The organism is Pseudomonas sp. FW305-3-2-15-E-TSA4, assembly GCF_058787295.1.
Window position 1 is genome coordinate 227,172 of sequence record NZ_JBYSZP010000009.1, and the last position, 52,994, is coordinate 280,165.

At 60.5% G+C, this 52,994-nt stretch carries 56 protein-coding genes; 34 read left to right on the forward strand and 22 right to left on the reverse strand.

What is annotated here, in order from left to right:
* Window positions 1-83 precede the first annotated feature (83 nt).
* The 10 genes from AC3WMV_RS14780 to AC3WMV_RS14825 all read right to left on the reverse strand — a co-directional run bounded on the left by AC3WMV_RS14780 (window position 84) and on the right by AC3WMV_RS14825 (window position 9,351).
* Window positions 84-887 (reverse strand): transglutaminase family protein, encoded by an 804-nt coding sequence (locus AC3WMV_RS14780; protein WP_027613320.1) that lies wholly within the window; start codon window positions 885-887, stop codon window positions 84-86.
* Window positions 884-1,834, reverse strand: coding sequence for an alpha-E domain-containing protein (locus AC3WMV_RS14785; protein ID WP_027613321.1), 951 nt, complete (start codon window positions 1,832-1,834; stop codon window positions 884-886). The genes AC3WMV_RS14780 and AC3WMV_RS14785 overlap by 4 nt, the downstream gene beginning before the upstream one ends.
* A 12-nt stretch (window positions 1,835-1,846) precedes the next feature.
* Window positions 1,847-3,256 (reverse strand): circularly permuted type 2 ATP-grasp protein, encoded by a 1,410-nt coding sequence (locus tag AC3WMV_RS14790; RefSeq protein WP_027613322.1) that lies wholly within the window; start codon window positions 3,254-3,256, stop codon window positions 1,847-1,849.
* A gap of 474 nt (window positions 3,257-3,730) precedes the next feature.
* Window positions 3,731-4,078: a ribonuclease E inhibitor RraB gene (locus AC3WMV_RS14795; RefSeq protein WP_007960698.1), complete on the reverse strand. Its 348-nt coding sequence runs from the start codon at window positions 4,076-4,078 to the stop codon at window positions 3,731-3,733.
* A gap of 212 nt (window positions 4,079-4,290) precedes the next feature.
* Window positions 4,291-4,524 (reverse strand): hypothetical protein, encoded by a 234-nt coding sequence (locus tag AC3WMV_RS14800; protein WP_027613323.1) that lies wholly within the window; start codon window positions 4,522-4,524, stop codon window positions 4,291-4,293.
* A gap of 289 nt (window positions 4,525-4,813) precedes the next feature.
* On the reverse strand, window positions 4,814-5,689 hold the full coding sequence (gene speE / locus AC3WMV_RS14805; protein WP_041068886.1) for a polyamine aminopropyltransferase: 876 nt from the start codon (window positions 5,687-5,689) through the stop codon (window positions 4,814-4,816).
* A gap of 255 nt (window positions 5,690-5,944) precedes the next feature.
* Window positions 5,945-6,136, reverse strand: coding sequence for a PLDc N-terminal domain-containing protein (locus AC3WMV_RS14810; RefSeq protein WP_007960694.1), 192 nt, complete (start codon window positions 6,134-6,136; stop codon window positions 5,945-5,947).
* Between the two features lie 71 nt (window positions 6,137-6,207).
* Window positions 6,208-6,738, reverse strand: coding sequence for a hypothetical protein (locus tag AC3WMV_RS14815; RefSeq protein WP_103368917.1), 531 nt, complete (start codon window positions 6,736-6,738; stop codon window positions 6,208-6,210).
* Window positions 6,739-6,896: 158 nt separating this feature from the next.
* Window positions 6,897-7,415 carry an ankyrin repeat domain-containing protein gene (locus tag AC3WMV_RS14820; protein ID WP_027613325.1) on the reverse strand — a complete coding sequence of 173 codons (519 nt, stop codon included), beginning with the start codon at window positions 7,413-7,415 and terminating at the stop codon, window positions 6,897-6,899.
* A gap of 97 nt (window positions 7,416-7,512) precedes the next feature.
* Window positions 7,513-9,351, reverse strand: coding sequence for a long-chain-acyl-CoA synthetase (locus AC3WMV_RS14825; RefSeq protein WP_103368918.1), 1,839 nt, complete (start codon window positions 9,349-9,351; stop codon window positions 7,513-7,515).
* Window positions 9,352-9,730: 379 nt separating this feature from the next.
* Here AC3WMV_RS14825 and AC3WMV_RS14830 point away from each other — a divergent pair, with 379 nt between their 5' ends.
* Window positions 9,731-10,009, forward strand: a complete 279-nt coding sequence (locus AC3WMV_RS14830) for a DUF3509 domain-containing protein (protein ID WP_027613327.1) — start codon at window positions 9,731-9,733, stop codon at window positions 10,007-10,009.
* 193 nt (window positions 10,010-10,202) lie between these two features.
* Here AC3WMV_RS14830 and mtnC read toward each other — a convergent pair whose 3' ends face one another.
* From mtnC to aroC, 5 genes are all read right to left on the reverse strand, one after another.
* Complete coding sequence (gene mtnC, locus AC3WMV_RS14835; protein ID WP_027613328.1) at window positions 10,203-10,886, reverse strand: acireductone synthase; 684 nt, start codon at window positions 10,884-10,886, stop codon at window positions 10,203-10,205.
* 4 nt (window positions 10,887-10,890) lie between these two features.
* Entirely contained in the window at window positions 10,891-11,436 is a 546-nt protein-coding gene (locus AC3WMV_RS14840; RefSeq protein ID WP_027613329.1) for a 1,2-dihydroxy-3-keto-5-methylthiopentene dioxygenase, read from the reverse strand.
* 92 nt (window positions 11,437-11,528) lie between these two features.
* A complete protein-coding gene (locus tag AC3WMV_RS14845; protein ID WP_103368919.1) occupies window positions 11,529-12,155 on the reverse strand; it encodes a methylthioribulose 1-phosphate dehydratase in 627 nt (208 codons plus the stop codon).
* Window positions 12,152-13,297 carry an MFS transporter gene (locus AC3WMV_RS14850; RefSeq protein WP_103368920.1) on the reverse strand — a complete coding sequence of 382 codons (1,146 nt, stop codon included), beginning with the start codon at window positions 13,295-13,297 and terminating at the stop codon, window positions 12,152-12,154. Before AC3WMV_RS14850 ends, AC3WMV_RS14845 begins: the two co-directional genes overlap by 4 nt.
* Before the next feature lie 31 nt (window positions 13,298-13,328).
* Entirely contained in the window at window positions 13,329-14,420 is a 1,092-nt protein-coding gene (aroC, locus tag AC3WMV_RS14855; protein ID WP_027613332.1) for a chorismate synthase, read from the reverse strand.
* 130 nt (window positions 14,421-14,550) lie between these two features.
* On the opposite strand from aroC, the gene AC3WMV_RS14860 reads away from it, so the two are divergent.
* Both AC3WMV_RS14860 and AC3WMV_RS14865 read left to right on the forward strand, forming a co-directional pair.
* Entirely contained in the window at window positions 14,551-15,504 is a 954-nt protein-coding gene (locus tag AC3WMV_RS14860; RefSeq protein ID WP_103368921.1) for an alpha/beta hydrolase, read from the forward strand.
* 99 nt (window positions 15,505-15,603) lie between these two features.
* On the forward strand, window positions 15,604-16,395 hold the full coding sequence (locus AC3WMV_RS14865) for a hypothetical protein (protein ID WP_103368922.1): 792 nt from the start codon (window positions 15,604-15,606) through the stop codon (window positions 16,393-16,395).
* 99 nt (window positions 16,396-16,494) lie between these two features.
* Here AC3WMV_RS14865 and prmB read toward each other — a convergent pair whose 3' ends face one another.
* A complete protein-coding gene (gene prmB, locus AC3WMV_RS14870; protein WP_007960672.1) occupies window positions 16,495-17,403 on the reverse strand; it encodes a 50S ribosomal protein L3 N(5)-glutamine methyltransferase in 909 nt (302 codons plus the stop codon).
* A 238-nt stretch (window positions 17,404-17,641) separates the two neighbouring features.
* Here prmB and AC3WMV_RS14875 point away from each other — a divergent pair, with 238 nt between their 5' ends.
* The 5 genes from AC3WMV_RS14875 (at window position 17,642) to AC3WMV_RS14895 (ending at window position 20,413) form a co-directional block, all read left to right on the forward strand.
* Entirely contained in the window at window positions 17,642-18,232 is a 591-nt protein-coding gene (locus tag AC3WMV_RS14875; RefSeq protein ID WP_003223193.1) for a cysteine hydrolase family protein, read from the forward strand.
* Between the two features lie 130 nt (window positions 18,233-18,362).
* Complete coding sequence (locus AC3WMV_RS14880) at window positions 18,363-18,683, forward strand: hypothetical protein (RefSeq protein ID WP_007914024.1); 321 nt, start codon at window positions 18,363-18,365, stop codon at window positions 18,681-18,683.
* Between the two features lie 74 nt (window positions 18,684-18,757).
* A complete protein-coding gene (locus tag AC3WMV_RS14885; protein ID WP_096797013.1) occupies window positions 18,758-19,315 on the forward strand; it encodes a Smr/MutS family protein in 558 nt (185 codons plus the stop codon).
* A gap of 77 nt (window positions 19,316-19,392) precedes the next feature.
* On the forward strand, window positions 19,393-19,938 hold the full coding sequence (folE, locus tag AC3WMV_RS14890; RefSeq protein WP_003442011.1) for a GTP cyclohydrolase I FolE: 546 nt from the start codon (window positions 19,393-19,395) through the stop codon (window positions 19,936-19,938).
* A 103-nt stretch (window positions 19,939-20,041) separates the two neighbouring features.
* Window positions 20,042-20,413 (forward strand): glutathione S-transferase N-terminal domain-containing protein, encoded by a 372-nt coding sequence (locus tag AC3WMV_RS14895; protein WP_007960660.1) that lies wholly within the window; start codon window positions 20,042-20,044, stop codon window positions 20,411-20,413.
* 158 nt (window positions 20,414-20,571) lie between these two features.
* Here the strand turns inward: AC3WMV_RS14895 and AC3WMV_RS14900 are convergent, their stop codons facing one another.
* Window positions 20,572-21,738 carry an aminotransferase-like domain-containing protein gene (locus AC3WMV_RS14900; protein ID WP_103368923.1) on the reverse strand — a complete coding sequence of 389 codons (1,167 nt, stop codon included), beginning with the start codon at window positions 21,736-21,738 and terminating at the stop codon, window positions 20,572-20,574.
* A gap of 82 nt (window positions 21,739-21,820) precedes the next feature.
* On the opposite strand from AC3WMV_RS14900, the gene AC3WMV_RS14905 reads away from it, so the two are divergent.
* The 3 genes from AC3WMV_RS14905 to AC3WMV_RS14915 all read left to right on the forward strand — a co-directional run bounded on the left by AC3WMV_RS14905 (window position 21,821) and on the right by AC3WMV_RS14915 (window position 24,649).
* Window positions 21,821-22,267 carry a MarR family winged helix-turn-helix transcriptional regulator gene (locus tag AC3WMV_RS14905; protein WP_103368938.1) on the forward strand — a complete coding sequence of 149 codons (447 nt, stop codon included), beginning with the start codon at window positions 21,821-21,823 and terminating at the stop codon, window positions 22,265-22,267.
* A 315-nt stretch (window positions 22,268-22,582) separates the two neighbouring features.
* Window positions 22,583-23,932 carry an NCS2 family permease gene (locus AC3WMV_RS14910; RefSeq protein ID WP_027613339.1) on the forward strand — a complete coding sequence of 450 codons (1,350 nt, stop codon included), beginning with the start codon at window positions 22,583-22,585 and terminating at the stop codon, window positions 23,930-23,932.
* Between the two features lie 90 nt (window positions 23,933-24,022).
* The gene (locus AC3WMV_RS14915; RefSeq protein ID WP_003223174.1) at window positions 24,023-24,649 is read left to right on the forward strand and encodes a LysE family translocator; all 627 of its coding nucleotides are present in this window, start codon (window positions 24,023-24,025) and stop codon (window positions 24,647-24,649) included.
* Window positions 24,650-24,841: 192 nt separating this feature from the next.
* On the opposite strand, the gene uraH is transcribed toward AC3WMV_RS14915, so the two are convergent.
* Window positions 24,842-25,195 (reverse strand): hydroxyisourate hydrolase, encoded by a 354-nt coding sequence (gene uraH / locus AC3WMV_RS14920; protein ID WP_003223171.1) that lies wholly within the window; start codon window positions 25,193-25,195, stop codon window positions 24,842-24,844.
* 421 nt (window positions 25,196-25,616) lie between these two features.
* Between uraH and puuE the strand changes: the two genes are divergently transcribed.
* The 8 genes from puuE to AC3WMV_RS14960 all read left to right on the forward strand — a co-directional run bounded on the left by puuE (window position 25,617) and on the right by AC3WMV_RS14960 (window position 33,770).
* Window positions 25,617-26,543 (forward strand): allantoinase PuuE, encoded by a 927-nt coding sequence (gene puuE / locus AC3WMV_RS14925; RefSeq protein ID WP_096797017.1) that lies wholly within the window; start codon window positions 25,617-25,619, stop codon window positions 26,541-26,543.
* Window positions 26,540-27,055, forward strand: a complete 516-nt coding sequence (uraD, locus tag AC3WMV_RS14930; protein WP_103368925.1) for a 2-oxo-4-hydroxy-4-carboxy-5-ureidoimidazoline decarboxylase — start codon at window positions 26,540-26,542, stop codon at window positions 27,053-27,055. The genes puuE and uraD overlap by 4 nt, the downstream gene beginning before the upstream one ends.
* Before the next feature lie 88 nt (window positions 27,056-27,143).
* Complete coding sequence (gene alc / locus AC3WMV_RS14935; RefSeq protein WP_003223166.1) at window positions 27,144-28,139, forward strand: allantoicase; 996 nt, start codon at window positions 27,144-27,146, stop codon at window positions 28,137-28,139.
* Window positions 28,140-28,264: 125 nt separating this feature from the next.
* Window positions 28,265-28,768, forward strand: a complete 504-nt coding sequence (locus tag AC3WMV_RS14940; protein WP_041068829.1) for an ureidoglycolate lyase — start codon at window positions 28,265-28,267, stop codon at window positions 28,766-28,768.
* A gap of 51 nt (window positions 28,769-28,819) precedes the next feature.
* On the forward strand, window positions 28,820-30,142 hold the full coding sequence (locus tag AC3WMV_RS14945) for a urate hydroxylase PuuD (RefSeq protein ID WP_027613343.1): 1,323 nt from the start codon (window positions 28,820-28,822) through the stop codon (window positions 30,140-30,142).
* 167 nt (window positions 30,143-30,309) lie between these two features.
* A complete protein-coding gene (locus AC3WMV_RS14950; RefSeq protein ID WP_103368926.1) occupies window positions 30,310-31,668 on the forward strand; it encodes a nucleobase:cation symporter-2 family protein in 1,359 nt (452 codons plus the stop codon).
* A 157-nt stretch (window positions 31,669-31,825) separates the two neighbouring features.
* On the forward strand, window positions 31,826-32,611 hold the full coding sequence (locus tag AC3WMV_RS14955) for an outer membrane protein OmpK (protein WP_103368927.1): 786 nt from the start codon (window positions 31,826-31,828) through the stop codon (window positions 32,609-32,611).
* 373 nt (window positions 32,612-32,984) lie between these two features.
* Complete coding sequence (locus AC3WMV_RS14960; protein WP_027613346.1) at window positions 32,985-33,770, forward strand: outer membrane protein OmpK; 786 nt, start codon at window positions 32,985-32,987, stop codon at window positions 33,768-33,770.
* Window positions 33,771-33,860: 90 nt separating this feature from the next.
* Here the strand turns inward: AC3WMV_RS14960 and AC3WMV_RS14965 are convergent, their stop codons facing one another.
* Both AC3WMV_RS14965 and AC3WMV_RS14970 read right to left on the reverse strand, forming a co-directional pair.
* Window positions 33,861-35,033, reverse strand: coding sequence for a patatin-like phospholipase family protein (locus AC3WMV_RS14965; protein ID WP_103368928.1), 1,173 nt, complete (start codon window positions 35,031-35,033; stop codon window positions 33,861-33,863).
* Between the two features lie 35 nt (window positions 35,034-35,068).
* Window positions 35,069-36,004, reverse strand: coding sequence for a lipid A biosynthesis lauroyl acyltransferase (locus tag AC3WMV_RS14970; protein WP_027613348.1), 936 nt, complete (start codon window positions 36,002-36,004; stop codon window positions 35,069-35,071).
* Between the two features lie 117 nt (window positions 36,005-36,121).
* On the opposite strand from AC3WMV_RS14970, the gene minC reads away from it, so the two are divergent.
* The 9 genes from minC to AC3WMV_RS15015 all read left to right on the forward strand — a co-directional run bounded on the left by minC (window position 36,122) and on the right by AC3WMV_RS15015 (window position 45,460).
* Window positions 36,122-36,859, forward strand: coding sequence for a septum site-determining protein MinC (minC, locus tag AC3WMV_RS14975; protein WP_027613349.1), 738 nt, complete (start codon window positions 36,122-36,124; stop codon window positions 36,857-36,859).
* A gap of 199 nt (window positions 36,860-37,058) precedes the next feature.
* On the forward strand, window positions 37,059-37,871 hold the full coding sequence (gene minD, locus AC3WMV_RS14980; RefSeq protein WP_007960626.1) for a septum site-determining protein MinD: 813 nt from the start codon (window positions 37,059-37,061) through the stop codon (window positions 37,869-37,871).
* Window positions 37,871-38,125: a cell division topological specificity factor MinE gene (gene minE / locus AC3WMV_RS14985; protein WP_003223146.1), complete on the forward strand. Its 255-nt coding sequence runs from the start codon at window positions 37,871-37,873 to the stop codon at window positions 38,123-38,125. The genes minD and minE overlap by 1 nt, the downstream gene beginning before the upstream one ends.
* A 91-nt stretch (window positions 38,126-38,216) precedes the next feature.
* Window positions 38,217-38,852: an RluA family pseudouridine synthase gene (locus tag AC3WMV_RS14990; RefSeq protein ID WP_027613350.1), complete on the forward strand. Its 636-nt coding sequence runs from the start codon at window positions 38,217-38,219 to the stop codon at window positions 38,850-38,852.
* A 51-nt stretch (window positions 38,853-38,903) separates the two neighbouring features.
* Window positions 38,904-40,001: a hypothetical protein gene (locus tag AC3WMV_RS14995; protein WP_103368929.1), complete on the forward strand. Its 1,098-nt coding sequence runs from the start codon at window positions 38,904-38,906 to the stop codon at window positions 39,999-40,001.
* A gap of 172 nt (window positions 40,002-40,173) precedes the next feature.
* A complete protein-coding gene (locus AC3WMV_RS15000; RefSeq protein ID WP_003223140.1) occupies window positions 40,174-41,463 on the forward strand; it encodes a M18 family aminopeptidase in 1,290 nt (429 codons plus the stop codon).
* A 188-nt stretch (window positions 41,464-41,651) separates the two neighbouring features.
* A complete protein-coding gene (locus AC3WMV_RS15005; RefSeq protein ID WP_007965354.1) occupies window positions 41,652-41,828 on the forward strand; it encodes a hypothetical protein in 177 nt (58 codons plus the stop codon).
* 77 nt (window positions 41,829-41,905) lie between these two features.
* Window positions 41,906-44,059, forward strand: a complete 2,154-nt coding sequence (locus AC3WMV_RS15010; RefSeq protein ID WP_103368930.1) for a mechanosensitive ion channel family protein — start codon at window positions 41,906-41,908, stop codon at window positions 44,057-44,059.
* Window positions 44,060-44,125: 66 nt separating this feature from the next.
* Entirely contained in the window at window positions 44,126-45,460 is a 1,335-nt protein-coding gene (locus AC3WMV_RS15015; protein WP_103368931.1) for an amidohydrolase, read from the forward strand.
* A 438-nt stretch (window positions 45,461-45,898) separates the two neighbouring features.
* Here AC3WMV_RS15015 and AC3WMV_RS15020 read toward each other — a convergent pair whose 3' ends face one another.
* On the reverse strand, window positions 45,899-46,612 hold the full coding sequence (locus tag AC3WMV_RS15020; RefSeq protein ID WP_025113378.1) for a UTRA domain-containing protein: 714 nt from the start codon (window positions 46,610-46,612) through the stop codon (window positions 45,899-45,901).
* Between the two features lie 352 nt (window positions 46,613-46,964).
* Between AC3WMV_RS15020 and AC3WMV_RS15025 the strand changes: the two genes are divergently transcribed.
* The 6 genes from AC3WMV_RS15025 (at window position 46,965) to AC3WMV_RS15050 (ending at window position 52,318) form a co-directional block, all read left to right on the forward strand.
* Window positions 46,965-48,032: an ABC transporter substrate-binding protein gene (locus AC3WMV_RS15025; RefSeq protein ID WP_103368932.1), complete on the forward strand. Its 1,068-nt coding sequence runs from the start codon at window positions 46,965-46,967 to the stop codon at window positions 48,030-48,032.
* A gap of 176 nt (window positions 48,033-48,208) precedes the next feature.
* Window positions 48,209-49,015, forward strand: a complete 807-nt coding sequence (locus tag AC3WMV_RS15030; RefSeq protein ID WP_103368933.1) for an alkaline phosphatase family protein — start codon at window positions 48,209-48,211, stop codon at window positions 49,013-49,015.
* A gap of 5 nt (window positions 49,016-49,020) precedes the next feature.
* Window positions 49,021-49,857: an ABC transporter permease gene (locus AC3WMV_RS15035; RefSeq protein WP_163005303.1), complete on the forward strand. Its 837-nt coding sequence runs from the start codon at window positions 49,021-49,023 to the stop codon at window positions 49,855-49,857.
* Window positions 49,844-50,644: an ABC transporter permease gene (locus tag AC3WMV_RS15040; protein WP_007965346.1), complete on the forward strand. Its 801-nt coding sequence runs from the start codon at window positions 49,844-49,846 to the stop codon at window positions 50,642-50,644. Before AC3WMV_RS15035 ends, AC3WMV_RS15040 begins: the two co-directional genes overlap by 14 nt.
* Entirely contained in the window at window positions 50,641-51,630 is a 990-nt protein-coding gene (locus tag AC3WMV_RS15045) for an ABC transporter ATP-binding protein (RefSeq protein ID WP_103368934.1), read from the forward strand. The genes AC3WMV_RS15040 and AC3WMV_RS15045 overlap by 4 nt, the downstream gene beginning before the upstream one ends.
* Before the next feature lie 34 nt (window positions 51,631-51,664).
* Entirely contained in the window at window positions 51,665-52,318 is a 654-nt protein-coding gene (locus tag AC3WMV_RS15050; RefSeq protein WP_103368935.1) for an HAD family hydrolase, read from the forward strand.
* A 106-nt stretch (window positions 52,319-52,424) separates the two neighbouring features.
* Here the strand turns inward: AC3WMV_RS15050 and AC3WMV_RS15055 are convergent.
* On the reverse strand, window positions 52,425-52,994 hold a 570-nt coding region (locus AC3WMV_RS15055), incomplete at its 5' end, for a transposase (protein ID WP_492561393.1).

Sequence of the window (52,994 nt, forward strand, 5' to 3'; positions counted from 1 at the left end):
GCGGTTTATCAGCCAGCAATGTGGTGTCTGAAACTCCGCTTTCGCGAGCAGGCTCGCTCCTACAGGGTTTTGTGTGAAGCAAATTACTGTTGTTGCACGGAAATAACCGGCGTCGGCGACACGAACACCTTCGCATGCATCTGCTCACAACCACCGCCCCGACGCATGCCGCGCACCGGGCAGGCATCCAGATAATCCAGGCCCACCGCCAGTTTCAGGTGCCGCTCCGGGCGGGCCAACTGGTTGGTCACGTCAAAGCTGTACCAAGCGTCATCCAGCCACGCTTCGGCCCAGGCATGACTGGCCAGATGTTCGGCGTCCTCGCTGTACAGATAACCCGACACATAACGCGACGGAATCCCCAGGCTGCGTGCACAAGCGAGAAACGCATGGGTGTGATCCTGACAAACCCCGGCGCGCCCGGCAAAGGCTTCGGCGGCGCTGGTGTCGACTTCAGTCGAACCCGGCGTGTAGCTGATGTGCTGGTTCAAACCATGCATCAGGTCGATCAGCGCAGTGCGATCGCGCCGCTGTTTGCAGGATTTGTCGGCAAACGCCCGTAGCGCTTCGTCGGCCTCGGTCAGGCGGGTGAAACGCAGGAACGGCAGCGCCGACTGGCTCTCATGCTCAGCCTCGCGCAATTCGTCGATATCGACCTGGCCACGGGCGCCGATAATGATCGCTTCGTGCGGCTCGTCCATGGTCAGCACATGCAGGATGTTGCCGAACGGATCGAGCTGGGCGCGCACCGGACGCGGCAGGTCGAGCTGCCAGCTCAACACGTGCTGACGCTCGCTGTCGTGCGGGGTCAGGCGCAGATACTGGATGCTCGCCCGCACCTGATCTTCATAGTGATAGGTGGTCTCGTGGCTTATGGAAAGTCTCATGCAGCCTCCAGGTATGAACTGTGAATCGCGTTGCCCAACTGGCGCACCAGCGGGATGAATTCGGTGAGCCAGGCGTGCAGGCCTTCGGCGAGGATTTCGTTGATACCGGTGTAGCGCAGACGCGCGTCCATTTCGGCAGCAAGGCGTTGTGCCGGACGGCCATTGGCGCCGGGCAACTGGGCGAGGATCTGGTCGATTTCCTCGGTGCAGGCGCGCAGTGAGCGCGGCACATCGGCGCGCAACAGCAGCAGCTCGGCGACATGCCGGGCGCCGGGGGCGTCGCGGTAGATCTCGGTGTAGGCCTCGAACGATGACAGCGCTCGCAACAGTGCACTCCACTGGTAATAGGCGTGCGCCGTACCGTCACTGACGGCCTCGGCCTGATCGCCGGCCATTTCATAGCGCGCATCGAGCAGGCGCAGCGTGTTGTCCGCACGCTCGATGAACGTCCCCAGACGAATGAAGCGGAACGCATCGTTGCGCATGATCGTGCCGTAGGACGCGCCACGGAACAGGTGCGAGCGCTCCTTGATCCACTCGCAGAAACGGCTCATGCCGTAACGACTGAGGCCCTGCTCGGCAATGCCGCGAATTTCCAGCCAGGTAGCGTTGATGTTCTCCCACATGTCCGCGGTGATACGCCCGCGCACCGCATGCGCACTGGCTCGCGCTGCGCCGAGGCAGCTGTAGATGCTCGCCGGGTTGGCCGCGTCCAGGGCGAAGAAATGCAACAGGCGTTCGGCATGCAGTTCGCCGTGACGCTCCAGGTAATCGTCGAGGGTGCCGGTGATCAACAGCGGCATCGCCAGTTCGTGCAAACCGTCGCCGCGACCGTCCTGCGGCATCAGCGACAGCGAATAGCTGATATCGAGCATCCGTGCGAGGTTTTCCGCCCGCTCCAGGTAACGCGACATCCAGTACAGATCCGAGGCAGTTCTACTTAACATGGCAAGCTTCCTTCAATCCTCGACCACCCAGGTGTCCTTGGTGCCGCCGCCCTGGGAGGAGTTCACCACCAGGGAGCCTTCACGCAGGGCGACACGGGTCAAACCGCCGGGCACGACCCGGGTTTCGCGGCCAGACAATACAAACGGACGCAGGTCGATATGACGCGGCGCAATGCCGTTTTCGACAAAGGTCGGACAGGTCGACAGCGACAGCGTCGGCTGCGCAATGTACGCGTGGGGCTTGGCCTTGATCCGCTCACGGAACGCATCGATCTGCGCCGTGGTTGACGCCGGCCCCACCAGCATTCCGTAACCGCCGGAGCCCTGGGTCTCCTTGACCACCAGATCCGGAAGATTGGCCAGCACGTGGGAAAGTTCCGAGGGGTTGCGGCACTGCCAGGTCGGCACGTTCTTCAGGATCGGTTCTTCATCGAGGTAGAAACGGATCATCTCGGTGACAAACGGGTACACCGATTTGTCATCCGCCACCCCAGTGCCGATGGCATTGGCCAGCACTACATTGCCCGAGCGATAGGACGACAGCAGCCCCGGTACACCGAGCATCGAGTCGGGGTTGAATGCCAGCGGATCGAGGAACGCGTCGTCGAGACGGCGGTAGATCACGTCCACCGCTTTTGGCCCGTCGGTGGTGCGCATGTACACCTTGTCGTCACGCACGAACAGGTCGGCGCCCTCCACCAGTTCAACGCCCATTTCCCGCGCCAGGAAAGCGTGTTCGAAGAACGCACTGTTGAAGCGCCCCGGCGTCAGCACCACCACGCTCGGGTCGTCAATCGGGCTGGAGCTCTTCAGGGTGTCGAGCAACAGATTCGGGTAGTGGTCGATGGGCGCGATGCGCTGGGCGGCGAACAGCTCCGGGAACAGACGCATCATCATTTTTCGATCTTCGAGCATGTAGCTGACGCCGCTCGGAGTACGCAGGTTGTCTTCGAGCACGTAGTAAGTGCCATCGCCGTCGCGCACAAGGTCGACGCCGGAGATGTGCGAATAGATGTCGCGGTGCAGATCCAGGCCCTGCATCGCCAACTGGTACTGCTCGTTGGCCAGCACCTGTTCGGCAGGGATAATCCCGGCCTTGATGATGCGCTGCTCGTGATAAAGGTCGGCGAGGAACATGTTCAACGCCTTGACCCGCTGGATGCAGCCGCGCTCGACGATCCGCCACTCGCTGGCGGGAATGCTGCGCGGAATGGTGTCGAACGGAATCAGGCGCTCGGTACCCTGCTCGTCCCCATAGAGCGTGAAGGTGATGCCGGCCCGGTGGAACAGCAGATCGGCCTCGCGTCGCCGCTGTGCCAGCAACTCGTCAGGCGTGTCGGCCAGCCAGCGGGCGAACTCCCGGTAATGCGGGCGGACCTGGCCGCCGGCATCGTACATTTCATCAAAATAGGTGCGGATCATGCCGTACTCCTTGTCACCCGGACCTACAGGCCTTCGCAAGGCCCGTGCCATCGGCATAAACGCTTTGATTTCAATCGGTTGGATAATCACGCCGCAAGCACCGCACCATTCCTGTGCGGCAATGGCCCCAACCGGATTGCCCCCGCTTCATTGCGACGCATTGCATCGCCTATCACCAGAATAGTCAGAGTTGATTTCACCGCTCGCACCGAGCTGCGGATAATCGGCGCATTCGCTGAAAACTTCCCCGGTGAAGGTTTCAGCTCCACTGATCCGGACTGCCCGCGCAGTCCCCGCAGGCCGTAACCCTGACCGGTTTCCTCTACTTATCGGTCTTCCCTTTAGCCGCCCTCTCCGGTGGCTTTTTTTTGCCCGGGATTCTTGTTTCAGGGTTTTGCCACGGGCTATTCGGCGGCCAGAAACGACAACGGCCAACCCGAAGGTCAGCCGTTGCTCAATACCTGAAACCAGAGATCAGTTCAGACGATGGCGGTTACGCACCTCCTGCTTGACGCCCCAGCCCTCGATGATGCCGCCCAGCGGCTCGACCACGGCAGAGAAGCCCTGCTCGAAATCGCCAATGTCGTCATAGGTTGCGTACATCACTTTGCTCAGTTCCAGCGACCAGGCGCCATCGTCGCGCGCACTGACCTGGGCATTGATGGATTCACCACGAAATTTGCCTGCCGCCCTGCGCGCCCGCTCCTCATCCGGGAAAATGGCGTAGAACTCGATGGGATGGAACCGGGAAAAGTCGAAACCGCCTTCTTTCATGCGGCGCAGAACATTGCTGCTGATGTCTTCTTGATAGGCTGTGCTCATGAATCGTCCCCCTCGGATAGATGGATAGACTTTCCGTATTCCCGCCCCGGGCCTTACAGGCCAAAGTACTTCGGCAACGTGGTTGCACGCGGGAAACAAGCATGTAGCTGACAAGACCAGACCTTAGCGATTGTTTCGCTGATCTCGCTTGCAGAGTAGCCCCAAGATAGAGCTGCTGCCAAGGCCTGGTGCTTCAAGTGACAGGAAGAATTTCAGATTGGCGTGATACTGCGGATTTCGATGCTGTTCTGGGTTTTCAGGCTTTTCACGCCAGCATCGGTGGTGCGCCCTTCAAGATCGTTCATATCCAGTTCGGCGGCCACCGGCAGGAGCCGTTCCTTGATCAGGCGTGCAGCCTCGTCGTCGCTGGGGCATTCCGCGCGCTCGAACACCTCATCGACAATTTCACCATGATCGTCCACGAAAGTGACTTTCCACTTTTGCATCGGTGCCTCCTCGATCAAACCCGCAAATGGGCTTACTTCTATCTCGACTTTTGGCGAGATTGATCGTTCAAAAGGATTGCAGCAGACGAACATGAAAAAAAATTAACCGATGGGGAAACAGGCTTGTGTGGCGAGGGGATTCATCCCCGATGGGCGCGAAGCGTCCCTGAATTCAGCGAACGCATAGTGTCAGTTCCAACGCGTCTGCCGATTTTACGACTGCTGCGCAGCCGATCGGGGATAAATCCCCTCACCACAGGGGATCTATCACCGATCCGGGAATAGTGCGTCAGTCGTTGCTTGGCTTGTTGATCGCCTGCAACACGTACTGCGGCAGCGCGAATGCGCCGATGTGGATTTCCGGGTTGTAGTAGCGGGTGACGATGCCGCTGCCGATGAAGCGCTGTTGCAGGGTTTCACGGCTCAGTTTGCGGTAGGCCGGGTTGGTCGAGCCCCAGGCGAAGGTCATCGAACCGCCGATGTAGGTCGGCACGGCCGCCTGATAGAAGTGCCAGTCCGGGAACAGGCTGCGCAGGCGACCGGCAGTGGTTTTGACTTCGTCGATCTGCATGAACGGCGTGCCGTTCTGAGTCACGAGGATCCCGCCTTCGTTCAGGCAACGGTGGCAGGCCTGATAGAAGTTCTCCGAGAACAGCACTTCGCCCGGGCCGATCGGGTCGGTGGAGTCAGAGATGATCACGTCGAATTTTTCCGTGGTGGTGGCGACGAAACGCATGCCGTCGTCGATCACCAGGTTCAGCCGTGGGTCGTCGTAGGCGCCCTTGGAGTGGTTCGGCAGGAATTCCTTGCACATGTCGACCACGGTGCCGTCGATCTCGACCATGGTGATGTGCTCGACGCTGGCGTGCTTGGTCACTTCGCGCAGCATGCCGCCGTCGCCGCCGCCGATGATCAGCACGCGTTTGGCAGTGCCGTGGGCGAGGATCGGCACGTGGGTGAGCATTTCGTGGTAGATGAATTCATCGGCTTCGGTGGTCTGGATCACGCCGTCCAGCGCCATCACCCGGCCCATGCGCGGGTTCTGGAAAATCACCAGGTGCTGGTGTTCGGTGCGCACTTCGTGCAGCAGTTTTTCCATGCGAAAACGCTGGCCGTAGCCTTCGTAGAGGGTTTCCAGGTACTCGCTGGTTTTGGTGACGGTCATGGTCAAGTGCTCCGATGAATGCGCGGGCGCCAATCGTGGGGGACGATTGCCCGGGAAAGGCGCGCATTCTACGTTGCCGAAGATGACAGGTCGAACCTTCCTCCGACAGAGCACACTCTGGAGGTATCGCAAGACCAATGTGGGAGCGGGCTTGCTCGCGAAAGCGGAGTGTCATTCAACCTGTGTTTCGACTGAACAATCGCCTTCGCGAGCAAGCCCGCTCCCACAGGGGATCAGCGTGTTTTCGGGAAAGCGTCAGACCCGCACATTGCCCCGTGGCCCGGCGATCGCCCAGATGATCAGGCCAAGTACTGGCAGGAGGATGATCAGCAGAACCCAGAGGATTTTCATCCCGGTCTCGGCGCCGCTTTTCAGTACGTTGATGATCGCCCAGATATCGAGGGCGAGAATGATCAGGCCAATCAGACCGTTGAACGTGGAACCCATGGTGTCGCTCCAGAATAGTGGCATGCACTTTTAGGATAGACGGTCGCGCGCAGGGTTCCCTTTTATTGCGTTCAGACGTGAACGGCGACTTTCAGCGCTTCCAGCGAAGGCGCGGCAGCGATGCCGACTTCAGCGCACAGCTCCAGCACCCGTGGCACGTCGTTGCCGTAGACCAGCACCACTTGCAGCTCGTCGTCGAGCAACTGGCTGAAGTTCATCAGCGTGTAACCGCCGTTTTCCTTGTTCAGGCTGCTCATCTGCACCTGGATACGGTTCAACGCGGTCAGCGCTTCGGTCTTGGCCAGTTGCTTGGGCTTGAGGTTGAAATCGACGCCCGGGCCGAACGAGGCGACGATCTGCGCGAACAGGTCAACGTAGGTATCAGCCTGGAACAGCACGGTTTCCGGCAGGCTGCCGACCACCACCCACTCGCCCAGCGGGATCGGGAAGGTGTCGTCGTAGTTGATGTCCGGGTTGGCTGCCAGAAAGGCGTCGGCATCAGCGTAGGCCCGCGCCGCTTCGTCCCCCACGTTCAGGATCTCGTCCTCGCCCATGCAGCCGGAGCTGATTTTGCTGATGAGTTCAACGAGTGCGGCTTTCATGAGGGCGGATCCTGTGGAAGGTTGAATTCGAGGGCGCGGAGGATAGCGCACAAAGCAAAAGATCGCAGCCTGCGGCAGCTCCTACAAGTTCCGCGCCCATTTGGCGAACGAATGTGAGACCTGTAGGAGCTGTCGCAGGCTGCGATCTTTTGACCTTATCAGGCCAGCAGTTTTTCCAACTGCGCCGTGGTATCGACCGCGCCCATGGTGCGGGCCGCGTCCAGCGCGGTGACGCCATTGGCATCCTTGGCTTGCGGGTCGGCGCCCTTGCTGATCAGGTAATCGACGATTTCCACGCGGTTGAACATCGCCGCCATCATCAGCGCGGTGCGGCCATCGAACGACGAGCCTTCGATCTCGGCGCCCGCTTCCACCAGCGCCTTGACCACCGCCAGATCGCCCTTGAACGCGGCGCCGGCAATCGGGCTCTGGCCGTTGCCGTTGCGCATTTCCGGGTCGGCCTTGTGCTTGAGCAGCACCTGCACGGCGTCGACGTGGCCATAGTAACTGGCGAGCATCAGCAGGGTGTCGCCCTTGCTGTTTTTCAGGTTCACCGGCAAACCGGCGCTGATCAGCCGATCAAGCATCAGCGCATCACCTTCGCGCGCCTTGTTGAAAACCTGCTCGGTGAATTCGGCAGCTTCTTCAGGGGTCATCTGGCGGCTCTGGTCAGACATAGGGCAACTCCACTTTCGGTTATTCGCAAAGCCGACAGTTTCCCGAGCGCGACGATAGCTGTCACCCCCTTTTTCTCAAGTCAGGCCATAGCCAATCTCAATAGCGGTATTTGCCTTGATGAATATCGGCCAGAATTTCGTCCGTCACTTGCACGTAAGTCTGGGTGCCAGGCAGCCACGCGTAAATCGGATCATCACCTGTCTGGCCGGGGTCGAAGCCCTCGTTTTTCAATCGGGTCTTTTGGTATTTGAAAGTCCCGGTGGTTTCCATTTTCACCTTCACCCGCAGAAACAGCGGCACCGCATAGGCCGGCATGCGCTGACGGGCGAATGCGAGCAATTCGGCGAAATCCAGGGTCGCGAGGGATTCGGCGGGCGTGATTGCGGCCATCCCGGCGCGACCGTTGGTGTTGCGCACTTCCACGCCGTAGGCCACCGCTTCGGAAATGTGCGGGTGTTGCAGTAGCAGGTTTTCCACCTCGGTGGTCGAAACGTTTTCACCCTTCCAGCGATAGGTGTCGCCGAGTCGATCGACGAACTGCGCGTGGCCGAAGCCAATATTGCGCAGCAGGTCGCCGGTGTTGAAGAAGCGGTCGCCCTTGCTGAACACATCGTGCAACACCACCTTGGCGGTTTTCTGCGGATCGGTGTAACCGTCCAGCGGGGCTTTTTCGTCGATCCGCGCCAGCAGCAAGCCCTGTTCGCCCTTGCCGACCTTGCGCATGAAGCCGTCGGCGCTGCGCAACGGCTGCCCGCTGTCGTGGTCGTACGCCACCAGCTCCCAGGCCATCAGCGAAAAACCAATGGTGTTGTCGAAGTTGAGAATGTTGCTGAAGCCGATATTACCGTCGCTCGCCGCGTACAGCTCGCAGATGTGCTCGACGGCAAACCGGGTCTTGAACTCGGCCCAGGCGCCGGGACGCAAGCCGTTGCCGATCATCTTGCGCACCGCGTGACGGCTGTCATCGGCGCTGGGCGGTTGATCGACCAGATAACGGCACAATTCGCCGACATAGCCGAGGGTGGTCGCGTTGTAGCGACGCACGTCCGGCCAGAACTGACTGGCGCTGAACTTGCGACGGATCGCGAACCCGGAAGCGCCGTTGATCGCCGAGCCCCAGCACACACAAAGGCCGGTGGCGTGGTACAGCGGCAAGGTGCAATAGACGACATCGTCGGGGGTCATGTTCAGGGCGATCATGCCGAAGCTGGCCGAGCTGCGCATCCAGCGGCCGTGCTTGAACACCCCGGCCTTGGGCAGGCCGGTGGTGCCGGAGGTGTAGATGTAGAAGCACGGATCGTCGAAGAACACTTCGCCGCTGCTGGGCGGGTTTTCAGTGCAGGCGTCAGCACTGGCACTGATCAGATTGACGTAGCCCTCGGGCGCAATGCCTGGGTGGCTATAGGTGTCACGGTCGGCGATAAACCAGGTGCGCTGCGCCGGGATCGACACCTGCTCGCGGATCGCGGCAAACGCCGGCTGCAATTCCTCACCGAGGACAATCGCCACCGGCGCCACCAGATTTACGCTGTGAATCAGTGTGTCGCGGGTTTGCGAAGTATTGAGCAGCGCACTGACCGCGCCGAGTTTGGCCAGCGCCAGAATGGTCACCAGCAGCTCGGGACGATTTTCGATGAACACCGCGACCACGTCGCCCTTGCCGATGCCCTGCGCGCTCAGATAGTGGGCGATGCGGTTGGCCCACTGGTTGACCTGCGCATAGGTCAGCAAGACGTTGTCCTGCAAGATCGCCTGCCCCTCTGGATTGCGCAGCGTTGCTTGCTCGAAGGTCCAGCCGAGGCCACACGTTTGGGTCGGATCCGTGACTTTGGCGACTTTCATGCCCTTGACCACCCGCGGGATGGCTTTGGCGATCGTCGGCAGTTTGCGGAGCATCATGCTCCAGGTAATCGTGTCGCTCGACGCGTGACGCATGGCAGCTCCCCGGTCGGCCTGGTTGGCCGGTTTTTTTATTGTTCGGGCTGTGGGCATGACCTGCGTTGTGGGCAAGGTCGAGATCGAAAATACGTCAGCGCTTCTCGGCCTGTACACGCGGTTTTTGCAATGTTTTGTATCCGCCCTGTCACGCCTGGCGGCGGTGATTACGACTTTGCCGTTTGGTTCCGTTCAACTCATGAGAATCCCGCAAAATGCAGGATGCACGATGGCCATTCATGCAGATTGCACGAGCCATGCAAATTTCACGATTTTTAACTTATTGATTTATATACGTTTTTATTTTTCGGTGTGCTGGCACAATCGCTGCAACCTCCTCTGCATGCTTGCCATTCAAGTGCATACGGAGCTGAAAGACATGAGCCTGATCCAAGAAAAATTTACCTCGCTGTTCTCCAACTTCAACGTCACCACTGCGCCACGTCCCGATGGCGGGATTCTGCTGACGCTGCGCAGCAGTGAAGGCAAAGTGTTCAAGCGCGCCCTGACGTATCAGCAAATGCACAACGCCGACCAACTGTCGTGGGCGATCAGCGCGATCCGTCGTGACCTGGCGGAAGAAGCCAGTGAGCTGCCGCAGATTGCGATGCTGCAAAGCCAGCAGCGCTTTGCCCTGCCGACGTATCACTCGCTGTAATTTGATTCGAGGTTTTAAACAGCCTTAAACAAAAACAGGCCGGGCAGTTTTCACTGTCCGGCCTGTTTTTTTGGCTGATGCAAAACTCCGTGTGGGAGCGGGCTTGCTCGCGAAAGCGGCGTGTCAGTCAAAAATATTTGGCTGACACACCGCTTTCGCGAGCAAGCCCGCTCCCACATTGGATTGAGGGTGGTTAGAAGGCTTCGGGTTCGATGCCGGTGAAGCTGTCGACGGTGATATGGCTTCCCAGCTCCCCACCCTCGCGCGCCAGGCCGCAGGTCTGCAGGCCTGCCGATTGAGCGGCATCCAGCTCCTCAACAATGTCGGACAGAAACAGAATGTCCTGCGGCTCGACACCAATCGCCTGTTGAATGTTGGTGTAAGACTGCGCCTCACGCTTGGGCCCCGACGTGGTATCGAAATACCCGCTGAACAGCGGTGTCAGATCTCCCGCCTCGGAGCAGCCGAAGATCAGCTTCTGCGCCTGGATCGAACCCGACGAATACACAAACAGTTGATAACCGGCCTGATGCCAGCGCTTGAGCGCTTCAACGGCATCCGGGTACACGTGGCCCTTCAACTGCCCGGCGTGATAACCCTGCGCCCAGACCATGCCTTGCAAGGCTTTGAGCGGCGTGGCTTTGCGATCTTCCTCGATCCAGCTCAAGAGAATTTCAACAACCCGTTCAACATCGGCCTGCGGTGCATTGCTGTCGCGGCGCACGGCGTCGAGTTGCTCAGCCACATCGGCACGTTCGGCGTTCTGTCGCACGAAGTCCGGCAGGTGTTTGGCCGCATACGGGAACAGCACATCAAAAACGAAACTCACCGCGCTGGTGGTGCCTTCAATGTCAGTGACAATGGCTTTGATCGGCATCGGCTCAGTCCTCCAGACGTGGGAAGCGCCCGGCGATGTCTTCGCCGGTGAAATTCGCGACCCAGCCTTCCGGGTTGTTGAACAGGCGAATCGCCACGAAGTGCGGGTGCTCGCCCATGTCGAACCAGTGCTTGGTACCGGCCGGCACCGAGATCAGGTCGTTCTTCTCGCACAACACCGCGTAGACATAATCGTCGATGTGCAGGGTAAACAGGCCACGACCGGCAACGAAAAAGCGCACTTCGTCTTCGCCATGGCGGTGTTCTTCAAGGAACTTGGCGCGCAGTTCGGCTTTTTGCGGGTGGTCGCTGTTGAGGCTGATCACATCGACGGTGATGTAACCGCGCTCGGTCATCAGTTTGTCGATCTGCTCCTGATAGGCGCTGATCACCTCCTCCTGGCTGGCGCCGGGCTGGATCTTCGCGGCGGCTTGCCAGCGGTCGAAGCGCACGCCCTGCTCGGCGAGCGTCGAGGCGATGTCTTCGAAATGGGTCAGCACCTTGTTCGGAATCTCGGGGCTGGATACGTGATAGACGGACAGGCTGCTCATGGGCAATTCCTCGGTATCGGCCTTGCCGTCCGGCTCTTGCAGACCGGTCGGGCAGTGCATTTGATCAGGCAAATGGGCGGCTTCTGGTGAAGTCAGCCTTGGCGGTTCATGACGCTGCGGGTTTTCAACTCGCATTCAAACAGAAATTCGAAGGCCTCGATCTGCCGCAGGGCATCGCTCATCTGCGCGCCCCAGGTGTAGAGGCCGTGGCCGCGAATCAGATAACCGACGCAATCGGGATGGGCGTCGAGCCAAGGCTGCACCTTGGCGGCGAGGCGCGCAATGTCCTGGTCGTTGTCGAAGATCGGCACGCGCACCCGCGATTCATGGGTGGAGATGCCGCTGAAGGCTTTTTGCAGTTCGTAGTCTTCGAACTCGATAAAGTCTTGCGGCGTCAGGCGCGACAGCACCGTGGCGTTCACCGAGTGGGTGTGCAGCACCGCACCGATCTCCGCGCGCCAGCTGTAGAGCTGGGTGTGCAGCAGGGTTTCGGCCGAGGGCTTTTTGCCCGGTTCGAGGCTGTTGCCGGACAAATCCGTGGCGAGCACGTCGTCCAGGCCCAACTGGCCCTTGTGCTTGCCGGACACGGTCAGCAGCGCTTCGCTCTGCGACAGACGCGTCGAGTAATTGCTGCTGGTGGCCGGCGACCAGCCGCGACCATAAAGAAAACGCCCGGCGTCGACGATCTGCTGGGCGAGCTGTTCACGCGTAAGGCTCATGGCCTGTCCTCTTGCATACGTGTGGCAATGATAACGGCAGCAGCGAGCGCCGCGAGACTGGCAATACTAAAGGTCAATGTCGCGCCGAGGGCATTCCAGCTGTAACCGGAATACAACGCGCCCAGCGCGCCACCGGTGCCGGCCAGCGCCGCGTACAGCGCCTGACCCTGACCTTGCTGACGCGCACCGAAACTACGTTGCACGAAGGCGATGGCAGCCGCATGAAAGCTGCCGAAGGTCGCCGCGTGCAGCACCTGGGCCAACAACAGTACCCAGAGGAATTCGGCGAACGAACCTAGCAGCAACCAGCGCAGCGCCGCCAGCAGAAAACTCGCCATCAGCACCCGACGCAATGAAAAGCGCACGAGAATCCGGCTCATCGCCATGAACATCAGCACCTCGGCGACCACGCCCACGGCCCAGAGCATGCCGATCGTGCCACGGCTGTAACCGAGGCGTTCAAGGTGCAAGGTCAGAAACGTGTAATACGGGCCGTGGCTCATCTGCATCAGCGCGACGCAGGCGTAAAACGCCAGCACACCGGGGCTGCGCAGCTGCTTGAGAAAGCCCTCCCCGCTCGGCCGATTACCTTGCGGTGGCTGCGCGTTCGGCACCCACAGGCTGCTGAGGACGATGCCGGCCATGATCAGCACCAGCGCCGCCGGGTAGATGTCGAGGCTCAGCCATTCGAACAAACGGCCCAACGCGACCACGGTGATGATGAAACCGATCGAGCCCCACAGGCGAATCTGGCTGTAGCGCGAGGTTTGCCCCTGCAAGTGCGCGAGGGTGATGACTTCGAACTGCGGCAGCACCGCGTGCCAGAAGAACGCGTGCAACGCCATGACCATCGCCAGCCAGGCGTAGGTCTTGCTGACGAAAATCAGCGAGAACGTCAGCAGCGTACACACCGCACCGAAGCGCACGATGGCCAGGCGTTTGCCGGTGTAGTCGCCGAGCCAGCCCCAGATGTTCGGCGCCACACAGCGCATCAGCATCGGGATCGCCACCAGCTCGCCGATGCGCGCGGGGCTGAAGCCGAGATGATCGAAGTACAGCGCCAGAAACGGCGCTGTCGAGCCGAGCAAGGCGAAATAGAACAGATAGAAACTGGACAGCCGCCAGTACGGGAGCGCCGCCACGGTCAGACCGCGACGGCTTGGCGATCAACCATCAAAGCTGACCCAGCACCGGGGTGCTGACGCGCACGTCGGCGTTCTGCCCACGATGACGCAGCAGGTGATCCATCAACACGATGGCCATCATCGCTTCGGCAATCGGCGTGGCGCGGATGCCGACGCACGGGTCGTGACGGCCCTTGGTGATCACATCTACCGGGTTGCCGTGGATATCGATCGAACGGCCCGGGGTGGTGATGCTCGACGTCGGCTTCAACGCCAGGTGCGCGACGATCGGCTGACCCGACGAGATGCCACCGAGAATGCCGCCGGCGTTGTTGCTGAGGAAACCTTGCGGGGTCAGTTCATCGCGATGCTCGGTGCCGCGCTGGGCGACGCAGGCGAAACCGGCGCCGATTTCCACGCCTTTCACCGCGTTGATGCTCATCAGCGCATGCGCCAGTTCAGCGTCGAGGCGGTCGAAAATCGGCTCGCCGAGGCCCGGCATCACGCCTTCGGCGACTACGGTGATCTTCGCCCCGACCGAGTCCTGATCGCGGCGCAACTGGTCCATGTAGGCTTCCAGCTCCGGCACCTTGTCCGGATCCGGGCTGAAGAACGCGTTCTGTTCCACCGAATCCCAGGTCTTGAACGGGATTTCGATCGGGCCGAGCTGGCTCATGTAGCCACGGATGACGATGCCCTGGCTGGCCAGATACTTTTTGGCAATCGCACCTGCCGCCACACGCATCGCGGTTTCCCGCGCCGAGCTGCGACCGCCACCACGGTAGTCGCGCTCGCCGTATTTGTGGTGGTAGGTGTAGTCGGCGTGCGCCGGGCGGAACAGATCCTTGATCGCCGAGTAGTCCTTGGACTTCTGGTCGGTGTTGCGGATCAGCAGGCCGATCGAGCAACCGGTGGTGCGGCCCTCGAACACGCCGGAAAGGATTTCGACTTCATCGGCTTCCTGACGCTGGGTGGTGTGGCGGCTGGTGCCTGGCTTGCGCCGATCGAGGTCGCGCTGCAGGTCTTCGAGGGAGATCTCCAGGCCCGGCGGGCAGCCGTCGACAATGGCGACCAACGCCGGACCATGGCTCTCGCCAGCGGTGGTGACAGTGAACAACTTGCCGTAGGTATTGCCGGACATGCAGGACGCTCCGTGAAATCAAACCCGAATTCGTGATGCGCGCCAGTATACGCAGGCTAACCGAGTAGTTCATCCTCGAACCTTAGCGGTGTTGGTGAGTCCAAACGGCACCTTGGCGAATGATGGCGTGATGATGCTGCGAGTTCTGATCTTGAGTCTTACCCTGTTTACCGGTTTTGCCCACGCGACTGTCCTGCAGCGCCCGATCTCTCTGGATACCGGGAGCGGTGAACTTTTCGGCTCGCTGTTGCTGCCAAAATCCGACAACCCAGTGCCGGTTGTCCTGATCCTTGCCGGCTCCGGTCCTACAGATCGTGACGGCAATAACCCCGATGGCGGGCGCAATGACAGCCTCAAGCGGCTGGCCTGGGTGCTGGCCAAACACAACATCGCCAGCGTGCGCTACGACAAGCGCGGGGTGGCTGCGAGCCGGCCGGCCACACCTGACGAGCGCAATCTGTCGGTGGAAGGCTACGTCGACGACGCCGTGGCGTGGAGCCAGAAGCTGAAAAGCGACCCGCGTTTCGGCCCGTTGATTCTGCTCGGTCACAGCGAAGGTGCACTGATTGCCACCCTCGCCGCCCCGCGTGCCGACGCCGCTGCGCTGATTTCGCTGTCCGGCAGTGCCCGCCCGGTGGATCAGGTGATCCGCGAGCAACTGGCGCGTAGCCTGCCGCCACCGTTGATGCTGCGCAGTAATGAACTGCTCGACAGCCTCAAGGCCGGTCACACCGATGACAACGTGCCGGCGCCGTTGCAACCGATTTTCCGCCCGAGCGTGCAGCCGTATCTGATTTCGCTGTTCCGCCAGGACCCGGCCAAGGCTTTTGCGCAACTGAAGATGCCGGCGCTGATCGTCCAGGGCAGCAACGACATGCAGGTCGGCGTCGGCGATGCGCAGGCACTGAAAGCCGCCAAACCCGACGCCGAACTAGTGGTGATCGAAGGTATGAACCACGTCATGCGCATCGTCCCCGCCGATGTGAAGCGGCAATTGGCCTCGTACAAGGACCCCAATTTGCCACTGGCGGCGGAACTGGGCGGCAAACTCATCGAATTTATTGACGGCATTCGCAACCGTTAACCGTAGTTTGCCCTCCAGTCCTGCAAAAAACGGCCGATAAGCCTTTGTCGCCAGCGTACCGGCTGGCGACAAGCAGAGCTTGGACAGGATCTCGCCGTTATGACTGATACCCCGACTTCACCCGACACCACCGCTGAAAAAGACGCACCGCCAGCGGTCGAGCTGCCATGGGCGGACGTCAGCGTCGAGCACCACAAGATGCTCCGCCTGGCCCCACTGCAGACTGATCGTCACACCGGTGGCCGGCCTTTGCGCTTTGTCGAATTCGGCTATGCCGAGCGCAACAGCAAAGAACACAGCCTGATGCGCATGGCGATCAAACTGCCCGGTCAGCGCGTGCGCAAAGAGCAGAACCACCTCGACGTGTGGGTCGATCACACCAGCAAACGTGTGCACTTCGGCCCCGACAGCGGTTTGCAGATCGAACCGTTGAACCGTGGCATCGGCCGTTTCATGGCCGCGCAAGGCATCAACTGGGCGAAAAAACGCTGGCCCGCCTACACCGTCGACGGCATGGACTTGAACAACAAGGACGCGCTGAACGAAGACACCCGCCTGCGTCGCGATCACTTCTTGCGCGTGCATGGTTTTGACGTTGTTTACGCCGACGCCCAGCATTTGAAGGGCAGCGTCAAAGAGGTGCAGGTCGGTGACCTGCTGGGCGACTGGAACAGCGAAAAGCTGCAGATCGTCGAGATTCTCGAAGCGGCGCAGATGCTGCAACAGGCCGAGCAGAACCTGGCCGAGCAGGAAGTGAAGCTGAAGAAGCAGGAAGAGAAGGTCAGCAAGTTCAAGCGTGAAGACGCTGGATTGCGCTTTACCATTACCTGTCTGGTGGCGTTTGCGGTGTTTCAGGCGGGGTTGTTGATCTGGATTGCCACGCACCGCTGATGGCTTGAGACCGCGGCGCGGCTATTCGCGAGCAGGCTCGCTCCCACCTTGGAATGCACTTCCCTGTGGGAGCGAGCCTGCTCGCAAAGCTTTTAGCCTTTAGACGCGGGAAGCGAACAGCGCCTGATGCTCGCGGCACTGCTCCGCCGTCAGCATGAACACGCCATGCCCGCCGCGCTCGAAATCGAGCCAGGCGAAGTCGACTTCCGGGTACAACGCTTCGACGTGTACCTGACTATTGCCCACTTCAACGATCAACAGCCCCTTCTCGGTCAGGTGATCCGCCGCTTCGGCGAGCATCCGCCGTACCAGGTTCAGACCGTCATCTCCGCAGGCCAGACCCAGCTCCGGTTCGTGCTGGTATTCGTCCGGCATGTCGGCGAAATCTTCTGCGTCGACATACGGCGGGTTCGACACGATCAGGTCGAACCGCTGTCCCGGCAGACCATCGAAACCATCGCCCTGCACGGTGTACACGCGCTCATCGACGCCATGACGCTCGATGTTCTGGTTGGCCACTTCCAGCGCTTCGAACGACAGATCGGCCAGCACCACTTCGGCGTTCTGGAACTCGTAGGCACAGGCGATACCGATGCAGCCCGAGCCGGTGCACAGGTCGAGGATGCGTGCCGGCTCGTCGCCGATCCACGGTGCGAAGCGGTTTTCGATCAGCTCGCCAATCGGCGAACGCGGGATCAGCACGCGCTCATCGACGATGAACGACATGCCGCAGAACCATGCCTCACCCAACAGGTACGCAGTCGGGATGCGCTCTTCGATGCGGCGCTTGAGCAGGCGTTGCAGGTTGACCAGTTCGTCATCTTCCAGCGCACAGTCGAGGTAGCTGTCGGCGATCTCCCACGGCAGGTGCAAGGCACCGAGCACCAACTGCCGGGCTTCATCCCAGGCGTTGTCGGTGCCATGGCCGAAAAACAGATCCTCCCCATGGAAGCGGCTGACGGCCCAACGGATGTGGTCGCGCAGGGTACGAAGTCGGGAAGTGATCACGGGGCAGAACTCCAGAAAAAACGACTGGCGATTCTACCAGCCAAAACGCGTCACGACGACGCGGGAAACATTCGCGGCCGACAGTAGGACCTTTCTGTTTTTTGCATCAGCTATTGAACAGAACGTGTAACTTGACAAGGCTGCAGGCCAATAACGACGCTGCCTACGATGGTAGCGGTTCACAGAACCGCTCAGCCAGAGGACAATGCCGCAAAAGCCCCACCCCAAGGAGCCCCGAATGTCCGTTCCAAAAACGATGTTTCAACTCAGCGGCCGCGGTTACGCAGCGGCCACACTGAGCCATGCCACCGTGGTCATCATCGATGCCCAGAAAGAGTACCTCAGTGGCCCGCTGGCCCTGAGCGGCATGGACGCGGCCGTCGCGAACATCAAACAACTGGTCGCCGCGGCCCGTGCAGCCGGTCGGCCGATCGTGCACGTGCGTCATCTCGGCACCGTCGGTGGCCTGTTCGACCCGCAGGGCGAACGCGGCGAATTCATCCCCGGCCTTGAGCCACAAGGTGACGAAACCATCATCGGCAAACTGCTGCCGAGCGCGTTCCATGGCACCGAACTGCTCGACCGTTTGCAGAATCTTGGCTCGCTGGACCTGATCGTCTGCGGTTTCATGAGCCACTCCAGCGTCAGCACCACCGTGCGCGCGGCGAAGAACCTGGGCTTCCGTTGCACCCTGGTCGAAGACGCCTGCGCCACCCGTGACCTGCCGTTCAAGGGCCGCGTGCTCAGTGCCGCCGTGGTCCAGGAAGCGGAAATGGCGATCATGGCCGACAACTTCGCCACCCTTGCCCTGACTCAAGATCTGATCTGATCTGCTCTGATGAGCGGCTCACCGCGCCGCTCATCCGCAAAAGCCTCGCATTTGCTTCAATTGCCTTAGCCTCAGGAACAACCCGGTCAACTCCCGGTCGAAGGGCCGATACCCATTGAGGAAGGTCGGAATGAAGTTATCCGATGGATTTGACGCACGCCGCTTGCGGCCCAAAGGCCAAAGCAACTGGCGTTTTCGATTCGGCGCAGCGATCGCCGCCATTCTGGCGACGTTCGGTGTGCTGCTGGCGATGGCCGGTGCCGCCAGCCTGCTGGGACGCCCGCCGGCGCTCGGCGATTTGAATGCCACGCCGATGGGTTCGGCGATCATTCTCGCGGTCGGCTTGTTGTTCCTGTATTTCGGTGTGGCGCTGTGGCGTCGATGCCGGCGTCGCGCCAGGCAATCGCGGGAGCTGAACATGTCCCCGCACCTGATGAAAAAACACGACTGACTCCACGGCCTGGCTTTTTGCCGGGCCGTTTTGTTTCGACTTGGGTAAACTGGCCGCCCTTCGCGGAGGCTGACATGCAAGACGACGATTTTTCCCTGTTCAAAAGTGCGATCCAAGGCGTCAAGCCGATCAAGCACGACCGCGCCGACACTGGCAAACCCAAGGCTGACCGCGCGCAGATCGCCAAGCTGCGCCAGTCCGCCACCGTGCGCACCGACACCACCACCGTGGATGGCCTGTCCGATCAGTTCGTGATCGACGTCGGCCCCGAAGACGAGCTGATGTGGGCCCGCGACGGGGTGCAGGAAAGCCAGATGCGCAAGCTCAAGATCGGCCAGATCCCGTTCGAAGGCAGCCTCGACCTGCACGGCATGAACGTCGAAAAAGCCCGCGAGACCCTCTGGGCCTTTCTCGCCGAAGCGACCAAATTCGAAATCCGCTGCGTGCGCGTCACCCACGGCAAGGCCGTGCGCCTGGACGGCAAGCGGCCGATGATCAAAAGCCACGTCAACACCTGGCTGCGCCAGCATCCGCAAGTGCTCGGTTTCACCTCGTGCCAGGCGAAACACGGCGGTGCCGGCGCGGTGTACGTGATGCTCAAACGCACCATGATGGAAGGCCGCGACGAATAATCGCGTTACACCGAACTTGCAGGGTTGTGTCCGCCACCGTACCCTTGCCCTTTGCGAAAATCCCCACAGGTAGTTTCATGTCCCTGGAACAGAATTACACCGCGATTCTCGGCCAACTGGGCGAGGACGTGTCCCGCGAGGGCCTGCTCGACACGCCAAAGCGTGCCGCCAAAGCCATGCAGTACCTATGCCGCGGTTATGAACAGACGCTCGAAGAGGTCACCAACGGTGCCCTGTTCAGCTCCGACAACAGCGAAATGGTGCTGGTCAAGGACATCGAGCTGTACTCGTTGTGCGAACACCACCTGCTGCCGTTCATCGGCAAGGCCCACGTTGCGTACATCCCGAGCGGCAAAGTGCTGGGCCTGTCGAAGGTCGCGCGGATCGTCGACATGTACGCCCGCCGCCTGCAGATCCAGGAAAACCTCAGCCGGCAGATCGCCGATGCGGTGATGCAAGTCACCGGTGCGCTGGGCGTGGCCGTGGTGATCGAGGCCAAGCACATGTGCATGATGATGCGCGGTGTCGAGAAACAGAATTCGTCGATGATCACTTCGGTGATGCTCGGTGAGTTCCGCGAAAACGCGGCGACTCGCAGCGAGTTCCTCAGCCTGATCAAGTAATCGGCTGCAGAAAAAAACCGGCGTTGATCGCCGGTTTTTTTTCGTCCGTGAAAAATCGGGTAAGCTGCGCGCCCTTCTCTCTTTGCACCGTGAGGCTTTCAACGTGTTCGTAAAAGCGCTTCGTGTCGGCCTTGGCCAACTGATCATCTTCATCGACTTCATCACCCGCCCGGGCAAGAAACAGCGCCCGGCCGAGGTACAGGCGCAAGTCAACGCCGCCGCCAAAGGCCTGACCCTGTATCAGTTCCACGCCTGCCCGTTCTGCGTGAAAACCCGTCGTACGCTGCGTCGCCTGAATGTGCCGGTCGCACTGAAGGACGCGAAGAACAATGAACAGGATCGCCAGACCCTGCTGGACCAGGGCGGCAAGATCAAGGTGCCGTGCCTGCGCATTGAAGAGAACGGGCAGACGACCTGGATGTACGAGTCCAAGGTAATTATTGATTATCTGGATAAGCGTTTCGCGGCGGTCTGAGTCTTTTTGGGCGCATTTGAAGGCCCTATCGCGAGCAGGCTCACTCCTACAATTGGAATGCGTTCTCCTGTAGGAGTGAGCCTGCTCGCGATGAGGCACTTGAGGGCACCATAAATCCCAGACAAAAATAAACCGGCCCTCGAGCCGGTTTATTTTTTTCAGGCTGCTTTGTCTAGTTGCGCCTGGCGCACCACCGCCGCCAACCGCTTGAGCCCTTCATCCAGTCGCGCCGGGTCGATGTGGCTGAAATTCAAACGCAGATGCCCGAGGTTTTTATCCGGTTCGGGAAAGAACGGCTCACCCGGCATGAACGCCACGTCATTGGCCAACGCCTCGTTGAGCAACGTCCGCGTATCCAGCGGTTGCTTCAACGTCAGCCAGAAAAACAACCCGCCCTGCGGCATGTTCCAGTTCGCCAGATCGGAAAAGTGCGTTTCCAGCGCTGACTGGAAAGCATCCCGCCGCTGCCGGTAAAAGCCGCGCAACTCGCTCAGGTGCTGCTGATATTTTTCACTGCCGATCCATTGCAGCGCCTGCCACTGGCCGATGCGGTTGGTGTGCAGATCCGCCGACTGTTTTAGCTTGAGCAAATGCGGAAACAGGTCCGGGCTGGCGATCAGGTAGCCGACGCGCAGGCCCGGCAGCAGGGTTTTCGACACGGTGCCGGTGTAGATCCAGCTGGCTTTCTGCAAACGCCCGGCAATCGGCTTGGCGCTGCCGCCATCGAACGTCAGTTCGCGGTACGGCTCGTCTTCGATCAGGGTCACGCCGAATTCATCCAGCAATGCGGCGACGGCGGCGCGCTTGGCTTCGCTGTAGCGCACGGCGGACGGATTCTGGAACGTCGGGATCAGGTAGATGAACGCCGGGCGATGTTGCTCAAGGCGACTGCGCAGTTGGGCCAGATTCGGGCCATCGGCCTCTTGCGGCACGGTCAGGCAATCGGCGCCGAACAGCTGGAAGATCTGCAGCGCGGCCAGATAGGTCGGCGCCTCCAGCAGGATTTCGGTGCCTTTGTCGATGTATAACTTGGCCGCCAGATCCAAGGTCTGCTGGGAACCGCTGACCACCAGCACCTGACTCGCCTCGCACGCCAAGCCCAGCGCCCTCGCCTCCGCCGCCAGCGCTTCACGCAGCGCCGGCTCGCCTTCGCTCATGCCGTATTGGCCAAGGGAGAGCGGCATGTCGGCCCATTCGACTTTCGGCAACATGGCTTCAGCGGGAAGGCCGCCGGCAAACGACATCACCTCCGGACGCTGGGCGGCGGCGAGGATTTCACGGATCAGAGAACTTTTAAGGCGCGAAACACGTTCGGAAAAAGCCATGGGAGTCACCGGTAGCGAGGCCTGGGAAAAATGAGTCAAACTGGTTGACTGAAACTACGACAGCTTGAGCGAGTACGTCAACATGCTTGACCTTAAAAACCCCGCCAGCCAGCAACAGGCGATGGAAGCGTTTTTTTTCGGCTATCAGGCGTTCACCGCCAAAGCGGATGAAATGCTCGAGCGACGCGGCCTGTCCCGGGTGCATCAGCGGATTGTGTTCTTCATCGCGCGTTATCCGAATTTGAGCGTGAAGGAATTGCTGGGCTTGCTCGGCGTCAGCAAACAGGCGCTGAACATGCCGTTGCGCCAGCTGCAGGAAATGCATCTGGTGGAGAGCGTGGCGTCGGAGGCAGACAAGCGTAAGCGTCTGCTGGAATTGACCGCCGAGGGTGCGAAGTTTGAACAGGCGTTACGGCGTGAACAGGTGAAGTTGCTCGAGCGGGTGTTTGCCGAGGCTGGGGAGGCGGCGGTGAATGGGTGGTTGGCGGTGAATATGGCGCTTGGGGGCACTCAGTCACATCTGGATTGACTGGACCGGCCTCATCGCTGGCAAGCCAGCTCCCACAAGGGCAACGGCGTACACAGATGTGAAGAAACCCACCAACCCTGTGGGAGCTGGCTTGCCAGCGATGGGGCCTCTGAAGGCGATATATCTCTATCGCCTGACCTTTCGTAAACAAAACCAAAAACAATATTTGCTTTATTTGTACACAAAAGCATAATCCACTGCGTGCGAGTTCCTGACCGCATGGTCAACAAATTCGCGTATGCCTCAAAGGGCTGCTGCCACCCCTCATGGGTCCGGCCCTGGAAATAACAATAAAACTCTTGAGGAGTACTCGCTGTGGAAAGCCGCAAATCCGAAGCATCGACGCTGGAACTCTCGCCGCCCTTACGCACAGGCGTGCTGGAGCGCATCTTCAAACTCAGCTTGCATGGCACCACGGTGAAGACCGAGCTGATTGCCGGTCTGACAACCTTCATCACCATGGCTTACATCATCTTCGTCAACCCGAACATCATGGCCGATGCCGGGATCGATCACGGTGCAGCCTTCGTCGCCACCTGCATCGCCGCCGCGCTCGGCTGCCTGCTGATGGGCCTGTACGCCAACTGGCCGGTGGGCCTGGCACCGGGCATGGGCCTCAACGCTTTCTTCACTTACACCGTGGTCGGCACCATGGGCTACAACTGGGAAACCGCGCTCGGTGCGGTGTTCGTTTCCGGTGTGCTGTTCATGATCCTGACCTTCTCGCGAATTCGCGAATGGCTGCTCAACAGCATCCCGGTCAGCCTGCGCTTTGCGATGGGCGCTGGCGTCGGTCTGTTCCTCGGGCTGATCGGCCTGAAGACCGCCGGTATCGTCGTCGACAGCCCGGCCACCCTGATCAAACTCGGCTCCCTGCGTGAACCCGGCCCGCTGCTGGCGGCGATCTGCTTCCTGATGATCGCGATCCTCAGCTACCACAAAGTGTTCGGCGCGATCCTCATCAGCATCATCACCGTGACCCTCGCCGGTTGGGGCCTGGGCATCGTGCACTACGAAGGGATCATGTCGACCCCGCCAAGCCTGGCACCGACCTTCATGGCAATGAACGTCGCGGGTGTGTTCAACGTCAGCATGATCAGCGTGGTGCTGGCCTTCCTCTTCGTGCACATGTTCGACACCGCCGGCACGCTGATGGGTGTGGCCCAGCGCGCCAATCTGGTCAACGCGGACGGGCGTATCGAAAACCTTTCCCGGGCGATGAAAGCCGACAGCGCCTCCAGCGTCTTCGGCGCGGTGGTCGGTGTCCCTCCGGTTACAAGCTATGTGGAAAGTGCCGCGGGTGTAGCGGCTGGTGGTCGGACTGGTCTTACCGCAGTCACCGTGGGTGTGCTATTTATAGCGGCGATGTTTTTCGCGCCACTGGCCGGGATGATTCCGGCTTACGCCACCGCCGGTGCGCTGATTTATGTCGCGATGCTGATGATGGGCGGCATGGCCCACATCGAATGGGATGAAGCCACTGACGCCATCCCGGCGATCGTCACCGCGATCATGATGCCGCTGACCTTCTCGGTCGCCGACGGCATCGCGCTGGGCTTCATCACCTACGTGGCGTTGAAGGCCGGCACCGGCAAGTACAAGGAAATTTCCGTCAGCCTGTGGGTGCTCTGCGCGATCTTCATCGCCAAGTTCATCTTCTTGTAAGCGTCACGCGGTTCAAGCGTCAAACCAGCCTCACCCTCGCGGGTGGGGCTTTTGCACATTCTTGAGTACAACAAAAAAAGGAGCAAAGTGATGAGTCTGGAAACCTGGCTGCTGTTCAGCGGCGCTGCATTGGTGGTGATCCTGATTCCGGGGCCGCTGTCGTTGTTGATGATAAGCAACAGTCTGAACTACGGCTTGCGCCGCTCTTACCCGGCATTTCTCGGCGGCGTGATCGCCTCGATCTGCCTGCTCAGTGCTTCGGCGCTGGGGCTCGGCGCCCTGCTGCTGGCCTCGGAACAACTGTTCAGCGCCCTGAAAATCGTCGGCGCGCTGTACCTGTTCTACCTCGCCTGGCAGAGCTGGCAGCAATCGCGTCAGCCAGCGGTCGGTGCCGAAGTACCGCAAGCCGCGCCGGTGCCGCGTTTCCGCACATTGTTCGGCCGCGCGTTTGTCTTGGGCGCGAGCAATCCGAAGGACATTCTGTTTTTCGCCGCGTTTCTGCCGCAGTTCCTTAGCGCGCAACAGCCGTTCCTCCCGCAATTGCTGATCATGATCGCGACTTGGGTGGTGCTGGATCTGTGCTGCAAACTGGCTTACGGGCTGGGTGCACATGGCGCGGCGCGCTATCTGCGCAGCGGCAAGGGACAGAGCTGGTTCAACCGGGTGAGTGCCGGACTGTTCAGTGGTGCCGGTGCTGCGTCGCTGTTGAGCCGCTGACAGCAAAAGCTTCGCGAGCAAGCCCGCTCCCACATTTGGAATGCATTCCCTTGTGGGAGCGGGCTTGCTCGCGAAGGCGTCAGACCAGACAGCACTTTCCTCCAAGCGAAAAAAAGCCCGCAGTGTGAGCGGGCGAAAGACCAAAGAAGCTATATGCGCAGTCGCTTCCCGGTGGGGGCAGCTGCTTGGGGGTCAGCTGCCCCGGTAGGTGGAATAGCTGTAAGGCGAAATCAGCAGTGGCACGTGGTAGTGATCCTGCTCGGCAGAGATGCCGAAACGCAGCACCACCACGTCGAGGAACGCCGGTTCCGGCAGTTGCACGCCACGGGCGCGGTAATAATCGCCGGCGTGGAACTGCACCTGATAGACCCCGGTGCGGTAGTCATCGCCTTGCAGCAGCGGCGCATCGACCCGGCCATCGCTGTTGGTTATCGCACTGGCGACCAATTCCAGGTGCGAACCTTCAACGCGGTACAGCTCGACCTTGATCGAGCTGCCCGGGCAACCGTGTGCAGCGTCCAAAACGTGTGTTGTCAAACGTCCCATTGATTCTGCGCGCCTGGCCGCAAAGAGCAGTCAGACTTCGCGCCTCCCGAAGTCAGGTAAAAAGGAGACCGCACCGATTCGGAGCACGAAAAGTTGCGGCGAGCGACTGATTAAGACACTTTTCAAAAAAATTGTACACAATAAAAACGACATTTTTCACCTCACCCCCGCCATTCGGGCGTTTACCCATGATCTGCCCCTCAAGCGCCTGGCTATTGAACCTCACAGCCATTAGCTGACTGATCAGGCAGGTTTCTTGCAGGTTTACGCCATTAACAGCAAAAGATGACAGTCGGTGAAAAATGCGAAAATTCAGGCTTACAAATTGCGAATAAAGTTGTATACAATCAGCCCATCGCTGTGACGCCAGCCTGTGCAGGCCGTTACACAAACCTGTCAACGAATAAGAAGGAAGACTGCAGTGAGCGCTGACTACCCACGCGACCTGATCGGTTACGGCAGTAACCCTCCTCACCCACACTGGCCGGGCAACGCGCGCATCGCCCTGTCCTTCGTGCTCAATTACGAAGAAGGCGGCGAGCGCAACATTCTGCACGGCGACAAAGAATCCGAAGCCTTCCTCTCCGAGATGGTTGCTGCCCAGCCGCTACAAGGCGCGCGCAACATGAGCATGGAATCGCTTTACGAGTATGGCAGCCGCGCCGGCGTATGGCGGATTCTGAAACTGTTCAAGGAATTCGACATTCCACTGACCATCTTCGCCGTAGCCATGGCCGCCCAGCGCCACCCGGACGTGATCCGCGCGATGGTTGAAGCCGGTCACGAGATCTGCAGCCACGGCTACCGCTGGATCGACTACCAATACATGGACGAGGCGCAGGAGCGCGAGCACATGCTCGAAGCGATCCGCATCCTCACCGAACTCACCGGCGAACGCCCACTGGGCTGGTACACCGGCCGCACCGGCCCGAACACCCGGCGCCTGGTGATGGAAGAAGGCGGTTTCCTCTACGACTGCGACACCTACGACGACGACCTGCCCTACTGGGAACCGAACAACCCGACCGGCAAGCCGCACCTGGTGATCCCGTACACCCTCGACACCAACGACATGCGCTTCACCCAGGTGCAGGGTTTCAACAAGGGCGACGATTTCTTCGAATACCTCAAAGACGCATTCGACGTGCTCTACGCCGAGGGCGCCGAAGCGCCGAAGATGCTTTCGATCGGTCTGCACTGCCGGCTGATCGGCCGTCCGGCGCGTCTGGCGTCGCTCAAGCGCTTCATCGAATACGCCAAAAGTCATGAACAGGTGTGGTTCAGCCGTCGCGTCGACATCGCGCGTCACTGGCACGAAACCCACCCGTACCAAGGGGCCGCCCAATGAGCCGCTTTCAAACCCTGCAACCGTCGGCCCTGAGCCGCGACGCCTTCGTCAAAGCCTTCGCCGACATCTACGAACATTCGCCATGGGTGGCCGAGAAGGCTTACGACCTGGGCGTGGACGCATCGATCGACGAGATCGAAACCCTGCACCAGCGCATGAGCGACATCCTGTTGAGCGCCGATCACGCCAGTCAACTGGCACTGATCAATGCTCACCCGGACCTGGCCGGCAAAGCTGCCGTCCAGGGCCAACTGACCGAAGCCAGCACCAATGAACAGGCTGGCGCCGGTATTCACCAATGCACGGCCGAAGAGTTCCAGCGCTTCACCGAGCTGAACGACGCCTACAAGGCCAAGTTCAAGTTTCCCTTCATCATGGCGGTAAAAGGCAGCAATCGGCATCAGATCCTCGCGGCGTTCGAAACGCGCATTCACAACTCGGTCGACACCGAATTCAAATGCGCGCTGGCGGAGATCAACAAGATCGCCCTGTTCCGTTTACTGACTCTTTAGCGAAGCCTGACCCGAGTACATCAGACGCGGAGAGTACCCAGGGTCTTGCAAGCATCCCCAGCCAACTTATTAAAGGCAGACAAGAAGAATGAAAGCTTACGCCGTACCTTTCGAGAAGTTCGTCAACCTGGCCGACGCCCGTCTGGGCACCAAAATCATCTCGGTCACCGATGACTGGTTCGCAGACGCCAATCGTCTGTTTCAGCCGACCCCGGCCGTGTGGAAGGAGGGTGTGTTCGACGACAACGGCAAGTGGATGGACGGCTGGGAGTCGCGTCGCAAGCGCTTCGAAGGCTACGACAGCGCGGTAATCCGCCTGGGTGTACCGGGTTCGATCAAAGGCGTGGACATCGACACTTCATTCTTCACCGGCAACTTCCCGCCATCGGCCTCGCTGGAAGCGTGCTTCCTGGCCTCGGGCGAGCCGGACGAAAACACCCAGTGGACTGAAGTGCTGTCGGCCGTCGAACTGCAAGGCAACAGCCACCACTACCACGAAATCAGCAATGACCAAGCGTTCAGCCACTTGCGCTTCAACATCTACCCGGACGGCGGTGTAGCCCGTCTGCGTGTGTACGGCATTCCGTTCCGCGACTGGTCGGCTGTTGGGGACAACGAACAGGTTGACCTGGCAGCAGCCCTCAACGGTGGCCGCGCCCTCGCCTGCTCCGACGAACACTTCGGTCGCATGAGCAACATCCTCAACCCGGGCCGTGGCATCAACATGGGCGACGGCTGGGAAACCGCACGTCGTCGCACCCCAGGCAATGACTGGGTGATCGTCGCGCTGGGCCATCCGGGCGAGATCGAAAAAATCATCGTCGACACCCTGCACTTCAAGGGCAACTACCCGGACACATGCTCGATCCAGGGCGCGTTCGTCAAGGGCGGTACCGACAGCCAGATCGAAACCCAGTCGCTGTTCTGGCGTGAACTGCTGCCGAGCCAAAAACTGGAAATGCACGCCGAACACACCTTCGTCGAGCAGATCAAGGCACTGGGCCCGATCACCCACATCCGTCTGAACGTGTTCCCGGATGGTGGCGTGAGTCGCCTGCGCGTTTTGGGCAAGGTCGCTAAATAAGGTTGAACCCATCGCTGGCAAGCCAGCTCCCACAGGTTTGTGAACGCCACAGTCCACTGTGGGAGCGGGCTTGCCCGCGATGGCGATAGTTCTAACAACACAGAATTTTGGATAAGAAGAACAGCATGCGCACACTACAGATTGAACCGCTGACCAAAGAAGCCTTCGCCCCCTTCGGTGACGTGATCGAAACCGACGGCAGCGACCACTTCATGATCAACAACGGTTCGACCATGCGCTTCCACAAACTGGCGACGGTCGAAACCGCTACGCCTGAGGACAACGCGATCATCAGCATCTTCCGCGCCGACGCGCAGGACATGCCGCTGACCGTGAGCATGCTGGAACGCCATCCGCTGGGCAGCCAGGCTTTCATCCCGCTGCTCGGCAACCCCTTTCTGATCGTGGTCGCGCCACTTGGCGATGTACCTGTATCAGGCTTGGTCCGCGCCTTCGTCACCAACGGCAGGCAGGGCATCAATTACCATCGCGGCGTCTGGCACCACCCGGTGCTGACGATCGAAAAGCGGGATGACTTCCTGGTGGTTGATCGCAGTGGCACAGGCAATAACTGCGATGAGCATTTTTTCAAAGAGGATGAGCGTCTGATCCTCGCCCCCCACCAATAAGAGAAGGTCTGATCACTCGACAACAAGAGTGACAGGCGAGAGGTAAAGACTGTGGAAGCACATCTGTTGGAATGGCTGAACCTGAGCGTGCGCTGGGTTCACATGATCACTGGCGTGGCCTGGATCGGCGCGTCGTTCTACTTCGTCTGGCTGGAGAACAACCTCAACCGCGTCAACCCGAAAACCGGTCTTGCCGGTGATCTGTGGGCAATCCACGGCGGCGGTATCTATCACCTGGAAAAATACAAACTGGCCCCACCGTCGATGCCGGAGAACCTGCACTGGTTCAAATGGGAAGCCTACTTCACCTGGATGTCGGGGATCGCGCTGCTGTGCGTGGTGTTCTACTCCAATCCCGTGCTCTACCTCGTGGCACCCGGCAGCGGCCTGACCGGCCCTGAAGGCGTGGCCATCGGCATCGGTTCGCTGATCGCCGGCTGGTTCATCTACGACTTCCTTTGCGATTCGGCTCTGGGCAAGAAACCCGCCCTGCTCGGCTTCATCCTGTTCGTGCTGATCATCGGCGCGGCGTATGGCTTCAGCAAGGTGTTCAGCGGTCGTGGTGCGTATCTGCACGTCGGCGCGATCATCGGCACCATCATGGTCGGCAACGTGTTCCGCATCATCATGCCGGCGCAGCGTGCACTGGTCGCCGCGATTGCCGAGAACCGCACGCCGGACCCGGCGCTGCCGGCCAAAGGCCTGCTGCGTTCGCGTCACAACAACTACTTCACCCTGCCGGTGCTGTTCATCATGATCAGCAACCACTTCCCGAGCACTTACGGCAGCCAGTACAACTGGTTGATCCTCGCCGGGATCGCGGTGTTGGCGGTGTTGGTGCGTCACTACTTCAACACCCGTCACGACAGCCACAAGTTTGCCTGGACCCTGCCCGTGGCAGCGGTGGGCATGATCACCCTGGCGTACGTCACCGGCCCTGCGCCGATGCCGACCGCACCGGACGTGGCCAAGGCGCCAGCAAAAATCGAGTACCAGCCATTGCCGGAAACGGCACTGGGCGGTGGCGCGAAACCGGCTGAAGCGGCGGCACCTGCAGCGCCAGCCGCTCCGGCTGCCCCTGCTGCGGCACCGGCGCAAGCGTCCAACGCAGGTCCTGCGTTCGACAAGGTGCACAACGTGATCCAGGAACGCTGCGCGGTCTGCCATTCGGCCAAACCGACCAGCCCGTTGTTCAGCGCGGCGCCCGCCGGTGTGATGTTCGACACCCCCGAGCAGATCCGCCAGAACGCGGCGCGGATCCAGGCGCAAGCCATCACCACGCAGATCATGCCACTGGGCAACATCACCCAGATGACCCAGCAGGAACGTGACCTGATCGGTGCATGGATCGCGCAGGGAGCCCAGACCAACTAAGCAACAAAGCTTCGCGAGCAGGCTCGCTCCCACAGAGATCGCGCAATTCCTGTGGGAGCGAGCCTGCTCGCGAATCGCCTTAACGCGGTTTACCTGATGCAAAGAAACAGCTGTGAGCCACCCGGCAGCTGTTCAATCACAAGAATAAAAAAGATCCGAGGTGTTGCATGTCCGAGCTGTCCAAAGCGCGCATCCCCGACGCACCCGCCATTCAGCGTTTGCCCTTTTTGCAACTGATCCTGGTCGGTTTGCAACATGTTCTGCTGATGTACGGCGGTGCCATCGCGGTGCCGTTGATCATCGGACAGGCCGCTGGCCTGAGTCGTGAAGAAATTGCCTTCCTGATCAACGCCGACCTGCTGGTCGCCGGTATCGCCACCATCGTCCAGTCGCTGGGTATCGGCCCGATGGGCATCCGCATGCCGGTGATGATGGGCGCCAGTTTCGCCGCCGTCGGCAGCATGGTCGCCATGGCCGGGATGCCCGGTATCGGTCTGCAAGGGATCTTCGGTGCAACCATCGCCGCCGGGTTCTTCGGCATGCTCATCGCGCCGTTCATGTCCAAGGTCGTGCGTTTCTTCCCGCCTTTGGTGACCGGCACAGTCATCACCTCGATCGGTTTGTCGCTGTTCCCCGTGGCCGTGAACTGGGCCGGTGGCGGTGCCGCCGCGGCGCAATTCGGTTCACCGATCTATCTGGCCATCGCCGCTCTGGTACTGGCGACCATTCTGCTGATCCACCGCTTCATGCGCGGCTTCTGGGTGAATATTTCCGTGCTGATCGGCATGTGCCTGGGCTACGTGCTCTGCGGTGCGATCGGCATGGTCGACCTGAGCGGCATGGCCAGCGCGCCGTGGGTTCAGTTCGTCACTCCGCTGCACTTCGGCATGCCGAAATTCGAACTGGCACCGATCCTGTCGATGTGTCTGGTGGTGGTGATCATTTTCGTCGAGTCCACCGGGATGTTCCTCGCGCTGGGCAAAATCACCGGTCAGGAAGTCTGCCCACGGATGCTGCGGCGTGGCCTGCTGTGCGATGCCGGCGCCTCGTTCGTTGCCGGTTTCTTCAACACGTTCACCCATTCCTCGTTCGCGCAGAACATCGGCCTGGTGCAGATGACCGGCGTGCGTTGCCGTTCGGTGACCATCGTTGCCGGTGGCCTGCTGATCGTGCTGAGCCTGCTGCCGAAAGCCGCATTCCTGGTGGCGTCGATTCCGCCGGCGGTGTTGGGCGGTGCGGCGATCGCGATGTTCGGCATGGTTGCTGCCACCGGGATCAAGATCCTGCAAGAAGCCGACATCGGCGACCGGCGTAATCAACTGCTGGTGGCGGTGAGCATCGGCATGGGCCTGATCCCGGTGGTGCGTCCGGAGTTCTTCGCGCATCTGCCGCTGTGGATGAGCCCGATCACCCACAGTGGCATCGCCATGGCCACGCTCAGCGCGCTGACGTTGAACCTGCTGTTCAACATCCTCGGCGGCGCCGAACGCGCAGCGATCAACGACTGCCACGCACATCAGCATTAACAGCAACCGATTTAACCCTGTAGGAGTGAGCCTGCTCGCGATAGCGGTATGACATTCAACACTTGAGTTGACTGAAAGAACGCCATCGCGAGCAGGCTCACTCCTACAAAGGGAAACAGCTCTGCGCCTTAAAAATAAAAACAAGAGGGAGCAACCGATGATTCGCACGCAAACCAACGTTCTGTTGAGTGGCGGCCTGCTGGCCGCGAGTCAGGCCATGGCCGGCGATTTACTGCTGTGGCAGACCAACAGCCTGAGCTACCTGTACGGCAAGAACTTCGCGATCAACCCGTCGATCCAGCAGACGGTGACGTTCGAGCACGCCGACAAGTGGAAGTACGGCGACAACTTCCTGTTCGTCGACAAGATCTTCTACAACGGTCAGGAAGACCGCAACAAAGGCCCGCACACCTTCTACGGCGAATTCACCCCGCGTTTCTCGTTCGGCAAGATCTTCGACCGGAAAATCGAGTTCGGCCCGATCAAGGACGTGCTGCTGGCGATGACCTACGAGTACGGCGAAGGCGATAGCGAGGCCTACCTGATCGGCCCCGGCTTCGACCTCAAGGTGCCCGGCTTCAACTACGTGACCCTGAACATCTTCCGCCGCCACACCGAAGGTCCGCGCCCCGGCGACGGCGTCTGGCAGATCACCCCGGGCTGGTCTTACAGCGTGCCGCTGGGCAACTCCGACCTGTTGATCGACGGCTATCTGGACTGGGTCGTCGACAACGACCAGAACTCGCGCGGCACCTACCACGCCAACCTGCACATCAATCCACAGATCAAATACGACCTCGGCAAAGCCCTCGGCTGGAGCCACAAGCAGCTGTATGTCGGCACCGAATACAGCTACTGGAAGAACAAATACGGCGTCGAAAGCAGCCACAACCTCGACACCAACCAGAACACCGCCAGCCTGCTGGTGAAGGTGCACTTCTGAGATGGCCCGCAACCGTGCCCCATACCTGTCGTCGGTGCTCTGTTGCGGGGCACTTGAGAGCTGGCCGAGGAGTCAGTATTCTCCGCGGCCTCTTGAATTCGGTCTAAAAAAAAGCCCGGATTTAATTCCTGACCGACAAGCCAACTTATCCCGGCCCCGGTCAGTACCGAGGCATCCCGAAAACACGCGCAATCGACTGTTTTTCAGCAGCCGAACGGGCGTTTTTTTGCTTTTCGAAAGCGTTGGCCCAGCTCTTGCTATCACCAGCGAAGCTGACCGATCGGATGACTTTTGCAGCGACGAAAAAAGGCGCCACACCAGAGCGCCGATCTTAAAAAAATAAACGTGGAACACCTACTTTGGGAGCAACCGAATGAAACGTATGTGCACCAGCCTGATGCTCGCGGGATCGATGCTGGCCGGCGGCGAGGCCATGGCCGACGGCCTGCTGCAATGGCAGAACAACAGCCTGACCTACCTCTACGGCAAAGACTTCAAGGTCAACCCGGCGATCCAGCAGACCGTCACCTTCGAGCACGCCGATGCCTGGAAGTACGGGGACAACTTCCTGTTCGTCGACAAGATCTTCTACAACGGCAAGCCGGATGGCGGCGTCGGCAACAACACTTACTATGGCGAATTCAGCCCACGCCTGTCGCTGGGCAAGATCCTCGACCAGAAGATCGAATTCGGTCCGGTCAAGGATGTGCTGCTGGCGATGACTTACGAGTTCGGTGAAGGCGACGTCGAGTCGTACCTGATCGGCCCGGGTTTTGACCTGGCGATTCCAGGCTTCGACTACTTCCAGCTGAACTTCTACCAGCGCCACACCGAAGGCTCGCGCGCCGGTGACAACGTCTGGCAGATCACCCCGGTCTGGTCCTACACCATTCCGGTTGGCGACTCGAACATCCTGATCGACGGTTTCATGGACTGGGTGGTCGACAACGACGTCAACAGCAAAGGCGAATACCACGCCAACCTGCACTTCAACCCACAGGTCAAATACGACCTGGGCAAGGCGCTGAATTTCGGCGAGAAGCAGCTGTACGTCGGTGTTGAATACGACTACTGGAAAGACAAGTACGGGATCGACGACACCCGTGCGTTCACCACCAATCAGAACGTGACCAGCTTCCTGGTGAAGTTCCACTTCTGATCTTAAAAGCTTCGCGAGCAGGCTCGCTCCCACATTCGACCGAGTTCCAATGTGGGAGCGAGCCTGCTCGCGAAGGCTTCACCGCAAATCTCAGACTGGAACCACCGACTCGGTGATCCCGAGAAACCGGCACAGCTCCTCACGCTTGGCCAACGCATCGCGCCGTCCCAGGTCGATCAGCTCGCTGCAATACCCCGCCTCGAACAGCAGATAACTCAGCACCCCTGCCCCACTGGTCTTGGTCGCCCCCGGCCCACGCAAAAACAGACGCAACGCCGCCGGCAATTCCTGGCGATGTCGCGCGGCGATCTCGTCGATCGGCTGACTCGGCGCAATCACCAGCACTTCCACTGGCGCCACGCCCAACTCACGAGTCGGCACGCCCTCGGGCATCAGGCGGCTGAACTGGTTCAGACGCTGCAGCAACTCGATGTCGCTCTCCAGACTGTCAATGAACGTGCTGTTGAGCATGTGTCCGCCGATCTGCGCCAGCGTCGGTTGCTGACCGGTGTAGGCGCGCTCCAGCGGCTGCTGCGGATCAAACCCGCGCGGATTGCCGCTGACACCCACCACCAGCACCCGACTCGCACCCAGGTGCAGCGCCGGGCTGATCGGTGCCGACTGGCGTACCGCGCCGTCGCCGAAATATTCCTCACCGATTTTCACCGGGGCAAACAGCAACGGGATCGCTGAACTGGCCAGCAGATGGTCCACCGACAATTGCGCCGGCACGCCGATCCGCCGATGGCGCAACCACGCATCGATCGTGCCGCCGCCCTGATAGAAGGTCACCGCCTGGCCCGATTCGTAGCCGAACGCGGTCACCGCCACCGCATGCAATTGCTTGCGGGCGATGGATTCGGCGATACCGGGCATGTGCAGTTTTTCATTTAGCAGCTCGCGCAGCGGCGAACTGTTGAGCAGCGCCACCGGCAGTTGGCGACCGATGCCGAGCAGGCTGTGACTGACAAAGCGGCTGGCCTGACGGATCACCCCCGGCCAGTCACTGCGCAACACCCGATGGCTGCGAAAGCCCTGCCAGAACAGCGTAAGGCGTTCGATGGCGGCGCGAAAATCGGTGGCACCACTGGCGAGGCTGACCGCGTTGATCGCCCCGGCCGAGGTGCCGACGATCACCGGAAACGGATTGTCCGCGCCCAGCGGCAGCAATTCGGCAATCGCCGCCAGCACCCCCACCTGATACGCCGCCCGAGCCCCGCCGCCGGAAAGAATCAAACCTGTGACCGGTTCCGCTGGGCTCATCGCAACGCTCCATGGTGCTTGAAAGGGTGAGTGAATCAGCCGCGCCGTTTCGGGTAAAGCTTCGGCTCGCCCGGTGGACGACTCTTGAAGCGGCGATGCGCCCACAAGTATTGCTCAGGGCAGGCGCGCAGCGCACTTTCCACCCACTGGTTGATGCGGAGGCAGTCGGCCTCTTCGGTTTCACCCGGGAAGTCTTCCAGCGGCGGATGAATCACCAGCCGGTAACCGCTGCCATCCGCCAGACGTTCCTGAGTGAACGGCACCACCAGCGCCTTGCCCAGGCGGGCGAACTTGGTGGTCGCGGTCACGGTCGCCGCCTGAATGCCGAACAGCGGCACGAAGATGCTTTGCTTGGCGCCATAGTCCTGATCCGGTGCGTACCAGATCGCCCGGCCTGAACGCAGCAGCTTGAGCATGCCGCGCACGTCGTCACGCTCCACCGCCAGCGAATCGAGATTGTGCCGCTCACGGCCCCGACGCTGGACGAAGTCGAACAACGGGTTTTTGTGCTCGCGGTACATGCCATCGATGGTGTGCTGCTGGCCGAGCAACGCGGCGCCGATTTCCAGGGTGGTGAAGTGCGCGGCCATGAGGATCACGCCCTTGCCTTCGCGCTGGGCCTTTTGCAGATGCTCCAGGCCTTCGACATGCGCCAGTTTGGCCAGACGCTCACGGGACCACCACCAACTCATCGCCATTTCAAAAAAAGCGATGCCGGTGGAGGCGAAGTTTTCCTTGAGCAAGCGTTTACGCTCGGCGGCGGATTTTTCCGGGAAGCACAGCTCGAGATTGCGCTTGGCGATACGCCGCCGGTCGCCGGCTACGCGATACATCAATGCGCCCAGCACACGACCGATCGTCAGTAAAACCGCATACGGCAACTGCACGACCAGCCACAACAGCCCCAGACCGCACCAGAGCGGCCAGAAGCGGGGAGAAAGAAAGGCTCTTCGAAAACGCGGGCGATCCATTAAAGCTTCCGTAAATTCAGTGGCCGCGCATTCTACATCGTTCGACCCGGCTTGCGGCTCGCGGGCGTTCTCGTTATAAGTCTCGGCACTTTTAGTGACAAGCCGTTGTATGCCGATATGAGCCAAAACGAATCGCCAGACCGAGATCCCGTGTTCCAGTTGAAGGGCAGCATGCTGGCCATCACGGTGCTGGAACTGTCCCGCAACGACCTCGACAGCCTTGATCGGCAACTGGCCGCCAAAGTCGCCCAGGCGCCGAATTTCTTCAGCAATGCACCGCTGGTCCTGGCGCTGGACAAACTGCCGCCCGGCGAAGGCGCGGTGGATCTGCCCGGCCTGATGCGCGTATGCCGCCAGCATGGTCTGCGCACCCTGGCGATCCGCGCCAGCCGTATCGAAGACATCGCTGCCGCCATCGCCATCGACATCCCGGTGCTGCCGCCGTCCGGCGCCCGCGAGCGACCGCTGGAAGCGCCGGAACCGGAAGTCAAAAAGAAGCCGGAAAAGCCGCCGGAGCCAACGGTCAAACCGACCCGCGTCATCACCACGCCAGTACGTGGTGGCCAACAGATATATGCCCAGGGTGGCGATCTGGTGGTGGTGTCCTCGGTCAGTCCGGGGGCGGAACTTCTGGCCGATGGCAACATCCATGTATACGGCCCGATGCGCGGTCGCGCACTGGCCGGCGTCAAAGGCGACACCAAGGCCCGGATTTTCTGTCAGCAATTGAGCGCTGAACTGATCTCCATCGCCGGGCATTACAAGGTTTCCGAAGATTTGCGCCGCGATCCACTGTGGGGCTCCGGCGTCCAGGTCAGCCTGTCGGCCGACGTGTTGAACATCATTCGGCTTTAACGGATACTGCCGCATTTTCCAAGCATCTCTAAAACGTAGCGAAAACGGCTCAAACGAAGTAGGAAAAAGGAACAAGCAGCGTTTGCCCCCGGCAAGTGCGACTTGCGCCGAATTCCAGCCAAGGCTGTCCGACTGCAGTAGTTTTCAAGAGATGTTTTTCAGGGGCTAAAAAGTCCTTCTTCCTTAGGGGTGAAACACCTTGGCCAAGATTCTCGTGGTTACATCCGGCAAGGGTGGTGTGGGTAAGACCACCACCAGCGCCGCTATCGGTACCGGCCTCGCTCTGCGCGGCCACAAAACAGTGATCGTCGACTTCGACGTGGGCCTGCGTAACCTCGACCTGATCATGGGTTGCGAGCGTCGCGTGGTGTACGACTTCGTCAACGTGGTCAACGGCGAAGCCAACCTGCAGCAGGCCCTGATCAAAGACAAGCGCCTGGAAAATCTCTACGTGCTGGCCGCCAGCCAGACCCGCGACAAAGACGCGCTGACCCAGGAAGGCGTGGAAAAAGTCCTGATGCAGTTGAAGGAAGACTTCGACTTCGTGGTCTGCGACTCCCCGGCGGGCATCGAGAAAGGTGCGCACCTGGCCATGTATTTCGCCGACGAAGCGATCATCGTGACCAACCCGGAAGTGTCCTCGGTACGTGACTCCGACCGCATGCTCGGCCTGCTGGCCAGCAAATCGCGTCGTGCCGAACTCGGCGAAGAGCCGATCAAGGAACACCTTCTGCTGACCCGTTACAACCCGCAGCGCGTCAGCGATGGCGAAATGCTGGGCGTCGAAGACGTGAAGGAAATTCTGGCCGTGACCCTGCTGGGCGTCATCCCTGAGTCGCAAGCGGTACTGAAGGCTTCCAACTCGGGCGTTCCAGTGATTCTCGACGACCAGAGCGATGCCGGTCAGGCGTACAGCGATGCCGTTGATCGTCTGCTGGGCAAAGAAAAAGAACATCGTTTCCTCGATGTTACGAAGAAGGGATTCTTCGAGCGCCTGTTTGGAGGTAGGTAATGAACCTTTTTGACTTCTTTCGTGCCAACAAAAAGCCAAGTACCGCCTCGGTAGCGAAAGAGCGTCTACAGATCATCGTGGCGCATGAGCGCGGCCAGCGCAGCACGCCGGATTACTTGCCAGCCTTGCAGAAGGAACTGGTCGACGTGATCCGCAAGTACGTCAACATCGGCAACGACGACGTACATGTTGCACTGGAAAGCCAGGGCAGTTGCTCGATTCTGGAACTCAACATCACCCTGCCCGATCGCTGAGTCGATCCGGCAGGAACGACGGCGGCTCAGGGCCATTCCCATCGCGGAATGGCCCTGAGCCGCCGTTGGCATTTGTTACGAGGCTGTTTTAATGCCGTTGTCCAACATCCGCATCATTCATCAGGACGCCGCCGTACTGGTGGTCGACAAACCGACGTTGCTGCTCTCGGTGCCCGGTCGCGCCGACGACAACAAGGACTGCCTGATCACCCGCCTGCAGGAAAACGGCTACCCGGAAGCGCGCATCGTCCATCGCCTGGACTGGGAAACCTCCGGCATCATTCTGCTGGCCCGTGACGCGGATACTCACCGCGAACTGTCGCGGCAGTTTCACGATCGTGAAACAGAGAAAGCCTACACTGCGCTCTGCTGGGGTCAGCCGGAGCTGGACAGCGGCAGCATCGACCTGCCGCTGCGCTACGATCCACCGACCAAACCGCGGCACGTGGTCGACCACGAATTCGGCAAGCATGCGCTGACCTTCTGGCGCGTACTGGAACGTTGCGGCGACTGGTGCCGCGTCGAACTGACGCCGATCACCGGTCGCTCGCACCAGTTGCGTGTGCACATGCTGTCTATCGGTCACCCGCTGCTGGGCGACGGGCTGTACGCCCATGAGCAGGCCTTGGCGGCCTGGCCGCGTCTGTGCCTGCACGCCAGCATGCTGAGCTTCACCCACCCGCAAACCGGCGAGCGTTTGCGCTTCGAATGCCCGGCACCGTTTTGAGCGCTGCCTGAGTGGCAGTGCTGTTTATTTGGACAAGGATTTTGTTTTCGGATGAGTTGTATTGATTCCCTGGTAACACCCCTCACGAAAGTTCGTCATCAACTGCTTTACCTGGTTTACGGCAATCAGGATGTGTACCGCCGCGAAGCCAAGTTCAGCATCCTGACCGTACTGTCCCAGGCTAAAAACGGCGAGCGTCCGGCGATCCGCATTCTCACCGATCGCCCCGATGACTATGCGGGCTGGCCGGTCGACACGGTGTTGCTGGATGAAGCGACCCTGACCCGCTGGCAAGGCACCCACGGCTATCACCATCGCCGCAAGGCCTGCGCCATCGCCGCCGGTATGCAGTGGGCGGAAAAAACCCTGTTCGTCGACACCGACACCCTGTTCACCCGCCACCCGAGCCAACTGTTCAAATTCATCGAGCCGAATCGCTCGGTGATGGATCGCTTCGAGTACGACTGGAAAGATGTGCACCAGCGTCCCGACTATCAAAAACTCGGTCGCGACCTGCGCAGCCACGGCGTGACGCCGGATAACGGTTTCAAGCTCTACAACAGCGGCTTGTGCGGCGTGACCGACAGCGACTCAGCGCTGTTCGAAGAGTCGATCCGCCTGATAGATGAGTGGACACTCGGCGGTTTCGAAATCCACACCATCGAACAGATCGCCCTGTCGTATGCCATGCGCGAGCGTCAGGTGGTGGAAGCGCGCAAACACGTCTACCACTACTTCGCGGAAAAACGTTTCTTCCACGCGATGCAGACGTACTTCTTCTCCCAGCACGGCGAGCAGTTCAGCCAGCGCCTGGTGGATCTGTGCAGCGATGTGCCACGGGTCAAACCGTTCCCCTCGGCCTGGCGCCGATTGAAAATCAAATGGAAGCTGCGCCACCAGAAAGGTGCCCTGCGCAAGGTCGGTCGTGATCTGCTGTACGGCAGCGCCGCGCCGGAAGATCCGTACTACAGCGTTTGCCGACACGAATGGTGGGAATGCGCCTCGCGGGAAATTCTGCGTTGGGACGAGAGCCAGCAGAAAAAACTGCTGAGCCAGAAGTCCTGGCCGCAACAGCTGCCGCGTCCGGATAAACCGGAAGATGAAAAAGTCATCATGAACTATTTGAAAAAACGCGTAGCCGCCCGCTGATCCACATTACTCCCTGTGGGAGCGGGCTTGCTCGCGAAAGCGGTGTGTCATCTAAAAATCTGCATTTGACCCACCGCTTTCGCGAGCAAGCCCGCTCCCACCCCGATCCTGCCCGGATTCAATTCCCGGGCCGATGCGTTAAACTCGCGCCCATTGCTGTCTGGAGCTTCTTATGCGCGAAGAGTTGAACCAAGGCCTGATCGACTTCCTCAAGGCCTCCCCTACCCCGTTCCACGCCACCGCCAGCCTTGTTCAGCGTCTGGAGGCCGCCGGTTACGTGCGCCTCGACGAGCGCGAGCCGTGGACCACCGAGGCCAACGGCCGCTACTACGTCACCCGTAACGACTCCTCGATCGTCGCGATCAAAATGGGCCGCAACTCGCCACTGCACGACGGGATCCGTCTGGTCGGCGCCCACACCGACAGCCCGTGTCTGCGGGTCAAGCCGCAACCGGAACTGCAACGTCAGGGCTTCTGGCAACTGGGCGTTGAAGTCTACGGCGGCGCGCTGCTGGCGCCGTGGTTTGACCGCGACCTGTCGCTGGCCGGGCGCGTCACCTTCCGTCGCGACGGCAAGGTCGAAAGCCAACTGATCGACTTCAAGGCGCCGATCGCGATCATTCCCAACCTGGCGATTCACCTGAACCGTGAAGCCAATCAGGGCTGGGCGATCAACGCGCAGACCGAGCTGCCGCCGATCCTCGCGCAATTCGCCGGTGACGAACGTGTCGACTTCCGCGCCGTACTGACTGATCAACTGGCCCGCGAACATGGCCTGAACGCCGATGTGGTGCTGGATTACGAGCTGAGCTTCTACGACACCCAGAGTGCGGCGATCATCGGCCTGCATGGCGACTTCATCGCCGGTGCGCGCCTGGACAACCTGCTGTCGTGCTACGCCGGCCTGCAAGCCCTGCTCACTGCCGACACCGAAGAAACCTGCGTGCTGGTGTGCAACGACCACGAAGAAGTTGGCTCCTGCTCGGCCTGCGGTGCCGATGGCCCGATGCTCGAACAGACCCTGCGCCGCCTGCTGCCGGAAGGTGACGAGTTCGTCCGCACCATCCAGAAATCGCTGCTGGTCTCGGCCGACAATGCCCACGGCGTGCACCCGAACTACGCCGAGAAGCACGACGCCAACCACGGTCCGAAACTCAACGCCGGCCCGGTGATCAAGGTCAACAGCAACCAGCGCTACGCCACCAACAGCGAAACCGCCGGGTTCTTCCGCCACCTGTGCATGGCCGAAGAAGTGCCGGTGCAGAGCTTCGTGGTGCGCAGCGACATGGGCTGCGGCTCGACCATCGGCCCGATCACCGCCAGCCACCTGGGCGTGCGCACCGTCGACATCGGCCTGCCGACCTTCGCCATGCACTCGATCCGCGAACTGTGCGGCAGCCACGATCTGGCGCACCTGGTCAAAGTGCTGAGCGCGTTCTACGCCAGCCGCGAGTTGCCTTAAAAGCTTCGCGAGCAGGCTCACTCCCACAGTTTGGAATGCATTCCAGGGTGGGAGCGAGCCTGCTCGCGAAAGCGGTAGTCCAGACAACACAATTTCATCATTGGACTGACTCAATTCTGATACACATCAGAACCGCTCCGCCAAAAGCGACCTAGACTTAAATCATCCCCTTCGACAAGGCAGTCACCATGATTTCGATGTCCTCCTTCCACGCCATGCTCATTCCGATTCTGTCCGGGATGATCCTGCTGGCGATCGGCTTCAACTTCCGCGACAAGAACGCCGGTGTGTTTGCCATGTGGGTCGGCATGCTGATGATCCTGGCGACCGTGGTCTACAAGATCCTCGCCAAACTCAACGAATAAATCCGCGCCCGGCTCGCATTGATTCTGGCTGCCTCGTACACTCGCTCAATTCGCCCCTTTGCGAGGTTGACCGCCTAGTGTTCGCTCGTCTGTTTGCTCTGCCCTGCCTGCTCCTTGTCTGCCTGATGACGCTGCTGCCGTTGGCCCCTGCCCAGGCGGTCGGTCTGCCGGGGCTGCTGAACACCACCAAGACGCAGCCGGAGGCGCAAGAGCCGCTGGGCCAGTCGCTGGATGAAGTCATCAAGTCGCTGGAAAACGACAAGCAACGCACGCAATTGCTGAGCGATCTGAAAAAGCTGCGCGACGCCACCAAGAAAGCCCAGGCTTCACCGGAAGAAGGCGTGCTGGGCCTGATCGGCGGCACCCTGGCCAGCTTCGAGAAACAGTTCTCCGGTGACGACAGCCCGCTGACCCGCTGGTCCGACGAGTTCGATCTGGCCAGGGACGAACTCGACAACCTGATGTTGCCGGCCAGCGAATGGCTGCCGATCATCTTCGGCTTCGCGGTGATCCTGATGGTCTGGAGCCTGCTCGCCGCCGCGCTGATCTGGCTCGGTCACCGGGTGCGCATGCGCTTCGGCCTGACCGAAGAACTGCCGCAGCATCCCAAGGCCCTCGACATGCTGCGCTTCGCCCTGCGCAAGCTCGGGCCGTGGTTGATTGCATTGGTCATCACCGTTTACATGAGCTACGCGCTGCCGTCGTCATTGGGTAAAAGCCTGGCGATGGTGCTGGCTTATGCGCTGGTGGTCGGCACCTGTTTCTCGGCGATCTGCGTGATCGCCTTCTCGCTGCTCGACGGCCCGCACCGGCACCGGGCGTTGTACATCCTGCGGCATCAGGCGTTTCGTCCGTTGTGGCTGATCGGCAGCTTCGCCGCATTCGGTGAAGCGCTGAGTGACCCGCGCCTGGTCGAAGGCCTCGGCGTGCACCTGGCGCACACCACCGCGACCATCACCAACGTGCTCGCAGCGCTGTTCACCGGGCTGTTCATCCTGCGTTTCCGCCGGCCGATCGCGCACCTGATCCGCAACCAGCCATTGTCCCGTCGCCTGACCCGCCGCGCCCTCAGCGACACCATCGATATCCTCGGCACCTTCTGGTACGTGCCGGCGCTGGTGCTGGTCGGCATCTCGCTGTTCGCCACCTTCGTCTCCGCCGGCGACACCAGCACCGCCCTGCGCCAGTCGCTGATCTGCACGGTGCTGCTGGTGATGTGCATGGTGATCAACGGCCTCGTGCGCCGTCATTCACTCAAACCGCAACGCGGGCCGAAGCGCCATGCGTTGTACTCGGAGCGCCTGAAAAGCTTCTTCTACACCCTCGCCCACCTGCTGGTGTGGCTGATCTTCATCGAGCTCGGCCTGCGCGTATGGGGCAAATCGCTGATCGGCTTTGCCGAGGGCGAAGGGCATGACGTCAGCGTCAAACTGTTCAGCCTGATCGGTACGCTGATTTTCTCCTGGCTGATCTGGATCCTCGCCGACACCGCCGTGCACCACGCCCTCACCCGCTCGCGCAAAGGCCTGGCGAATGCCCGCGCGCAGACGATGATGCCGCTGATCCGCAACGTGCTGTTCGTGGCGATTTTCATCATCGCGCTGATCGTCGCCCTGGCGAACATGGGCATGAACGTCACGCCACTGCTGGCCGGTGCCGGTGTGATCGGTCTGGCCATCGGTTTCGGTGCACAGTCGCTGGTGGCGGACCTGATCACCGGTCTGTTCATCATCATCGAAGACTCGTTGGCCATTGATGACTACGTCGACGTCGGCGGCCACCTCGGCACTGTCGAAGGCCTGACCATCCGCACCGTGCGCCTGCGCGACATCGACGGCATCGTCCACACCATCCCCTTCAGCGAAATCAAAAGCATCAAGAACTACTCCCGGGAATTCGGCTACGCGATCTTCCGCGTCGCGGTGCCGTACAACATGGAAATCGACGACGCGATCAAACTGATGCGCGACGTCGGCCAGAAAATGCGCACCGACCCGCTGCAACGGCGGAACATCTGGTCGCCGCTGGAGATTCAGGGCGTGGAAAGTTTCGAATCCGGCAGCGCGATCCTGCGCGCCCGCTTCAAGACCGCACCGATCAAACAATGGGAAGTTTCCCGAGCGTTCAACCTGTCGCTCAAACGCCATCTGGACGAAGCCGGACTCGATCTGGCGACGCCACGCATGAGCGTGCAGGTCATCACTGCCGGCGGTGGCCAGCCGAAGGAATAGCACTTCGCGCAGACACTCGGGTCACAGGCAGGGAAGCCAGAAAAACAATAACCATGGAGACACCCGATGCAGCTGACACGTATCGCCCAGTCCGTTCTGCTCACTCTGCTGGCCGGCACCGCCAGCGCCGCCACCCTGGACAGCACCCGCGAACAGATCGCCACGCAAGCCAAGGCACTTGAACCGCAACTGCTGGAAACCCGCCGCGACATCCACGCGCATCCGGAACTGGGCAACACCGAGAAACGCACCGCGGAACTGGTCGCCAGACAACTGAAGGCCATGGGCCTGGAAGTCAAAACCAACGTCGCCCGCACCGGCGTGGTTGCCATCCTCAAGGGCGCACTGCCCGGCCCGACCGTGGCCCTGCGCGCCGACATGGACGCGTTGCCGGTCAAGGAAGTCGCCGACCTGCCCTTCGCCTCGAAAGCCAAAGGCACTTATCTGGACAAAGAAGTCGACGTGATGCACGCCTGCGGCCACGACGCCCACACCGCGATCCTGTTGAGCACGGCGAAAATTCTTACGGGCATGCGCGACACCCTGCCCGGCACCGTGGTCTTCTACTTCCAGCCCGCCGAAGAAGGCCCGAGCGACTTCATCCCCGACGGCAAAAACACCTGGGGCGCGAAAATGATGGTGCAGGAAGGCGTGATGAAATCCCCCAAACCCGACGCCGTCTTCGGCCTCCACGTCTGGGCCGGCGTCCCCGCCGGCCAGATCGCCTACCGCCCCGGCGCCACTCTGGCCAGCTCCGACGACCTGCGCATCAAAATCCTCGGCAAACAGACCCACGCCGGCCGCCCGTGGGACGGCATCGACCCGATCACCGTCGGCGCACAAACCATCGTCGGCCTGCAAACCGTGGTCAGCCGCCGCACCGACATTTCGTCCTACCCGTCGGTGGTCAGCATCGGCACCATCAACGGCGGCACCCGCTACAACATCATTCCCGAGTCCGTGGACATGAGCGGCACCATCCGCTCCTACGACTACGGCATCCGCCAGAAACTCCACGCCGACGTACGCCAGACCATCGAAAAAATCGCCGAAAGCGGCGGCGCGAAAGCCGACGTGACCATCATCGAAAAATACGACCCGACCATCAACAACCCGGCACTGACGGAAAAAATGCTGCCGACGTTGAAGTGGGCAGCCAAGGATGACGTGGTCAATGCGCCGCTGGTGGGCGGCGCGGAAGACTTCTCGTTCTTCGCCAAGGAAGTGCCGGGGCTGTTTGTGTTCCTCGGGGTGACACCACGGGATCAGGACATGAGCAAGGCGGCGCCGAATCACAATCCGGGATTCTTTGTGGATGAGTCGGCGCTGGTGGTTGGGGTGAGGACGATGGCGTCGCTGGCGACGGATTATTTGTATGCCAATGCAGGGGCGGGCAAGTAGAGATGAAGTGACAGTGGGAGCGCCTTCGCGAGCAGGCTCACCCCTACAGCAAAACAAAAGCCGACCGCAGGCTCTTCACCACTCAATGGCCGAGTGTCAGCTCGCCGAAAGCTCTTGATCTTGACTCACCGGCCCGTCGGCAGGCTGAGCGGAGGGATTGATCCGGGGGTGGGAGCGCAGCGACCGTTCGACGAAGTCGAACACATCGAGAGGAGGTGCAGCGAAGCAAACCGGAGGCGATGCGCCCGGATCGATCCCGGAGCGAAGGAACCCCGAGCTTTAGCGAGCGGGCCGAACGTCAGGGCACAGACCTTTGGTTCCTTTGGGGCTTTTGCCAAAGGGACTCGCTGTAAAAGCGAAACCGCCAGTGGCAACACCCGAAGCAACGGATATACACCCAAAACCCCAAGAACCTGGTCGGCCCAAAGGCCGCCAAGGTCAAACAACATCTACACCAACGTGAATCGCATCATGCCGCCAAAACTCCAGATCACAATCAATCAACCGCTCATGCTGATCATAATTGACCCGAGCAATCCGTAACCCCGGACTCCCGACAGAAACCCGCAAAGCCGCCGCCGCATCCACCGACAACGACGTCGGCACAATCTCGAACCGCACCCGCCCATAGTGCAAATCGTAATGCCGCGCATAAAGCTCGGTCATCGACTGATTCAAATCAAACCCCAGAATCCCCGGAAAATACTGCGGATTCAGATAGTGCTCCACATACAACACCAGCCGTCCGTCAATCCGCCGCGACCGGCAAATCTGAATCACGCTCGACAAAGCAGGCAACTGCAACAACGCACAAACCGCCACCGACGCCGGCTGCAACCGCGCCGAAATCACCTCGGTCGACGGCACCCGCCCCTGCGCACTGACCATCGCGTGAAAATGACTGCGCTGCATCAGGTTGTACGCCAGACGTGGCGGCGAAACGAACCAGCCACGGCGCTCCTCGCGATAGATCTGCCCCTGCGCCTCCAACTGCAACAAGGCCTCACGCACCGTAATGCGCGTGGTGCCGAACAACTCACTGAGCTTGCGCTCGGCCGGCAACTTGCTCCCGGGCGCGAGCAGGCCGTGATCAAGTTGCTCCTGCAGCACCTGACCAATCGCTGTCACCGCTTTTGTTGCCTCATCGCGCATCAACGTTACCTATCTGGACTAGACCAGCACTGTTTCGGGGCAAAAATCGCACGGCCTGCAAGCCGTTTCCATGTGTTGCAAGCCTAGGCAGTGCAGATGACCGAGAGATGACACACCCGCCCAACGGTCGCCCTCACGACTTGCAATACATCGGCCAAGTCCCTTGCCAGTCGGGGCTTTGACCTTGGTCTACGCTTACCCCGCAAGCGCCGAAACCGGGCCAATAAAAGGCCTGCCGGGTGAGCGCCGACATCAAAGTGTCATCCAGCCCCCTTAAATTGGCTCAGGTATTGCTGACCTAGACCAACACAAACCGCAATCGCAGCGTTGAACACGACCAAGGAGCTTCGGAATGAAACAGCTTTTCCTGGCAACACTGTTAGGCTCGACCATTGCAATGTGCACCGGCGCCATGGCGGCGGGTACCGACCTGAAAACCCTCGAAGCCGCTGCGAAAGCGGAAGGCGCCGTCAACAGCGTCGGCATGCCCGATGACTGGGCCAACTGGAAAGGCACCTGGGAAGACCTGGCCAAAACCTACGGCCTGAAACACATCGACACCGACATGAGCTCGGCCCAGGAAATCGCCAAGTTTGCCGCCGAAAAAGACAACGCCACTGCCGACATCGGCGACGTCGGTGCCGCCTTCGGCCCGATCGCGGTCAAGCAAGGCGTGGTGCAACCGTACAAGCCAAGCACCTGGGATCAAGTCCCGGACTGGGCCAAGGACAAGGACGGCAACTGGGCACTGGCCTACACCGGCACCATCGCCTTCATCGTCAACAAGAAGCTGCTGCACGGCTCCGAAGTGCCAACCAAATGGGCCGACCTCAAGGGCGGCAAATACAAGGTTTCCATCGGTGACGTGAGCACCGCTGCGCAAGCCGCCAACGGCGTACTGGCCGCTGCCCTGGCCAACGGTGGCGACGAGAAAAACATCCAGCCGGCCCTGTTGCTGTTTGCAGACATCGCCAAGCAAGGTCGCCTGTCGATGGCCAACCCGACCATCGCCACCATGGAAAAAGGCGAGATCGAAGTCGGCGTGGTCTGGGACTTCAACGGCCTGAGCTACAAGGCCAAGATGGCCAACCCGGATGACTACGTGGTGCTGATCCCGTCGGATGGCTCGGTGATTTCCGGCTACACCACCATCATCAACAAGTACGCGAAAAACCCGAACGCCGCCAAGCTGACCCGCGAATACATCTTCAGCGACGCCGGCCAGACCAACCTCGCCCGCGGCAATGCTCGTCCGATCCGTGCCGAGCACCTGCAACTGCCGGAAGACGTGAAGGCCAAGCTGCTGCCGAACGAGCAGTACAAGAAGGTCACGCCGATCAAGGACGCCGACGCCTGGGAAAAAACCTCCAAGGCCCTGCCGCAGAAGTGGAACGAAGAAGTCATCGTAGAGATGAAGTAATCCTGTAAATCCCCACTGCTGGATCCATTGGAGATCCAAATGTGGGAGCGGGCTTGCTCGCGAATGCGGTGGATCAGTCATCTATCGACTGACACTCCGCCTTCGCGAGCAAGCCCGCTCCCACAGGGGGTCCAGGTTGAATTTGAATTTCCTGTTTTCGCGGAGTTTTTGCCCCTATGAAGCACAACGTCATCCTTGTCGTGCTCGACGGTCTCAATTACGAGGTCGCGCGTCACGCCATGGGGCATCTGCAGGCTTACGTTGGCGCAGGACGCGCCGCGCTCTATCAGTTGGAGTGCGAGTTGCCAGCCCTGTCCCGACCGCTTTACGAATGCATCCTTACCGGCGTGCCGCCGATCGACAGCGGCATCGTCCACAACAACGTTGCGCGCCTGTCCAACCAGCGCAGCATCTATCACTACGCCCGCGACGCCGGCCTGAAAACCGCCGCAGCGGCCTATCACTGGGTCAGCGAGCTGTACAACCGCTCACCGTTCCTAGCGGCCCGCGACCGTCATACCGACGATCCAGCGTTACCGATCCAGCACGGGCATTTCTACTGGAGTGACCACTACCCGGATTCGCACCTGTTCGCCGACGCGGAACACCTGCGCCTGCGCCATGCGCCGAACTTCCTGCTGATCCACCCGATGAACATCGACGACGCCGGGCACAAGCATGGCCTCGACTCTTCGCAGTACCGCAATAGCGCACGCTCGGCGGACATCATCCTCGCCGACTACCTGCAAGGCTGGCTCGACGCGGGTTATCAGGTGCTGGTGACTGCCGATCACGGCATGAACAACGACCGCTCGCACAACGGCCTGCTGCCGGAAGAACGCCAGGTGCCGCTGTTCGTCCTCGGCGACGCGTTCAGCCTGAATGCTGACGCCGCGCCGAAGCAGACCGAGATCTGCGGCACCGTCTGCGAACTGCTCGGCGTACCCCACGACAAACCTGTGTGCCGGGAGCTGCTCAAGTGAATGCCATGACTCGCGGCAAATGGCTGGCGGCCCTGTGTCTGGTGCCGTTCGCGCTGTTCTTTATCGTGTTCGAAATCGCCCCGCTGGTCTGGGTGATGATCAACAGCCTGCAATCGGAAGAGTTCGGCTGGGGCTTCGCCAACTTCAGCAAGATCTTCAGCTCGAAGTTCTATTTGCAGGCGATTCAGTACAGCCTGGAGATCAGTTTCTGGTCGAGCGTATTCGGCATCATCATCGCCGTGCTCGGTGCGTATTCGTTGCGCCGGGTCGACTCGAAACTGCGCAACTTCGTGAATGCCTTCGCCAACATGACCAGCAACTTCGCGGGGGTGCCGCTGGCGTTCGCGTTCATCATCCTGCTCGGCTTCAACGGCAGCATCACCATCATGCTCAAGCAGGCCGGGATCATTCAGGACTTCAACCTGTACTCGAAAACCGGTCTGATCATCCTCTACACCTACTTCCAGATTCCCCTCGGCGTGCTGCTGCTGTACCCGGCTTTCGACGCCTTGCGTGAAGACTGGCGCGAATCCGCTGCGCTGCTCGGCGCCAACGGCTGGCAGTTCTGGCGCCACATCGGTCTGCCGGTGCTGACCCCGGCCCTGCTCGGCACTTTCGTGATCCTGCTGGCCAACGCCCTCGGCGCCTACGCCACGGTGTACGCCTTGACCACCGGTAACTTCAACGTGCTGCCGATCCGCATTGCGGCGATGGTTTCCGGGGACATTTCCCTCGATCCGAATCTGGCCAGCGCCCTGGCTGTGGTGCTGGTGGCGTTGATGACCATTGTCACCGTCGTGCATCAACTGCTGCTGAAGAGGAGCTACCATGTCTCGCGCTGAATCCGGCCCGGCCGGCGTCTACCACCGCGTCGTGGTCTACTTGTTGTTCGCGATCCTGCTGCTGCCGCTGGTGGGTACGCTGATCTACTCGATTGCCAGCAGCTGGTCGGCGACCATCCTGCCCAGCGGTTTCACTTTCAAGTGGTACCTCCAGTTGTGGAGCGATCCGCGCTTTCTGCATGCCTTCGGCCAGTCGCTGCTGGTGTGCGTCGGCGCGCTGGTGCTGTCGGTGGTGCTGATCCTGCCCCTGCTGTTCGTGGTGCATTACCACTTCCCGAAACTCGATGCGCTGATGAACATCCTGATCCTGCTGCCCTTCGCGGTGCCGCCGGTGGTGTCGTCGGTGGGTCTGTTGCAACTGTACGGTTCCGGGCCGCTGGCGATGGTCGGCACACCGTGGATCCTGATCGGTTGCTACTTCACCGTGGCGCTGCCGTTCATGTACCGGGCGATCACCAACAACCTGCAGGCGATCAACCTGCGCGATCTGATGGACGCCGCGCAACTGCTCGGCGCCAGCACCTTTCAGGCGGCATTTCTGGTGGTGCTGCCGAACCTGCGCAAGGGCCTGATGGTCGCGTTGCTGCTGTCGTTCTCGTTCCTGTTCGGTGAGTTCGTGTTCGCCAACATCCTCGTCGGCACGCGCTACGAAACCCTGCAGGTGTACCTGAACAACATGCGCAACAGCAGCGGCCACTTCACCAGTGCGCTGGTGATCTCGTACTTCTTTTTCGTGCTGGTCCTGACCTGGATCGCCAACATCTTGAACAAGGACAAAAGCGAATGAGCTATGTCAGCGTCCAACACCTGCAGAAAAACTACGCGGGCACGACCGTGTTCAGCGACATCAACTGCGAAATCAACAAGGGCGAATTCGTCACCCTGCTCGGCCCTTCCGGTTGCGGCAAGTCCACGCTGCTGCGCTGCATAGCCGGGCTGACGCCGGTGGATGGCGGCAAAATCCTGCTTGATGGCGTCGACATCGTGCCGCTGAGCCCGCAGAAACGCGGGATCGGCATGGTGTTCCAAAGCTACGCGCTGTTCCCCAACATGACCGTCGAACAGAACGTCGCCTTCGGCCTGCGCATGCAAAAGGTCAACTCGGACGACAGCCACAAACGTGTCGCCGAGGTGCTGAAAATGGTTGAGCTCAACGACTTCGCCAGCCGTTATCCGCATCAGCTCTCCGGCGGCCAGTGTCAACGCGTGGCCCTCGCCCGCTCGCTGGTGACCCGTCCACGCCTGTTACTGCTGGATGAACCGCTGTCGGCGCTGGATGCGCGTATCCGCAAACACCTGCGTGAACAGATCCGACAGATCCAGCGCGAACTCGGCCTGACCACGATTTTCGTCACCCACGACCAGGAAGAAGCATTGACCATGTCCGACCGGATTTTCCTGATGAACCAAGGGAAGATCGTGCAGAGCGGCGATGCCGAAACCCTCTACACCGCACCGGTCGATGTCTTCGCCGCAGGCTTCATCGGCAACTACAACTTGCTTGACGCCGACAGCGCCTCGAAGCTGTTGCGACGGCCGATCAACCACCGCATCGCGATTCGCCCGGAAGCCATCGAGCTGAGCCTCAACGGCGAACTCGATGCACAGATCCGCAGCCACAGCCTGCTCGGTAACGTGATCCGCTATCGAGTCGAGGCGCGTGGCGTGGAACTGGTGGTGGACGTGCTCAACCGCTCGGCGGCGGATCTGCATCCCGACGGTCAGCGTCTGGCGCTTTCCATCGATCCGACGGCCCTGTGTGAGGTAGCCTGATGACTTTGCTGACGTTGAAGAGAGAACTGCACTGATGGCCCTGGCAATTTTTGATCTGGACGAAACCCTGATCCACGGCGACTGCGCCACCCTCTGGAGCGAGCAGATGGGGCGCCTGGGCTGGGTCGATCCCGAGTCGTTCATGCGCAAGAACAACGAACTGATGGACGCTTACAGCCATGGCAAATTGCGCATGGAAGAATTCATGGCGTTCAGCCTCGAACCCATGGTCGGCCGTACCCCGGAGGAAGTCGAACACCTGGTCGGCCCGTGGGTGGAAGACTTCATCGAACCGATCATCTTCAGCGACGCGACCAAAACCATCGCCGCCCACCGCAAGGCCGGCGACCGGATTCTGGTGATCTCGGCTTCCGGCACGCACCTGGTCAAACCGATCGCCGAGCGCCTGGGCATCGACGAAATTCTCGGCATCGAACTGGAAGTCGCGCACGGTGTTTACACTGGCCAGACCGTCGGCACGTTGACCTACCGCGAAGGCAAGATCACTCGCCTGCTGGAATGGCTGGACGCCGAGGAAGAGAATCTGGAAGGCGCGAGTTTCTACTCCGACTCACGCAATGACTTGCCGTTGCTGCTGAAGGTGGATTTCCCGCATGTGGTGAATCCGGATCCGGTGCTGCTGGAGCATGCCGAAAAAGCAGGCTGGCCGATCCATCTCTGGAAATAACCAAAGATCCAGATATGGATTATTGACTGTGGCAAGGGAGCTTGCCGAAAAATCCGGCTAAACATCGATCCAAATGTGGGAGCAACTGTCTTACTGCCACCGTTCGTCACCGCCACTCTGTGCCGTCTCGCAGCATGGCATTCAGTCTGATCAGCAGTATTCGCATACAGGCGATGAGCGCGACTTTCGCGCTCTTGCCCCGTTCTCTTAAGGATTCATAACGGGCCTTGAAGTCGGCCTGGCAACGGATAACGACCCAGCACGACATGTAAAGCGCACGTCTGACGCGCGCTCTCCCTCCGTAAATCTGACGCTTTCCGCTGTGATTACCGCTGTCGTCGTTATAGGGGGCGATTCCCGCCAGTGCGGCGATCTCCCTGCGATCCAGCTCGCCGAGTTCGGGTAGATAAACCAACAAGCTGGCGGTCGCCACAGTGCCGATGCCTTTGACGGAGATAAGCCGATCGGCTTTTTCCGCATCCAGCTCACGCATGCTTTGATCGATGGCTTTGCCGAGCTGCTTGATCTGGGTTTGCAGGTAGCGAATATGGTCCCTGATCGCCTCTACAACCGCAGGCAACTGGGCCTGCTGCAGCCGGCGCTTGTTGTCGTCGCGCTGCTGGACGAAGTGCTCGCGTAATTGAATCAACTCGCGCAGGGCTTCACGCTCAGGCGA

Coding starts and splice junctions, on each gene's coding strand:
- AC3WMV_RS15035 (WP_163005303.1), top strand. CDS start 49,021: ATGACTCGCGGCAAATGGCTGGCGGCCCTGTGTCTGGTGCCGTTCGCG.
- AC3WMV_RS14875 (WP_003223193.1), top strand. CDS start 17,642: ATGTCCGTTCCAAAAACGATGTTTCAACTCAGCGGCCGCGGTTACGCA.
- AC3WMV_RS14815 (WP_103368917.1), bottom strand. CDS start 6,738: ATGAAAGCCGCACTCGTTGAACTCATCAGCAAAATCAGCTCCGGCTGC.
- uraD (WP_103368925.1), top strand. CDS start 26,540: ATGAGCCGCTTTCAAACCCTGCAACCGTCGGCCCTGAGCCGCGACGCC.
- AC3WMV_RS14990 (WP_027613350.1), top strand. CDS start 38,217: ATGCCGTTGTCCAACATCCGCATCATTCATCAGGACGCCGCCGTACTG.
- AC3WMV_RS15005 (WP_007965354.1), top strand. CDS start 41,652: ATGATTTCGATGTCCTCCTTCCACGCCATGCTCATTCCGATTCTGTCC.
- AC3WMV_RS15050 (WP_103368935.1), top strand. CDS start 51,665: ATGGCCCTGGCAATTTTTGATCTGGACGAAACCCTGATCCACGGCGAC.
- AC3WMV_RS14950 (WP_103368926.1), top strand. CDS start 30,310: ATGTCCGAGCTGTCCAAAGCGCGCATCCCCGACGCACCCGCCATTCAG.
- AC3WMV_RS14845 (WP_103368919.1), bottom strand. CDS start 12,155: ATGAGCCTTACGCGTGAACAGCTCGCCCAGCAGATCGTCGACGCCGGG.
- AC3WMV_RS14810 (WP_007960694.1), bottom strand. CDS start 6,136: ATGGGTTCCACGTTCAACGGTCTGATTGGCCTGATCATTCTCGCCCTC.
- AC3WMV_RS14885 (WP_096797013.1), top strand. CDS start 18,758: ATGCAAGACGACGATTTTTCCCTGTTCAAAAGTGCGATCCAAGGCGTC.
- AC3WMV_RS14995 (WP_103368929.1), top strand. CDS start 38,904: ATGAGTTGTATTGATTCCCTGGTAACACCCCTCACGAAAGTTCGTCAT.
- AC3WMV_RS15030 (WP_103368933.1), top strand. CDS start 48,209: ATGAAGCACAACGTCATCCTTGTCGTGCTCGACGGTCTCAATTACGAG.
- AC3WMV_RS15025 (WP_103368932.1), top strand. CDS start 46,965: ATGAAACAGCTTTTCCTGGCAACACTGTTAGGCTCGACCATTGCAATG.
- AC3WMV_RS15020 (WP_025113378.1), bottom strand. CDS start 46,612: ATGCGCGATGAGGCAACAAAAGCGGTGACAGCGATTGGTCAGGTGCTG.
- AC3WMV_RS14860 (WP_103368921.1), top strand. CDS start 14,551: ATGATGCTGCGAGTTCTGATCTTGAGTCTTACCCTGTTTACCGGTTTT.
- AC3WMV_RS14880 (WP_007914024.1), top strand. CDS start 18,363: ATGAAGTTATCCGATGGATTTGACGCACGCCGCTTGCGGCCCAAAGGC.
- AC3WMV_RS14825 (WP_103368918.1), bottom strand. CDS start 9,351: ATGCGTCACGCGTCGAGCGACACGATTACCTGGAGCATGATGCTCCGC.
- AC3WMV_RS14970 (WP_027613348.1), bottom strand. CDS start 36,004: ATGGATCGCCCGCGTTTTCGAAGAGCCTTTCTTTCTCCCCGCTTCTGG.
- AC3WMV_RS14965 (WP_103368928.1), bottom strand. CDS start 35,033: ATGAGCCCAGCGGAACCGGTCACAGGTTTGATTCTTTCCGGCGGCGGG.
- AC3WMV_RS14840 (WP_027613329.1), bottom strand. CDS start 11,436: ATGAGCAGCCTGTCCGTCTATCACGTATCCAGCCCCGAGATTCCGAAC.
- AC3WMV_RS15040 (WP_007965346.1), top strand. CDS start 49,844: ATGTCTCGCGCTGAATCCGGCCCGGCCGGCGTCTACCACCGCGTCGTG.
- minE (WP_003223146.1), top strand. CDS start 37,871: ATGAACCTTTTTGACTTCTTTCGTGCCAACAAAAAGCCAAGTACCGCC.
- uraH (WP_003223171.1), bottom strand. CDS start 25,195: ATGGGACGTTTGACAACACACGTTTTGGACGCTGCACACGGTTGCCCG.
- AC3WMV_RS14915 (WP_003223174.1), top strand. CDS start 24,023: ATGAGTCTGGAAACCTGGCTGCTGTTCAGCGGCGCTGCATTGGTGGTG.
- AC3WMV_RS14900 (WP_103368923.1), bottom strand. CDS start 21,738: ATGGCTTTTTCCGAACGTGTTTCGCGCCTTAAAAGTTCTCTGATCCGT.
- AC3WMV_RS14865 (WP_103368922.1), top strand. CDS start 15,604: ATGACTGATACCCCGACTTCACCCGACACCACCGCTGAAAAAGACGCA.
- alc (WP_003223166.1), top strand. CDS start 27,144: ATGAAAGCTTACGCCGTACCTTTCGAGAAGTTCGTCAACCTGGCCGAC.
- AC3WMV_RS15000 (WP_003223140.1), top strand. CDS start 40,174: ATGCGCGAAGAGTTGAACCAAGGCCTGATCGACTTCCTCAAGGCCTCC.
- AC3WMV_RS14955 (WP_103368927.1), top strand. CDS start 31,826: ATGATTCGCACGCAAACCAACGTTCTGTTGAGTGGCGGCCTGCTGGCC.
- AC3WMV_RS14940 (WP_041068829.1), top strand. CDS start 28,265: ATGCGCACACTACAGATTGAACCGCTGACCAAAGAAGCCTTCGCCCCC.
- AC3WMV_RS15015 (WP_103368931.1), top strand. CDS start 44,126: ATGCAGCTGACACGTATCGCCCAGTCCGTTCTGCTCACTCTGCTGGCC.
- AC3WMV_RS14830 (WP_027613327.1), top strand. CDS start 9,731: ATGAGCCTGATCCAAGAAAAATTTACCTCGCTGTTCTCCAACTTCAAC.
- AC3WMV_RS14780 (WP_027613320.1), bottom strand. CDS start 887: ATGAGACTTTCCATAAGCCACGAGACCACCTATCACTATGAAGATCAG.
- aroC (WP_027613332.1), bottom strand. CDS start 14,420: ATGTCCGGCAATACCTACGGCAAGTTGTTCACTGTCACCACCGCTGGC.
- mtnC (WP_027613328.1), bottom strand. CDS start 10,886: ATGCCGATCAAAGCCATTGTCACTGACATTGAAGGCACCACCAGCGCG.
- AC3WMV_RS14820 (WP_027613325.1), bottom strand. CDS start 7,415: ATGTCTGACCAGAGCCGCCAGATGACCCCTGAAGAAGCTGCCGAATTC.
- AC3WMV_RS14790 (WP_027613322.1), bottom strand. CDS start 3,256: ATGATCCGCACCTATTTTGATGAAATGTACGATGCCGGCGGCCAGGTC.
- AC3WMV_RS14905 (WP_103368938.1), top strand. CDS start 21,821: ATGCTTGACCTTAAAAACCCCGCCAGCCAGCAACAGGCGATGGAAGCG.
- AC3WMV_RS14785 (WP_027613321.1), bottom strand. CDS start 1,834: ATGTTAAGTAGAACTGCCTCGGATCTGTACTGGATGTCGCGTTACCTG.
- AC3WMV_RS14795 (WP_007960698.1), bottom strand. CDS start 4,078: ATGAGCACAGCCTATCAAGAAGACATCAGCAGCAATGTTCTGCGCCGC.
- speE (WP_041068886.1), bottom strand. CDS start 5,689: ATGACCGTCACCAAAACCAGCGAGTACCTGGAAACCCTCTACGAAGGC.
- AC3WMV_RS15045 (WP_103368934.1), top strand. CDS start 50,641: ATGAGCTATGTCAGCGTCCAACACCTGCAGAAAAACTACGCGGGCACG.
- minC (WP_027613349.1), top strand. CDS start 36,122: ATGAGCCAAAACGAATCGCCAGACCGAGATCCCGTGTTCCAGTTGAAG.
- folE (WP_003442011.1), top strand. CDS start 19,393: ATGTCCCTGGAACAGAATTACACCGCGATTCTCGGCCAACTGGGCGAG.
- AC3WMV_RS14800 (WP_027613323.1), bottom strand. CDS start 4,524: ATGCAAAAGTGGAAAGTCACTTTCGTGGACGATCATGGTGAAATTGTC.
- AC3WMV_RS14960 (WP_027613346.1), top strand. CDS start 32,985: ATGAAACGTATGTGCACCAGCCTGATGCTCGCGGGATCGATGCTGGCC.